The organism is Streptomyces sp. NPDC056224 (assembly GCF_042267665.1).
Taxonomy (GTDB): domain Bacteria; phylum Actinomycetota; class Actinomycetes; order Streptomycetales; family Streptomycetaceae; genus Streptomyces.
In genome coordinates, this window is the sequence record NZ_JBHJTK010000021.1 from 55,452 (window position 1) to 111,280 (window position 55,829).

General features: G+C 73.0%; 49 protein-coding genes (1 of these 49 only partly in view). 28 read left to right on the forward strand and 21 right to left on the reverse strand.

Annotated features, from left to right (window positions below; translation table 11 throughout):
• Nucleotides 1-69: 69 nt before the first annotated feature.
• The 7 genes from trpC (at nt 70) to ACFCZ1_RS23305 (ending at nt 7,037) form a co-directional block, all read left to right on the forward strand.
• Complete coding sequence (trpC, locus tag ACFCZ1_RS23275; RefSeq protein ID WP_214932893.1) at nt 70-879, forward strand: indole-3-glycerol phosphate synthase TrpC; 810 nt, start codon at nt 70-72, stop codon at nt 877-879.
• 8 nt (nt 880-887) lie between these two features.
• On the forward strand, nt 888-1,112 hold the full coding sequence (gene trpM, locus ACFCZ1_RS23280) for a tryptophan biosynthesis modulator TrpM (RefSeq protein WP_376680192.1): 225 nt from the start codon (nt 888-890) through the stop codon (nt 1,110-1,112).
• Nucleotides 1,113-1,319: 207 nt separating this feature from the next.
• Nucleotides 1,320-2,564, forward strand: a complete 1,245-nt coding sequence (gene trpB, locus ACFCZ1_RS23285) for a tryptophan synthase subunit beta (RefSeq protein ID WP_376680193.1) — start codon at nt 1,320-1,322, stop codon at nt 2,562-2,564.
• Nucleotides 2,561-3,388: a tryptophan synthase subunit alpha gene (gene trpA, locus ACFCZ1_RS23290; RefSeq protein ID WP_376680194.1), complete on the forward strand. Its 828-nt coding sequence runs from the start codon at nt 2,561-2,563 to the stop codon at nt 3,386-3,388. Before trpB ends, trpA begins: the two co-directional genes overlap by 4 nt.
• Before the next feature lie 120 nt (nt 3,389-3,508).
• On the forward strand, nt 3,509-4,420 hold the full coding sequence (locus ACFCZ1_RS23295) for a DsbA family protein (RefSeq protein ID WP_376680195.1): 912 nt from the start codon (nt 3,509-3,511) through the stop codon (nt 4,418-4,420).
• Between the two features lie 88 nt (nt 4,421-4,508).
• On the forward strand, nt 4,509-5,561 hold the full coding sequence (lgt, locus tag ACFCZ1_RS23300; protein ID WP_376680196.1) for a prolipoprotein diacylglyceryl transferase: 1,053 nt from the start codon (nt 4,509-4,511) through the stop codon (nt 5,559-5,561).
• Between the two features lie 111 nt (nt 5,562-5,672).
• Nucleotides 5,673-7,037 (forward strand): glycosyl hydrolase family 28-related protein, encoded by a 1,365-nt coding sequence (locus tag ACFCZ1_RS23305; protein ID WP_376680197.1) that lies wholly within the window; start codon nt 5,673-5,675, stop codon nt 7,035-7,037.
• Here the strand turns inward: ACFCZ1_RS23305 and ACFCZ1_RS23310 are convergent.
• The 7 genes from ACFCZ1_RS23310 to ACFCZ1_RS23340 all read right to left on the reverse strand — a co-directional run bounded on the left by ACFCZ1_RS23310 (nt 7,027) and on the right by ACFCZ1_RS23340 (nt 15,392).
• Nucleotides 7,027-7,842, reverse strand: coding sequence for an HpcH/HpaI aldolase/citrate lyase family protein (locus ACFCZ1_RS23310; RefSeq protein WP_376680198.1), 816 nt, complete (start codon nt 7,840-7,842; stop codon nt 7,027-7,029). The genes ACFCZ1_RS23305 and ACFCZ1_RS23310 overlap by 11 nt on opposite strands.
• A complete protein-coding gene (locus ACFCZ1_RS23315) occupies nt 7,839-9,032 on the reverse strand; it encodes a CaiB/BaiF CoA transferase family protein (RefSeq protein WP_376680199.1) in 1,194 nt (397 codons plus the stop codon). The genes ACFCZ1_RS23310 and ACFCZ1_RS23315 overlap by 4 nt, the downstream gene beginning before the upstream one ends.
• Entirely contained in the window at nt 9,029-9,988 is a 960-nt protein-coding gene (gene rbsK, locus ACFCZ1_RS23320) for a ribokinase (RefSeq protein WP_376680200.1), read from the reverse strand. Before rbsK ends, ACFCZ1_RS23315 begins: the two co-directional genes overlap by 4 nt.
• Nucleotides 9,985-11,526 carry an ADP-ribosylglycohydrolase family protein gene (locus tag ACFCZ1_RS23325; RefSeq protein WP_376680201.1) on the reverse strand — a complete coding sequence of 514 codons (1,542 nt, stop codon included), beginning with the start codon at nt 11,524-11,526 and terminating at the stop codon, nt 9,985-9,987. The genes rbsK and ACFCZ1_RS23325 overlap by 4 nt, the downstream gene beginning before the upstream one ends.
• Nucleotides 11,527-11,555: 29 nt before the next feature.
• A complete protein-coding gene (locus tag ACFCZ1_RS23330) occupies nt 11,556-12,701 on the reverse strand; it encodes an ADP-ribosylglycohydrolase family protein (RefSeq protein WP_376680202.1) in 1,146 nt (381 codons plus the stop codon).
• Nucleotides 12,702-12,708: 7 nt separating this feature from the next.
• Complete coding sequence (locus tag ACFCZ1_RS23335; RefSeq protein WP_376680203.1) at nt 12,709-14,127, reverse strand: ADP-ribosylglycohydrolase family protein; 1,419 nt, start codon at nt 14,125-14,127, stop codon at nt 12,709-12,711.
• 278 nt (nt 14,128-14,405) lie between these two features.
• Nucleotides 14,406-15,392 (reverse strand): ADP-ribosylglycohydrolase family protein, encoded by a 987-nt coding sequence (locus tag ACFCZ1_RS23340; RefSeq protein ID WP_376680204.1) that lies wholly within the window; start codon nt 15,390-15,392, stop codon nt 14,406-14,408.
• A 245-nt stretch (nt 15,393-15,637) separates the two neighbouring features.
• On the opposite strand from ACFCZ1_RS23340, the gene ACFCZ1_RS23345 reads away from it, so the two are divergent.
• From ACFCZ1_RS23345 to ACFCZ1_RS23360, 4 genes are all read left to right on the forward strand, one after another.
• Complete coding sequence (locus tag ACFCZ1_RS23345) at nt 15,638-16,369, forward strand: VIT1/CCC1 transporter family protein (RefSeq protein ID WP_376680205.1); 732 nt, start codon at nt 15,638-15,640, stop codon at nt 16,367-16,369.
• Nucleotides 16,370-16,743: 374 nt separating this feature from the next.
• On the forward strand, nt 16,744-21,285 hold the full coding sequence (gene gltB, locus ACFCZ1_RS23350; protein WP_376680253.1) for a glutamate synthase large subunit: 4,542 nt from the start codon (nt 16,744-16,746) through the stop codon (nt 21,283-21,285).
• Entirely contained in the window at nt 21,278-22,738 is a 1,461-nt protein-coding gene (locus ACFCZ1_RS23355; RefSeq protein WP_376680206.1) for a glutamate synthase subunit beta, read from the forward strand. Before gltB ends, ACFCZ1_RS23355 begins: the two co-directional genes overlap by 8 nt.
• Before the next feature lie 343 nt (nt 22,739-23,081).
• On the forward strand, nt 23,082-24,392 hold the full coding sequence (locus ACFCZ1_RS23360) for a DUF1906 domain-containing protein (protein ID WP_376680207.1): 1,311 nt from the start codon (nt 23,082-23,084) through the stop codon (nt 24,390-24,392).
• Here the strand turns inward: ACFCZ1_RS23360 and ACFCZ1_RS23365 are convergent.
• Both ACFCZ1_RS23365 and ACFCZ1_RS23370 read right to left on the reverse strand, forming a co-directional pair.
• On the reverse strand, nt 24,385-24,918 hold the full coding sequence (locus tag ACFCZ1_RS23365; protein ID WP_376680208.1) for a pyridoxamine 5'-phosphate oxidase family protein: 534 nt from the start codon (nt 24,916-24,918) through the stop codon (nt 24,385-24,387). The two genes, ACFCZ1_RS23360 and ACFCZ1_RS23365, sit on opposite strands and share 8 nt — an antisense overlap.
• A 36-nt stretch (nt 24,919-24,954) precedes the next feature.
• Nucleotides 24,955-25,683, reverse strand: coding sequence for a VWA domain-containing protein (locus tag ACFCZ1_RS23370; RefSeq protein ID WP_376680209.1), 729 nt, complete (start codon nt 25,681-25,683; stop codon nt 24,955-24,957).
• A 181-nt stretch (nt 25,684-25,864) separates the two neighbouring features.
• On the opposite strand from ACFCZ1_RS23370, the gene ACFCZ1_RS23375 reads away from it, so the two are divergent.
• The 3 genes from ACFCZ1_RS23375 to ACFCZ1_RS23385 all read left to right on the forward strand — a co-directional run bounded on the left by ACFCZ1_RS23375 (nt 25,865) and on the right by ACFCZ1_RS23385 (nt 27,629).
• Nucleotides 25,865-26,416, forward strand: a complete 552-nt coding sequence (locus ACFCZ1_RS23375) for a hypothetical protein (protein ID WP_376680210.1) — start codon at nt 25,865-25,867, stop codon at nt 26,414-26,416.
• Between the two features lie 43 nt (nt 26,417-26,459).
• Nucleotides 26,460-26,807, forward strand: a complete 348-nt coding sequence (locus tag ACFCZ1_RS23380) for a hypothetical protein (protein ID WP_376680211.1) — start codon at nt 26,460-26,462, stop codon at nt 26,805-26,807.
• 93 nt (nt 26,808-26,900) lie between these two features.
• On the forward strand, nt 26,901-27,629 hold the full coding sequence (locus tag ACFCZ1_RS23385; RefSeq protein ID WP_376680212.1) for a class I SAM-dependent methyltransferase: 729 nt from the start codon (nt 26,901-26,903) through the stop codon (nt 27,627-27,629).
• Nucleotides 27,630-27,650: 21 nt separating this feature from the next.
• On the opposite strand, the gene ACFCZ1_RS23390 is transcribed toward ACFCZ1_RS23385, so the two are convergent.
• Complete coding sequence (locus ACFCZ1_RS23390) at nt 27,651-28,646, reverse strand: acyl-CoA dehydrogenase family protein (protein WP_376680213.1); 996 nt, start codon at nt 28,644-28,646, stop codon at nt 27,651-27,653.
• The gene (locus ACFCZ1_RS23395; protein ID WP_376680214.1) at nt 28,646-29,791 is read right to left on the reverse strand and encodes an acyl-CoA dehydrogenase family protein; all 1,146 of its coding nucleotides are present in this window, start codon (nt 29,789-29,791) and stop codon (nt 28,646-28,648) included. Before ACFCZ1_RS23395 ends, ACFCZ1_RS23390 begins: the two co-directional genes overlap by 1 nt.
• 83 nt (nt 29,792-29,874) lie before the next feature.
• On the opposite strand from ACFCZ1_RS23395, the gene ACFCZ1_RS23400 reads away from it, so the two are divergent.
• Genes ACFCZ1_RS23400 through ACFCZ1_RS23410 form a run of 3 tightly spaced genes read left to right on the forward strand, consistent with a single transcriptional unit; the run spans nt 29,875 to nt 32,477 of the window.
• Entirely contained in the window at nt 29,875-30,657 is a 783-nt protein-coding gene (locus tag ACFCZ1_RS23400; RefSeq protein WP_376680215.1) for an SDR family oxidoreductase, read from the forward strand.
• Between the two features lie 15 nt (nt 30,658-30,672).
• Entirely contained in the window at nt 30,673-31,299 is a 627-nt protein-coding gene (locus tag ACFCZ1_RS23405; RefSeq protein ID WP_376680216.1) for a TetR/AcrR family transcriptional regulator, read from the forward strand.
• Nucleotides 31,300-31,319: 20 nt separating this feature from the next.
• The gene (locus ACFCZ1_RS23410; protein ID WP_376680217.1) at nt 31,320-32,477 is read left to right on the forward strand and encodes an acetyl-CoA C-acetyltransferase; all 1,158 of its coding nucleotides are present in this window, start codon (nt 31,320-31,322) and stop codon (nt 32,475-32,477) included.
• Nucleotides 32,478-32,608: 131 nt separating this feature from the next.
• On the opposite strand, the gene ACFCZ1_RS23415 is transcribed toward ACFCZ1_RS23410, so the two are convergent.
• Nucleotides 32,609-33,247 (reverse strand): SIMPL domain-containing protein, encoded by a 639-nt coding sequence (locus ACFCZ1_RS23415; protein WP_376680218.1) that lies wholly within the window; start codon nt 33,245-33,247, stop codon nt 32,609-32,611.
• 269 nt (nt 33,248-33,516) lie between these two features.
• Here ACFCZ1_RS23415 and ACFCZ1_RS23420 point away from each other — a divergent pair, with 269 nt between their 5' ends.
• Both ACFCZ1_RS23420 and ACFCZ1_RS23425 read left to right on the forward strand, forming a co-directional pair.
• Complete coding sequence (locus ACFCZ1_RS23420; RefSeq protein WP_030707191.1) at nt 33,517-33,723, forward strand: cold-shock protein; 207 nt, start codon at nt 33,517-33,519, stop codon at nt 33,721-33,723.
• A gap of 101 nt (nt 33,724-33,824) precedes the next feature.
• Nucleotides 33,825-35,498, forward strand: a complete 1,674-nt coding sequence (locus tag ACFCZ1_RS23425; RefSeq protein WP_376680219.1) for a DEAD/DEAH box helicase — start codon at nt 33,825-33,827, stop codon at nt 35,496-35,498.
• 121 nt (nt 35,499-35,619) lie between these two features.
• Here the strand turns inward: ACFCZ1_RS23425 and ACFCZ1_RS23430 are convergent, their stop codons facing one another.
• The 5 genes from ACFCZ1_RS23430 to ACFCZ1_RS23450 are packed head-to-tail and all read right to left on the reverse strand — an operon-like array spanning nt 35,620 to nt 40,037.
• The gene (locus ACFCZ1_RS23430; protein WP_376680220.1) at nt 35,620-36,549 is read right to left on the reverse strand and encodes a tyrosine-protein phosphatase; all 930 of its coding nucleotides are present in this window, start codon (nt 36,547-36,549) and stop codon (nt 35,620-35,622) included.
• Nucleotides 36,550-36,579: 30 nt separating this feature from the next.
• Nucleotides 36,580-37,653 carry an NAD(P)H-dependent flavin oxidoreductase gene (locus tag ACFCZ1_RS23435; RefSeq protein ID WP_376680221.1) on the reverse strand — a complete coding sequence of 358 codons (1,074 nt, stop codon included), beginning with the start codon at nt 37,651-37,653 and terminating at the stop codon, nt 36,580-36,582.
• 4 nt (nt 37,654-37,657) lie between these two features.
• Nucleotides 37,658-38,416 carry a CoA-transferase subunit beta gene (locus tag ACFCZ1_RS23440; RefSeq protein ID WP_376680222.1) on the reverse strand — a complete coding sequence of 253 codons (759 nt, stop codon included), beginning with the start codon at nt 38,414-38,416 and terminating at the stop codon, nt 37,658-37,660.
• Nucleotides 38,413-39,291: a CoA transferase subunit A gene (locus ACFCZ1_RS23445; protein ID WP_376680223.1), complete on the reverse strand. Its 879-nt coding sequence runs from the start codon at nt 39,289-39,291 to the stop codon at nt 38,413-38,415. The genes ACFCZ1_RS23440 and ACFCZ1_RS23445 overlap by 4 nt, the downstream gene beginning before the upstream one ends.
• Nucleotides 39,288-40,037, reverse strand: coding sequence for an enoyl-CoA hydratase family protein (locus ACFCZ1_RS23450; protein ID WP_376680224.1), 750 nt, complete (start codon nt 40,035-40,037; stop codon nt 39,288-39,290). Before ACFCZ1_RS23450 ends, ACFCZ1_RS23445 begins: the two co-directional genes overlap by 4 nt.
• A gap of 56 nt (nt 40,038-40,093) precedes the next feature.
• Between ACFCZ1_RS23450 and ACFCZ1_RS23455 the strand changes: the two genes are divergently transcribed.
• Nucleotides 40,094-40,876: an SDR family oxidoreductase gene (locus tag ACFCZ1_RS23455; RefSeq protein ID WP_376680225.1), complete on the forward strand. Its 783-nt coding sequence runs from the start codon at nt 40,094-40,096 to the stop codon at nt 40,874-40,876.
• Nucleotide 40,877: 1 nt separating this feature from the next.
• The gene (locus ACFCZ1_RS23460; RefSeq protein ID WP_376680226.1) at nt 40,878-41,789 is read left to right on the forward strand and encodes an SDR family oxidoreductase; all 912 of its coding nucleotides are present in this window, start codon (nt 40,878-40,880) and stop codon (nt 41,787-41,789) included.
• A 330-nt stretch (nt 41,790-42,119) separates the two neighbouring features.
• Here ACFCZ1_RS23460 and ACFCZ1_RS23465 read toward each other — a convergent pair whose 3' ends face one another.
• The 3 genes from ACFCZ1_RS23465 to ACFCZ1_RS23475 all read right to left on the reverse strand — a co-directional run bounded on the left by ACFCZ1_RS23465 (nt 42,120) and on the right by ACFCZ1_RS23475 (nt 45,076).
• Nucleotides 42,120-43,028 (reverse strand): aminoglycoside phosphotransferase family protein, encoded by a 909-nt coding sequence (locus ACFCZ1_RS23465; RefSeq protein WP_376680227.1) that lies wholly within the window; start codon nt 43,026-43,028, stop codon nt 42,120-42,122.
• Nucleotides 43,029-43,304: 276 nt separating this feature from the next.
• Nucleotides 43,305-43,991: an HAD family acid phosphatase gene (locus ACFCZ1_RS23470; RefSeq protein WP_376680228.1), complete on the reverse strand. Its 687-nt coding sequence runs from the start codon at nt 43,989-43,991 to the stop codon at nt 43,305-43,307.
• A 188-nt stretch (nt 43,992-44,179) separates the two neighbouring features.
• The gene (locus ACFCZ1_RS23475; RefSeq protein ID WP_376680229.1) at nt 44,180-45,076 is read right to left on the reverse strand and encodes a hypothetical protein; all 897 of its coding nucleotides are present in this window, start codon (nt 45,074-45,076) and stop codon (nt 44,180-44,182) included.
• 131 nt (nt 45,077-45,207) lie between these two features.
• Here ACFCZ1_RS23475 and ACFCZ1_RS23480 point away from each other — a divergent pair, with 131 nt between their 5' ends.
• From ACFCZ1_RS23480 to ACFCZ1_RS23505, 6 genes are all read left to right on the forward strand, one after another.
• Complete coding sequence (locus ACFCZ1_RS23480; protein ID WP_376680230.1) at nt 45,208-45,981, forward strand: trypsin-like serine protease; 774 nt, start codon at nt 45,208-45,210, stop codon at nt 45,979-45,981.
• Between the two features lie 722 nt (nt 45,982-46,703).
• Entirely contained in the window at nt 46,704-47,027 is a 324-nt protein-coding gene (locus ACFCZ1_RS23485; protein ID WP_376680231.1) for a chorismate mutase, read from the forward strand.
• 41 nt (nt 47,028-47,068) lie between these two features.
• The gene (gene pepN / locus ACFCZ1_RS23490) at nt 47,069-49,585 is read left to right on the forward strand and encodes an aminopeptidase N (protein WP_376680232.1); all 2,517 of its coding nucleotides are present in this window, start codon (nt 47,069-47,071) and stop codon (nt 49,583-49,585) included.
• A 285-nt stretch (nt 49,586-49,870) separates the two neighbouring features.
• Nucleotides 49,871-51,268, forward strand: coding sequence for a pyridoxal phosphate-dependent decarboxylase family protein (locus ACFCZ1_RS23495; RefSeq protein WP_376680233.1), 1,398 nt, complete (start codon nt 49,871-49,873; stop codon nt 51,266-51,268).
• On the forward strand, nt 51,265-52,674 hold the full coding sequence (locus ACFCZ1_RS23500; RefSeq protein ID WP_376680234.1) for a lysine N(6)-hydroxylase/L-ornithine N(5)-oxygenase family protein: 1,410 nt from the start codon (nt 51,265-51,267) through the stop codon (nt 52,672-52,674). Before ACFCZ1_RS23495 ends, ACFCZ1_RS23500 begins: the two co-directional genes overlap by 4 nt.
• Before the next feature lie 44 nt (nt 52,675-52,718).
• Nucleotides 52,719-53,306 (forward strand): DUF1963 domain-containing protein, encoded by a 588-nt coding sequence (locus ACFCZ1_RS23505; RefSeq protein WP_376680235.1) that lies wholly within the window; start codon nt 52,719-52,721, stop codon nt 53,304-53,306.
• 133 nt (nt 53,307-53,439) lie between these two features.
• On the opposite strand, the gene ACFCZ1_RS23510 is transcribed toward ACFCZ1_RS23505, so the two are convergent.
• On the reverse strand, nt 53,440-55,224 hold the full coding sequence (locus tag ACFCZ1_RS23510) for a bifunctional metallophosphatase/5'-nucleotidase (RefSeq protein WP_376680254.1): 1,785 nt from the start codon (nt 55,222-55,224) through the stop codon (nt 53,440-53,442).
• Nucleotides 55,225-55,352: 128 nt separating this feature from the next.
• On the opposite strand from ACFCZ1_RS23510, the gene ACFCZ1_RS23515 reads away from it, so the two are divergent.
• Nucleotides 55,353-55,829, forward strand: the 5' portion of a protein-coding gene (locus ACFCZ1_RS23515; RefSeq protein WP_376680236.1) for an SIMPL domain-containing protein. 225 nt of this gene lie beyond the right edge of the window; 477 of the gene's 702 nt are visible here — the first part of the coding sequence; the start codon lies at nt 55,353-55,355; the stop codon falls past the right edge of the window.

The following is a 55,829-nucleotide window of genomic DNA, read 5'->3' on the forward strand; positions in this document are numbered from 1 at the left end:
TGCTGACCTTGCAGTTGTACGTGTCTGCAAGGCGGCCGACCGTCATCGACCCGGAAGGGGGCCGCTCGCGTGAGTGTGCTCGACGAGATCATCGAAGGGGTCCGCGAAGACCTTGCCGAACGGCAGGCGCGCGTGAGCCTCGACGAGCTCAAGGAGCGTGCCGCCAAGGCGCCCCAGGCCAAGGACGGCGTCGCTGCCCTGCGCGGCGACAGCGTCAAGGTGATCTGCGAGGTCAAGCGTTCCAGCCCGTCCAAGGGCGCGCTGGCCGCGATCGCCGATCCGGCCGGGCTCGCCGCCGACTACGAAGCGGGTGGTGCGGCGGTCATCTCCGTCCTCACCGAACAGCGCCGCTTCGGTGGCTCGCTGGCCGACCTGGAGGCCGTCCGCGCCCGCGTGGACATCCCGATCCTGCGCAAGGACTTCATCGTCACCGCGTACCAGCTCTGGGAGGCCCGCGCCTACGGCGCCGACCTCGCGCTGCTGATCGTCGCGGCCCTGGAGCAGGAGGCCCTCGTCTCCCTCATCGAGCGGGCCGAGTCCATCGGTCTCACCCCGCTCGTCGAGGTCCACGACGAGGAAGAGGTCGAGCGTGCGGTTGCGGCCGGCGCCAAGATCATCGGCGTCAACGCCCGCAACCTGAAGGACCTCAAGGTCGACCGCTCCACCTTCGAGCGCGTCGTCGGCGAGATCCCGGCCCACATCGTCAAGGTCGCCGAATCCGGCATCCGCGGGCCGCACGACCTGATCGCCTACGCCAACGAGGGCGCCGACGCCGTCCTCGTCGGGGAGTCCCTGGTGACCGGCCGCGACCCGAAGGCGGCCGTGGCCGACCTCGTCGCCGCCGGCGCCCACCCCGCCCTGCGTCACGGGCGGAGCTGACCGATCCCATGACCCACGACCGCCCCTCCGTCAGCACGCAGCACGTGCCGCAGGCAGCCCGCCGCGGTCCGGTCGCCGTGCCGACGGCGCACGCGCCCCTGGCGCGCGGCTGCCGCCCCCGCGGCTGCCGCGCCCCGGCCCGGCGTGTGCACGGGCGGCGGGTCCGGTACGTGATCGGCTCCGAGCCCGGTCAGGTCAACGGCATGCGATGGCGTTCCGGAGGCGCGCTGTAACGAGGGCCACGGCCGACGGTACGAGACGTACCGTCCCGCCGGGTGTCCCCGTACGGTCCACCACCCGGGCCGACCGGCTCCGGGTGGGGGTCCTCCTTCCCGCAGGCAGCACCGGCCGCCCGTCGTGGGGTGGTGTGCGTGTCGCGGGCGGACGGCGCAATACGGTGAAAACCACTCGTCGCATTCCGTTCCCGTAGGAGCACTGGCATGTCCAGCCAATTCTTCGTCCCGGACCCGGAGGGTCACGTCCCCAACGCCGAGGGTTACTTCGGTGACTTCGGCGGCAAGTTCATCCCGGAGGCGCTCGTCGCCGCCGTGGACGAGGTTGCCGTCGAGTACGAGAAGGCCAAGGGCGACCCGGCCTTCGCGGCCGAGCTCAACGACCTGATGGTCAACTACACCGGCCGCCCGAGCGCCCTCACCGAGGTGCCCCGGTTCGCCGAGCACGCCGGCGGGGCGCGGATCTTCCTCAAGCGCGAGGACCTCAACCACACCGGCTCGCACAAGATCAACAACGTGCTGGGCCAGGCGCTGCTCACCAAGCGGATGGGCAAGACCCGGGTCATCGCCGAGACCGGCGCCGGCCAGCACGGCGTGGCCACCGCCACCGCCTGCGCGCTCTTCGGCCTCGACTGCACCATCTACATGGGCGAGATCGACACCCAGCGCCAGGCGCTGAACGTGGCCCGGATGCGCATGCTGGGCGCCGAGGTCATCGCGGTGACGTCCGGCTCCCGGACGCTGAAGGACGCCATCAACGAGGCGTTCCGCGACTGGGTCGCCAATGTGGACCGGACCCACTACCTCTTCGGTACGGTCGCCGGCCCCCACCCCTTCCCGGCCATGGTCCGCGACTTCCACCGCGTCATCGGCGTCGAGGCCCGCCGCCAGATCCTGGAGCGCACGGGCCGACTGCCCGACGCGGTCGCGGCCTGCGTCGGCGGCGGCTCCAACGCCATCGGCCTGTTCCACGCCTTCATCCCGGACGCCGGCGTCCGCCTGGTCGGCTTCGAGCCCGCCGGGCACGGCGTGGAGACCGGTGAGCACGCGGCCACGCTGACCGCGGGCGAGCCGGGGATCCTGCACGGCTCCCGCTCCTACGTCCTCCAGGACGAGGAGGGCCAGATCACCGAGCCGTACTCCATCTCGGCCGGTCTGGACTACCCGGGCATCGGCCCGGAGCACTCGTACCTGAAGGACACGGGCCGCGGCGAGTACCGCGCGGTCACCGACGACGCGGCGATGCAGGCCCTGCGCCTGCTCTCCCGCACGGAGGGGATCATTCCGGCGATCGAGTCGGCGCACGCCCTCGCGGGCGCGCTCGACCTGGGCAAGGAGCTGGGCAAGGACGGCCTGCTGGTCGTCAACCTGTCCGGCCGCGGTGACAAGGACATGGACACGGCCGCCCGCTACTTCGGGCTGTACGACGCCACCCAGGGGGAGTCGAAGTGAGCACGGGCAACATCCAGCTGCTGAGCGACACGCTCGCCAAGGCCAAGTCCGAGGACCGCGCGGCCCTCGTCGCCTACCTCCCGGCGGGCTTCCCGACCGTCGACGGCGCCATCGAGGCGGTCAAGGCCGTCATCGCGGGCGGCGCGGACGTGGTCGAGGTGGGCCTGCCGCACAGCGACCCGGTCCTGGACGGCGCGATCATCCAGACCGCCGACGACATCGCCCTGCGCGGCGGGGTCAAGATCGCCGACGTGATCCGCACCGTGCGCGAGGCGCACGAGGCGACCGGGGCCCCGATCCTGGTGATGACGTACTGGAACCCCATCGACCGCTACGGCGTCGAGCGCTTCACCGCCGAGCTCGCGGCGGCGGGCGGCGCCGGCTGCATCCTGCCCGACCTGCCGGTCCAGGAGTCCGCCCTGTGGCGTGAGCACGCGGAGAAGCACGGTCTGGCGACCGTCTTCGTCGTGGCACCCAGCAGCAAGGACGAGCGCCTGGCCACCATCACGGCGGCCGGCTCCGGCTTCGTCTACGCGGCCTCCCTCATGGGTGTCACCGGCACCCGCGAATCCGTCGGCAACGAGGCCCAGGCGCTGGTGCGGCGCACCCGCGCCACCGAGGGGGCCCGCCGTGGGCTCCCGGTCTGCGTCGGGCTCGGCGTCTCCAACCCGGCCCAGGCCAAGGAGGTCGCCTCCTTCGCCGACGGGGTGATCGTCGGCTCGGCCTTCGTCAAGCTGCTGCTGGACGCGCCGGACCTGGCGGCCGGGCTGGCCGCCGTGCGGTCGCTGGCGGGCGAGCTTGCGGAAGGCGTACGCAGGAGCTGACCTGAGGCGCATATCCGAGCGGTCCACCGGCTGACGCCGGGAGGCGCCCCCAGTAGCCCGATCGGGTGGAAGTGGGAGCGGGGAGGCACGCGAGTGCCTCCCCGCTTCGTTTGGCCGAACGTGAGCGAGAAGAACGACGGTGCGAACCGCGATGCGACGAAACGATCGGCCCGGGAGCGACTCCTCGTGGAGCGCGAGCGGCAGAAGACCCGGGACAAGCGCCGGCGGACCCTCATCGTGTCGGCGGCGGTGGTCGGCGTCCTCGGCCTGGCCGCCGTCGTCGGCCTGATCGCGGCCAACAGCGGCAAGGACGGCGGCGCCGGCAAGGCGGGGCCGGTGGTCGCCCCCTCCGGGGCCACCGGCAAGGACGCGCTGGCCATCCGCACGGGCAGGGACGGGGCCAAGTCCACCCTGACCGTGTGGGAGGACTTCCGCTGCCCCGCCTGCAAGTCCTTCGAGGACAACTACCGGGCCACGGTCCACGAGCTGGAAGCCGCGGGGCTCCTCAAGGTCGACTACCACCTGGTCACGCTCATCGACGGCAACATGGGCGGCAGCGGCTCGCTGAAGGCGGCGAACGCGGCGGCCTGCGCGCAGGACGCCGGCAAGTTCCCGGAGTACCACGACGTCCTCTTCCAGAACCAGCCGTCGGAGGTCGACGACGCCTACGGGAAGAACGCCAAGCTGCTGGAACTGGCCGGAAAGGTGGACGGGCTGGACACCCTCGCGTTCCGCAAGTGCGTCGTGGACGGCACGCACAACTCGTGGGTGGGCAAATCGCAGGAGGCCTTCGCCGCCGGGAAGTTCCGGGGCACCCCGAGCGTGCTGCTGGACGGCAAGGACATCTTCGCCGACCAGGCCAATCCGGTGACCCCGCAGAAGCTGAAGGAGCAGGTGGAGGCCAAGGCCAAGGGGGGCGCCTCGCCGTCCGCTTCCCCGGCCGGCGGTTCCGGCGCGGGGTCGAAGGCCTCGTCGAGGACGCCGTCGCGGACGCCGTCGAAGGGTGCCTCGTCAGGGCCCGGGGAGCGCTGAGCGACGCCCGGGACAGGTGTGGATTTGGTTTCGGCTTGCCGGGCGGGTTGCGGTGGTGCCCGCTCGGCAAGGTAGCGTCGGGTCTGCCATGGACATTGCTTACATCCCCAGTCCGTCGACCGGCGTGATCCATCTCGGACCGATCCCGCTCCGCGGCTACGCGTTCTGCATCATCATCGGCGTCTTCGTCGCTGTCTGGCTCGGCAACAAGCGGTGGATCGCGCGCGGCGGCAAGCCGGGCACGGTCGCGGACATCGCCGTGTGGGCGGTGCCGTTCGGCCTTGTCGGCGGTCGCCTCTACCACGTGATCACCGACTACCAGCTCTACTTCGGCGAGGGCCGCAACTGGGTCGACGCCTTCAAGATCTGGGAAGGCGGCCTCGGCATCTGGGGCGCGATCGCGCTGGGCGCGGTGGGCGCCTGGATCGGCTGCCGACTGCGCGGCATCCCGCTGCCGGCCTGGGCGGACGCCCTGGCCCCCGGTATCGCGCTGGCCCAGGCCTGCGGCCGCTGGGGCAACTGGTTCAACCAGGAGCTGTACGGCAGGGCCACCGACCTGCCGTGGGCGGTGGAGATCAGCGAGGGCCCGAACCGGGTCGCGGGCACCTACCACCCGACCTTCCTGTACGAGTCGCTGTGGTGCGTCGGCGTCGCCCTGCTGGTGATCTGGGCCGACCGCCGCTTCAGGCTCGGACACGGCCGGGCGTTCGCCCTGTACGTGGCCGCGTACTGCGTGGGCCGCGGCTGGATCGAGTACATGCGGGTCGACGAGGCGCACCACATCCTGGGCCTGCGGCTGAACGTCTGGACCTCGATCGTCGTCTTCGTCCTCGCCGTGGTCTACCTGGTGCTGTCGGCGAAGCTGCGGCCGGGCCGCGAGGAGGTCGTCGAGCCGGACACCGGCTCCGATGCCTCCGCCGCCGAGGGCAAGGGCACCGACGCCCCCGCCGCGGCGGAGCCGGAGGACTCCGTGACCGGCGAGGGCAAGGCCGCCGACGCGTCCGGCGCCGGGGACCCGGCGGAGCCGGAGGCCGCCGAGGCGAAGGCGACCGTCCTGACGAAGGACGCGCCGGCCGGGGCGGCGCCGCCGGCCGACGCCGAGCGCGCCGAGGGCGAGGCCCCCGGGGCCGGGAAGCGCTGACCCGAAGGGTCACTGGAGGGGGGTGCCGCGTACCGCGCGGCACCCCCCTCTCGTTGTCGGAGCCGCCTGGCATGATCAACCCCGATGTCCGTCGATCATGAGGGGGAGACCATGACCGAACACCCGAAGACCGCCCGCCGGGCACTGCTGACGGGGGCCGTGGCCGGGCTGGCCGGGGCCGCGGTGATGTCCGGCGGCGGGACGGCCGCCGCGGCGGCCACGGCTGCGGGAACGCCCGACTGGTTCGACGTGAAGGGCCACGGCGCGGTCGGCGACGGCTCCACCGACGACACCGCGGCCGTCCAGCGCGCCCTCGACGCGGCGGCCGCGGCCGGCGGCGGCACCGTGTACTTCCCCGTCGGGAAGTACCTGGTCAAGCCCGCGGCCGGGGCGCCGGCCCTGGCCGTCAAGGCGGACGGCATCCGCCTCGCGGGCGCCGGAGCCAAGGCCTCCACGCTGATCAAGGGCGGCGACGGCATCCTCCTGCGGATGTCCGGCACCGGAGCGGCCTACTCCACCGGCGCCACCCATCGCCGCTACTGCTCCGTCGAGAACCTCGGGTTCAACGGCAACCGCAAGACCGGCCTGCTGCTGGAGCTCTACTACAACAACAACTCCTACTTCCGCGACGTGTTCATGTCATCGAACAACGACATGTGCATCGACGCCGTGGAGTTCTGGGACTCCCGCTTCTACAACCTGGTCATCGAGGACTGCACCGGCACCACCGGCAGCACCACCCAGCCCAACGTCTGGCTGCGCAACGCCTCCTCCGCCACCGAGGGCGCCTGGGGCCACAGCAAGGACAACATCAACCAGATCCACTTCACCGGGTGCCGCCTGGAGGCCTTCGGCACCGGTGCCCTGTGGATCGGCCAGGGCGCGGTCACCACCAACAACCCCAACGGCGTCTACCTCACGGACTGCAAGTTCGAGACCTCCCGGATGCAGGGCGGTCCGCACCTGAAGACCGACGCGGGCTGCAAGCACGTCTACGCCACCAACATCTACTGCTACGCCGGCGACTTCGCGGCGGGCACCCCGGCCACCGCGCGCAACATCATCAGCTGGGCGGCGAGCTCCAGCGCGCTGGAGAACGTGGTCATCGCCAACCGGGACAAGGCCACCGTCAACGCGGGCGTGGCGCTCTACTCCGGTCCCGGTTCCACCGCCGTGCTGCGCAACGTCGTCGGGCTCTACGGCACCGCGCCCACCGGCACCCACATCTACTACGAGCAGTCGTCCACCGGCGACTTCCGCGTGGAGAACAGCTACGGCACCCTCGGCGCCCAGGCGACCGGCACGATCCCGGTCAAGAACGCGCCGAACCCGCCCCTGCGGCTGGTGCCCGGGCCGGTCACCGACGCCTCCTTCACCCGCCAGCCGCTGGACGGCACCATGGCGGTGGACTCCGTCAACAAGCGGCTCTACGTCCGGGTCGGCGGCCAGTGGCTCTGGTCGGCGCTCAGCGCGTAGCCATCCGACGCGACAGGGCCAGGGTGCGGTGGGCCGCCGCCACGACGGCCGGGTCCACGAACCGGCCGTCGGGCAGGGCCAGCGCCCCCGGGGTGGCCCGGGCGGCGCTCAGCACCTCCTGCGCGGCCGTGACCTCCTCGGGCCCGGGGAGATAGGCCCGTTCGATCACCGGCAGTTGCCGGGGGTGGATCGCCGCCCTGCCGAAGAAGCCGAGCGAGCGGCCGTGCGCGCAGGAGACGGCCAGCGCCTCCAGGTCCCGGATGTCGGGGAACACCGACTGGGCCGGGGGCGCGAGCCCGGCCGCGCGGGCCGCCACCACCACCCGGGAGCGGCACCAGTCCAGGCCCGTCTCCGCGCTGACGGCCAGGTCGGCCCGCAGGTCCGCCTCGCCGAGGGAGAGCCCGCGCAGGGCGGGGTGCGCGCGGGCGATCTCGTACGCGCGCTCCACGCCCACCGCCGATTCGAGCAGGGCGTGCAGGCTCACCCCGCCGGTGCGCACGGCGGTGGCGACGATCTGCTCCGGGGTGCTGATCTTGGGCAGCCGCAGTCCCGCCAGGCCGTGCAGTCCGGCGAGAGCGGAGAGGTCGGCGCCGCCCCAGGGGGAGTCGATCGCGTTGACGCGGACGTGGACGGGGACCGGGGGCCGCTCGGCGAGCAGCTCGGCGGTCGCCGCGCGGGCGTACTCCTTGCGGGAGGCCGGCACCGCGTCCTCCAGGTCCACGATGACGGCGTCCGCCCCGCCGCCGATGGCCTTGGCCACCACCTCGGGGCGGTCGCCCGGCGCGTACAGCCAGGTCAGGATCACAGGGCCCCCTCGGTGCGCAGAGCGGTGATCTCGGCCCGGGTCAGGCCGAGCTCGGTCAGGACCTCGTCGGTGTCCGCGCCGTGCGGGCGGCCGGCCCAGCGGATCCCGCCGGGAGTCTCGGAGAGCCGGAAGAGGATGTTCTGCATCCGGATCGGGCCGAGTTCGGGGTCCTCCACCTCCGTGACCGTGTCCAGGGCGGCGAACTGCGGATCCGCCATCACGTCCCGGACGTCGTAGACCAGGGCGACGGCCGCCTCGGCCTCCTCGAAGGCGGCGACGACCTCCTCCGCCTTGTGGCGGGAGATCCAGCCGCCGACCGCCTCGTCCAGGACGTGCGCGTGGGCCGCCCGCCCGGAGCCCGTCGCGAACCAGGGCTCGGCGATCAGCTCGTCCCGTCCGACCAGCCGCATCACGCGCTCCGCGATGGACTGGGCGGAGGCGGAGACCGCCAGCCAGCGGCCGTCCGCGCTGCGGTAGGTGTTGCGGGGGGCGTTGTTGGCGGACCGGTTGCCGGTGCGCGGCTGGACGTAGCCGAGCTGGTCGTACCAGAGCGGGTGCGGGCCCAGCACCGTGAGGATCGGCTCGATGATGGCCAGGTCGACGACCTGTCCGTGGCCGGTGCGGTCGCGGCCCGCGAGCGCGGTCATCACGGCGTACGCGGTGGTCAGCGCGGCGATCGAGTCCGCGAGCCCGAAGGGCGGCAGGGTCGGCGGCCCGTCCGGCTCCCCGGTGATCGCGGCGAAGCCGCTCATCGCCTCGGCGAGGGTGCCGAAGCCGGGCCGGTGGGCGTACGGGCCCTGCTGGCCGAAGGCCGTGACGCGGGCCAGGATCAGGCGGGGACTGGCCGCGGACAGCTCGGGCCAGCCCAGGCCCCACTTCTCCAGGGTGCCGGGGCGGAAGTTCTCGATGACGACGTCGGCGGTGGCGGCGAGGCGCAGCAGCGTGTCCCGGCCGCCGGGGGTGGACAGGTCGAGGGTCATCGTCCGCTTGTTCCGGCCGAGCAGCTTCCACCACAGGCCGACGCCGTCCTTGGCGGGGCCGTGGCCGCGGGAGGGGTCGGGGCGGCCGGGGTGCTCGACCTTGACGACCTCGGCGCCGAAGTCGCCGAGCAGGGTGGCGGCCAGCGGCCCGGCGAAGAGGGTGGCGAGGTCGAGGACGCGGAGCCCCTCCAGGGGCCCGGCGGTCGTCACGAGGCGGCTCCGGGCCGGGCTCCGGACCGCGGGCCGCCCTGTGGTCCGGGCCCGGCACCGGGCCGCGTTCCGGCGAAGGCGTCGGTTTCGGCGCGGGTCGGCATCGAGTCCTGGGCGCCCGGCCGCTGGACGGAGAGCGCGGCCGCCGTGCAGGCCCAGCGCAGCGCCTCGGGCATGGCCCGGCCCTCGCCGAGGGCCACGGCGAGGGCGCCGGCGAAGGTGTCCCCGGCGGCGGTGGTGTCCACGGCCCGGACCCGCGGCGCGGGCACGGTCAGCGGTTCCCGGCCGCGTGCGGCGTACAGGACCCCGGCCGCGCCGAGGGTGACCACCACCTCGGGTACGCCGTCCAGCAGCGCCGCGGCGGCCTGGCGGGGGTCGGTGAGGCCGGTGAGGGCGGCGGCCTCGTGCTCGTTGGGGACCAGGAGGTCGGTGGCGGCGAGGAGTCCGGCGGGCAGCGGCTGGGCCGGGGCCGGGGTCAGGACCGTACGGACGCCGTGCGCGCGGGCACAGAGGGCGCCGGCGAGCACGGCCGGCAGGGGGAGTTCGAGCTGGAGGAGGAGGGTGCCCGCGGCGGCGATCCGGGATGCGTCACCCGCCTCCAGGCCGGTGACGCGGGCGTTGGCGCCGGGGATGACGATGATGCTGTTGCCGCCCTCGTCGTCCACGGTGATGTGGGCGGTGCCGCTGGCGCCCTCGACGGTGCGCAGGGCCGCCGTGTCGATCCCGGCGGAGGTGAGCGCGGCGCGCAGCCGTACGCCGAACTCGTCGGCCCCGACCGCGCCGATCATCACCACCTCCCCGCCGCAGCGGGCGGCGGCGACGGCCTGGTTGGCGCCCTTGCCGCCGGGGACGGTGCGGAAGGCGCGGCCGGTGACCGTCTCCCCGAGACGGGGGGCCTTGGGGACGTAGGCGACGAGGTCCATGTTCGTACTGCCGAGCACGGCGATGGCCGTCATGAGCGTGTTGCCTCCTGTGTGGCGAGCTGGTGGGTGAGGTGGGCGAGGGTGTCGAAGCCGACGCCGTCGAAGCCGGGGACGGTGGTGGCGAGGCGGTTGCCCAGCGGGGCCGTCCAGCGGTCCGGGATCCTGTCGGGCGACCCGGCCAGGATCCCGGCGAGGGCGCCGGCGGTGGCGCCGTTGGAGTCGGTGTCCCAGCCGCCGGAGACGGCGCGGCACACGGAGCGGGTGAAGTCGCCGTCGGCGTGGGTGAGGGCCGCTGAGATCAGGGCGGTGTTGGGGACGGCGTGCACCCAGTGGTAGTGGCCGTAGCGGACGTGCAGGCGGTCGACGACCCGGTCGAAGTCGGGTTCGGCGGCGGCGGCGATCCCGAAGCGGACGGCCTCGGCGAGGCGCGAGCGCGGCGGTACGACGGCCAGCCCGGCCCGCAGCGCGCTGTGGACGTCGGCCCGTCCGGTGGCGGCCCGCGCGGTGGCGGCGGCGATGAAGAGGGCGGCGTAGACCCCGTTGCCGGTGTGGGTCAGGGCGGCGTCGCGGTAGGCCTGGGCCGCGGCGGCGGCCGGATCGCCCGGGTTGGTCCAGCCGTGGACGTCGGCGCGGATGAGGGCGCCGATCCACTCGCGGAAGGGGTTGTGGTGGGTGGCGGTGGCGGGCGGCTCCAGCCCGAGGAGGAGGTTGCGGTAGGCGACGCGCTCGGCGGTGAAGGTCCGCCCGGCGGGCAGTTCGTCGAGCCAGAGCCGGGCGACGTCGCCGGTCGTGAAGTCCTTGCCGTGGCGCCGGAGCAGGAGCAGGCCGAGGAGGGGGTAGTTCAGGTCGTCGTCCTCGGGCATGCCGTCGATGTTCTCGGCGAGGGAGGTGGGGGCGGAGCGGCGGTTCCACGGGTACGCGGCCAGCAGCCCGGGCGGGACGCCGCGTTCGCTGAACCAGTCGTTCAGCGGCCAGTTGCCCGCGGCCCGGGCCAGGGCCCGGATTCCGTGGAGGGGGAGCTTCTCGACGGGCTTGCCGAGCAGGCAGCCGACGGCCCGCCCCAGCCAGGCGGCCTCCAGCCGGGTCCGCAGGTGGGGGTCCCGCCCTGCCGGCACCGCTTCCGCGACCGGGGGCGGGCCCGCCGGCGCCGGGGCGGGGTGGTCCGGGGCGAGCCGGTCCGGGGCGGGGTGCTCTGTGGCGGGGTGCCGGACCCCCTGCGGGGTGCCGACCGACGCGGAGCCCGCCGCAGCGGTGGGCTCCCGGGCCGTGGAGCAGCCGCCGGGCGTTCCCCGCGGGTCCGCCGGCCAGGTGGCGCGGATGGCGCTCCAGGACTCCGGCTCGGCGGCGGCCGCCGGGGAGGGGAGGGCGGCGAGCTCGTCCATGAGGCGGGAGGCCAGGGCGCGGAGCTCCGGTGGTGCGGGGGCGCTGGAGGAGCCGGCCCGTTCGGGCGCGGGGTGGCCGCCCGCCTCCCGCCAGACCCGCAGCGCGGGCCCGGGGTCCCGGCCGTCCTCGGCCGCCTGGCGGAACTCGTGCCCGACGAGATCCTCCGGCTGCGCCCAGGTGAGCCGCACCGGTTCGGGCCGTGGCGGGCAGGGCGGGGTCATCGGGGGGCCGAGATCGCGGTGAAGGCCGACTCGTGGGCGCGGCGGCGGGAGCGGTCGCGCGCGAAGACCTCGCGGGCCACGGCGGCCAGGGACCTGGCCGGGGCGTGCAGGTCGAGGCGGCTGGCCTCGGCGACCTGCTTGGCCCAGACGGCGGGGACCGCGGCCCCGCCGCCCAGGGCCCCGGCGATCGCGCCCGCCATCGTGGCGATGGAGTCGCAGTCCCGGCCGTAGTTGACCGCTCCGAGCACGGAGGTCTCGTACCCCCCGTCCGCGATCAGCAGCATGCCGAGGGCGACCGGGAGTTCCTCGATGGAGTGGAGGCGGGACGGGCGGCGGGCGCCGAGCGAGGGGGCGCGGTAGTCCGGACCGACCGAGTCGTACGGGGCCACCGCCGTACGCAGCGGCGCCAGCGCCGACTCGAAGTCCCGGTGGCGGGAGGCCGCTTCGCACACCGCCGAGATGGCCTCGCGGGTGCCGTCCTTCGCGAGGGACAGCGCGGTGTCCACCACCGAGGCCGCCGTGGCCCCGGGGACGCACGCGGCCGCCACCGCCGCCGCGAACACCCCCGCCGCCTCCCGCCCGTACGACGACTGGTGCGCGCCGGCGACGTCCAGCGCCTCCGCGTACGCGCCCGCCGGGTTGCCCGCGTTGACGAGGCCCACCGGCGCCATGTACATCGCCGCACCGCAGTTGACGATGTTGCCGCTGCCGGCCTCGCGCGGGTCGGCGTGCGCGTAGTGCAGCCGGGTCACGATCCACTTCTCGGCGAGGAAGATCCGCTGGAGCGGGAGGGCTTCGGCCTCCAGCTCCGGGATCCACCGCGGGTTGGTCATCAGGTCCGGCACCAGGTGGTCCGCGACCGCGTAGGCGTCCAGGTGGTCCCGTACCGTCTCGTAGACCCGTACCAGGGCGTGCGTCATGAGGGTGTCGTCGGTGACGTGGCCATCTCCCTTGTGGTACGGGGCGATCGGGCGGGCCGTGCGCCAGTCCTCGTACCAGGGGCCCACGATGCCGTGCACCCGGCCGCCGTGCCGTTCCAGGATCTGGTCCGGGGCCCAGCCCTCCACCGGGCCGCCGAGCGCGTCGCCGACGGCGGCGCCGACGAGAGCGCCGCAGGCCCGGTCCTCCAACGTGAGCGTCATGTCCGAATCATCCCTTGGGTGAGGTGAGTTCCGTGCGAGCGAGGAGCGCGGCGAGTTCCACGAGATCGGTTCCGGCGAGTCGGGGGAGCGCGCAGCCGGACAGGGTGCGGCAGGCCTCCCGCCATGCGGTGGGGATCGAGTCGCCGCCGCCGAGCGCGCCGGTGAGCGCGCCGGCGAGGGCGGGGGCGGAATCCGCTACGCGGGACAGGCAGGCGGCGGCCGGGACGGCCTCGGCCGTCCTGCCCCGGGCGGCGGTCGCCAGGGCGAGCGCCACGGGGACGGTCTCGGCGGCGGCGATCCCGTAGCTGTAGACGTGGTCGACGATCTCGTGTTCGAGGGTGGGGACGATGGCGAAGGCGCCGCCGCCCTCCGTGTGGGTACGGGCGAGCTTGACGGCGTGCCGGGCGTTGCGGCCGATCTCGGTGGCCTCGGGGAGTTGCGCGAGGGCGGCGTCGACGGCGGCGTCGACGTCCGCGCCGGCCAGGGCGGTCGCGAGGGCGGCGGCCATGGCGCGGGCGCCGTGGACGCCGTCGCCGTCCTGGGTGTAGCGGGCGTCGAACTCGGCGAGGTCGGCCGCCGCGCGGGCGTCGCCGGGGTGGACGACGGCGAGGACGCAGGCGCGGACGCAGGCGGCGTCGTCGAAGTAGTGCGGGTTGTCGTGGCCGGTGGCGGGCGGGCGCAGGCCGGCGGCGAGGTTGCCGAGGCCGGCGCGGACGGAGATCCGGGCGCGCAGGGGGAGCACCGCGGACTCGACCTCGGGCGCGCGTTCCGCCGCGGCGGCGACTTCGGAGGCGAGGGCGTTCCAGGCGAGGTCGATGGCGGCGCGCATCCTCCTGGACCGGGAGAGGTCGCTGAGCAGGACGCCGGCGGCGGTGAGCACGGACTCGGCGACGAAGGCGGCCCACTCGGCGTCGTCGGAGGGGCCGAGGCGCAGGGGTTCGGGCGGCTGGTTGAGGGCGATGGGGACGGGGAGGGTGGTGGTGGCGTTCTGCTCGGCGAAGGTGTCGAGCTCTCGGGTGAGGCGGCGGGTCCATTCGGGCATCCGGCTGGCGCGGTGCCGGGCGGCGGGCCACCCGGCCGCGTCGCCCGCGGCGAGCCCGAGGAGCAGCCCCTCGATCCGGCGGGGGCCGGGCGTGTCCCCCGCAGGGGGCCCGGCGGTGTCGGTGCGGGCCTGCGGGCGGGGCCCGGGGGTGTCGGTGCGGGTCTGCGGAAGGGGCCCGGCGGTGTCGGTGAGGACCTGCGGGCGGGGCCCGGCGGTGTCGGTGAGGGTCTGCGGGCCGGATCCGGGGGTGTCCGTACGTGTCTGCGGGCGGGGCCCGGCCCCGGCGGTGAAGGCCCCGGCCCCGTGCTCGGTGATCCGGACCCAGGTCCGCGGCTCGGGCCCGGCGGTCCGGGTTGCCGCGGCCGGGGCGGAGACGTCCTGCACCCCGCCCCTTCCCGGATCCGGGGACACGCCCCCCGGCCCCCTGCCCGGCGGGCCGGCGGGCTCCGTCGCCGGGGCCGCCGGACGCGCCGGCCCGGCGGGGACCCCCGGGGCACCGGTACCCGGTGGCGCCTGCGCCGGGCCCGGCCGGGCGGACTCCCGGGCGGGCGGGGCCGGCGCACGGATGGGATCCGGGGCCGGCGGGGATGCCGCGGGGGGTGCGGATGCGCGGGGCGTGGGCGGGTCCGGTGGAGCCGTGTCCGGGCCGAACGGGGGCGGGGTCATCGGGGGCCCTCGTTTTCCGGGGTGAGGAGGTCCGCGATGTCCAGGACGTGGTAGCCCCGCATCGAGGGGAGGCAGCTGCCGCGCACCGGCCCGATGGCCGAGGCCCAGTCGGCGGGGATCGCCGGGGCGCCCGACATCGCCCCGGCCAGGGCGCCCGCCACCGCCGCGGTGGTGTCCGCGTCGCGGCCCATGTTGACCGCGGTCAGGACCGAGGAGGGGAAATCGCCCCCGCACGCGGCGAAGGCGCCGAAGGCCAGGCCCACGGCCTCGGGCGCCAGGTCCGTCCACGGGTAGCCGCCGATGACCACGGCCGAGCGCACGGCCCGTTCGCCGCGCGGGGCGGCGGTGACGGCCCGGCGCAGCGAGCGGGCCGTCCAGGAGTCGGAGGGGATGACGGACAGGGCGGCGGAGACGACCGACGCGGGGCTGCCGCCCGCCATGGCGGCGGCCACTCCCGCCGCCACCGCCTGGCCGCCGTAGATGCCCTCGCCGTCGTGGCTGACGCAGCCGTCGATGGCGACGAGCCGCGCGGCCTCCGCCGGGCGGCCGGCCGCGAAGACCCCGAAGGGGGCCGCACGCATCGCCAGGCCGTCGCTCCAGGCGTGCCGGTGCTGGGCCGAGATGGGGGCCGCCAGACCCCGGCGGAGGTTCTCCAGCGTGCCGCGCTCCGAGAAGCCCGCGCCGCGGAACGGGCCCTCGTCCAGGTCGGCGATCCAGTGGTGCCAGGCCCGCTCCACGTGGGAGACGGTCAGCGCCGAGCCGTGCCGGGCCAGCAGCAGCCCCGAGAAGATCGCGTACTCGGTGTCGTCCGTGCCCGCCGGGTCCTGCGACACGAATCCCTCGATGCGGCCCCACTTCGCCCGGATCTCCGACGGCTTCATGTTCTCCGCGGGGGCGCCGAGCGCGTCGCCCACCGCGAGGCCCAGAAGAGCGCCCCTGGCCCGTTCGAGGAGGACCTGCGGATTGCATGCAATCAGCTCCATGGCGCGCCTCTCCACTTGATGGACTCATATTGAGCCCTTGGGGGATTTGTGCCATGTCATGCGGTTTGTCGCTCGTCGCGAAACACCCCGCGAACACCCCCGTCACCCGGTCGCCGACCCCCAAAACCCCAGGTAAGTACGGCCTTCCTTGCTGGCGGGCGACAGAAATCGTGCGTAGTTTCGAGGCGTTCAGGGGGAGCGGGGTGTCTCGCGGCGCCCGTTCGCACAAATGGGGAGATATCCGTATGTCCATCATCGACATCGAAGCACCGCTGCACACCGCCCACCGTGACAACCACACCCACCGCGACGTCAACGGCGGATGGCTGCGCCCGGCGGTCTTCGGCGCCATGGACGGCCTGGTCTCCAACCTCGCGCTCATGACCGGTGTGGCCGGCGGCGCCGTCGCCCCGCACACCATCGTGATCACCGGCCTGGCGGGCCTGGCGGCCGGCGCCTTCTCCATGGCGGCCGGCGAGTACACCTCCGTCGCCTCGCAGCGCGAGCTGGTCATGGCCGAACTGGACGTGGAGCGGCAGCAGTTGCGCAAGCATCCGGTCGACGAGATGGAGGAGCTGGCCGAGCTCTACGTCTCCCGCGGCGTCGAGCCCGCGCTCGCCCGCGAGGTCGCCGTGCAGCTGTCGCGCGACCCCGAGCAGGCGCTGGAGATACACGCCCGCGAGGAGCTCGGGATCGACCCCGACGACCTGCCCTCGCCGCTCGTCGCCGCAGTCTCCTCCTTCGGCTCGTTCGCCCTGGGCGCGCTGCTCCCCGTACTGCCGTACCTCCTCGGTGCCGCGTCCCTGTGGCCGGCGGTGCTGCTCGCGCTGGCCGGGCTCTTCGCCTGCGGCGCGATCGTCTCGCGGGTCACGGCCCGGTCCTGGTGGTACAGCGGGCTGCGTCAGCTCGGCCTGGGTGGCGCGGCCGCCGGTGTGACGTACATCCTGGGAACCTGGATCGGTGGAGCCGTAGGCTGACCGTGCAGGGAGTGAGACACTATGCGGTACGCAACATAAGTAATCCATTACCCGGCGGTTTCGATCGCGTGTCCGCCGGGCATCACACCAGGGCGCCCGGGCAATGATGCCCGCCTCGCGCAGGGACCTTCGTCCCCGTGAAACCTTGAAACGTCCCCGAAGGTCCCCTCTTTTCTGCCTCGTGCAGTGTCCGCATGCTGGAACGGCATATCCACTTCTCGGGATAGTCGTCATCATGTAATCTGCACGAAATTTCGCAGAGGGCCAACGTCGTCCCTCGGCTATGCACATATGCCACGACGACGACGGGAGAGCCGATGCGTTCCGCATCCACGCACTCCGCGACCGGCTCCAGCACCACGGCCTGGTCGCCCATGGACGGTCGCCCCGCCCAGCAGGGCATGTACGACCCGCGCAACGAGAAGGACGCCTGCGGCGTCGGTTTCGTGGCGAACCTCACCGGCGAGGCGACCCACACCCTCGTTGAGCAGGCGCTGACCGTATTGCGGAACCTTGAGCACCGCGGCGCGACCGGCTCCGAGCCGGACTCGGGCGACGGCGCCGGAATCCTGTCCCAGGTGCCCGACGCGTTCCTGCGCGAGGTGGCCGGTTTCGACCTGCCCGAGGCCGGCGCGTACGCCGTCGGCATCGGGTTCCTCCCCGCCGACGCCGCCGCACGGGCCGTCGCCGTGGAGCAGGTCGAGGCCATCGCCGCCGAGGAGAACCTCACGGTCCTCGGCTGGCGCGAGGTCCCGGTCACCCCGGACCTGCTCGGCAACGGCGCCCGCGCCACCATGCCGGCCTTCTCCCAGCTGTTCGTCTCCAACGGAAGCACGGGCATCGAGCTGGACCGCAAGGCCTTCGTGCTGCGCAAGCGCGCCGAGCGCGAGGCCGGGGTCTACTTCCCGTCGCTCTCCGCCCGCACCATCGTCTACAAGGGCATGCTGACCACCGGCCAGCTGGAGCCCTTCTTCCCGGACCTCTCCGACCGCCGCTTCGCGTCGACGCTCGCCCTGGTCCACTCGCGGTTCTCGACGAACACCTTCCCGTCCTGGCCGCTCGCCCACCCGTACCGCTTCGTCGCGCACAACGGCGAGATCAACACGGTCAAGGGCAACCGCAACTGGATGAAGGCCCGCGAGTCCCAGCTGGCGTCGGACGTCTTCGGCGACGGCGTGCTGGACCGGATCTTCCCGATCTGCACCCCGGACGCCTCCGACTCGGCCTCCTTCGACGAGGTCCTGGAGCTGCTCCACCTCGGCGGCCGGTCGCTGCCGCACAGCGTGCTGATGATGATCCCGGAGGCGTGGGAGAACCACACCACCATGGACCCGGCCCGCCGCGCGTTCTACCAGTACCACTCCACGATGATGGAGCCCTGGGACGGCCCCGCCTGCGTCACCTTCACCGACGGCACCCAGGTCGGCGCGGTCCTCGACCGCAACGGTCTGCGCCCCGGCCGCTACTGGGTCACCGACGACGGCCTCGTCGTCCTCGGCTCCGAGGTCGGCGTGCTCGACATCGACCCGGCCAAGGTCGTCCGCAAGGGCCGCCTCCAGCCCGGCAGGATGTTCCTCGTCGACACCGCCCAGAAGCGGATCATCGAGGACGACGAGATCAAGGCCGAGCTGGCCGGCGCCGCTCCGTACGCCGAATGGCTGGAGACCGGCGAGATCGAGCTGACGGACCTGCCCGAGCGCGAGCACATCGTGCACACCCACGCCTCGGTCACCCGCCGCCAGCAGACCTTCGGCTACACCGAGGAAGAGCTGCGCGTCATCCTCGCGCCGATGGCCCGGACCGGCGGCGAGCCGCTCGGTTCCATGGGTACGGACTCCCCGATCGCGGCCCTGTCCGAGCGCCCCCGGCTGCTCTTCGACTACTTCACGCAGCTCTTCGCGCAGGTCACCAACCCGCCGCTGGACGCCATCCGCGAGGAGCTCGTCACCTCGCTGCTGTCCTCGATCGGCCCGGAGTCCAACCTGCTGGAGCCGACCGCCGCGTCCTGCCGCAGCGTCACGCTGCCCTTCCCGGTGATCGACAACGATGAGCTGGCCAAGCTCATCCACATCAACCACGACGGCGACATGCCGGGCATGAAGGCCGCCACCCTCTCGGGCCTCTACCGGGTCTCGGGCGGCGCCGAGGCGCTCGCCGCGCGGCTCGCGGAGATCCGTACCGAGGCCGACGCGGCCATCGCGGCCGGCGCCCGCCTGATCGTCCTCTCGGACCGTCACTCGGACGCCGAGCACGCGCCGATCCCGTCGCTGCTGCTCACCTCCTCCGTGCACCACCACCTCATCGCCACCAAGCAGCGCACCCAGGTGGGCCTGCTGGTCGAGGCCGGTGACGTCCGCGAGGTCCACCACGTCGCGCTGCTGATCGGCTACGGCGCCGCGGCCGTGAACCCGTACCTCGCCATGGAGTCCGTCGAGGACCTGCTGCGCGCCGGAACGTTCCTCTCCGGCCTGGAGCCGGAGCAGGCCATCAAGAACCTGATCTACGCGCTCGGCAAGGGCGTCCTGAAGGTCATGTCCAAGATGGGCATCTCCACCGTCGCCTCCTACCGCGGCGCCCAGGTCTTCGAGGCCGTCGGCCTGAACGAGGAGTTCGTGGGGGCGTACTTCCAGGGCACCGCCACCAAGATCGGCGGCGCCGGCCTGGACGTCATCGCCAAGGAGGTGGCCGCGCGCCACGCCAAGGCGTACCCGGCCTCCGGCATCGCGGCCACGCACCGCGCGCTGGACATCGGCGGCGAGTACCAGTGGCGGAGGGAGGGCGAGCCGCACCTGTTCGACCCGGAGACGGTTTTCCGCCTCCAGCACGCCACCCGCAACCGCCGGTACGACATCTTCAAGCAGTACACGGACCGGGTGAACGAGCAGTCCGAGCGCCTCATGACGCTCCGCGGCCTGTTCGGCTTCAAGAGCGAGCGCCCCTCCATCTCCGTGGACGAGGTCGAGTCGGTCGCCGACATCGTCAAGCGCTTCTCCACCGGCGCCATGTCGTACGGCTCCATCTCCAAGGAGGCGCACGAGACCCTCGCCATCGCCATGAACCAGCTGGGCGCCAAGTCCAACACCGGTGAGGGCGGCGAGGACCCGGACCGCCTGTACGACCCGGCGCGCCGCTCCTCCATCAAGCAGGTCGCCTCCGGCCGCTTCGGCGTGACGAGCGAGTACCTGGTCAACGCGGACGACATCCAGATCAAGATGGCGCAGGGCGCCAAGCCCGGCGAGGGCGGCCAGCTGCCCGGCCACAAGGTCTACCCGTGGGTCGCCAAGACCCGGCACTCCACCCCGGGCGTAGGCCTGATCTCCCCGCCGCCGCACCACGACATCTACTCCATCGAGGACCTGGCCCAGCTGATCCACGACCTCAAGAACGCCAACCCGGCCGCGCGCATCCACGTGAAGCTCGTGTCCGAGGTCGGCGTGGGTACGGTCGCCGCGGGTGTCTCCAAGGCGCACGCGGACGTCGTCCTCATCTCCGGCCACGACGGCGGTACGGGCGCCTCCCCGCTCACCTCGCTGAAGCACGCGGGCGGTCCCTGGGAGCTCGGCCTCGCCGAGACCCAGCAGACCCTGCTGCTCAACGGGCTGCGCGACCGCATCGTGGTCCAGACGGACGGCCAGCTCAAGACCGGCCGCGACGTGGTCATCGCCGCACTGCTCGGCGCCGAGGAGTTCGGTTTCGCGACCGCGCCGCTCGTCGTCTCCGGCTGCGTCATGATGCGCGTCTGCCACCTCGACACCTGCCCGGTCGGCATCGCCACGCAGAACCCGGTGCTGCGCGAGCGGTTCTCCGGCAAGCCCGAGTTCGTCGTCAACTTCTTCGAGTTCATCGCGGAGGAGGTGCGCGAACTCCTCGCCGAGCTGGGCTTCCGCTCCATCGAGGAGGCCGTCGGCCACGCCGAGCTGCTCGACACCAGCAAGGCCGTCACGCACTGGAAGGCGCAGGGCCTCGACCTGGAGCCGCTCTTCTACGTGCCCGAGCTGCCCGAGGGCGCGGTCCGCCACGCCCTGATCGAGCAGGACCACGGACTGGAGAAGGCCCTCGACAACGAGCTGATCGAGCTCGCGGCCGACGCGCTGAACGCCGACTCCGCCGAGAGCGCCCAGCCGGTCCGCGCCCAGATCGCGATCCGCAACATCAACCGGACCGTCGGCACCATGCTCGGCCACCAGGTCACCAAGAAGTTCGGTGGCGCGGGCCTGCCCGACAACACCATCGACCTGACCTTCACCGGCAGCGCCGGCCAGTCCTTCGGCGCCTTCGTGCCGAAGGGCATCACCCTCCGCCTGGAGGGCGACGCCAACGACTACGTCGGCAAGGGCTTGTCCGGTGGCCGGATCGTGGTCCGTCCGGACCGCGCCGCCGACCACCTGGCCGAGTACTCGACCATCGCCGGCAACACCATCGGCTACGGAGCCACCGGCGGCGAGATGTTCCTGCGCGGCCGCACCGGCGAGCGCTTCTGCGTCCGCAACTCCGGCGCCCTGGTCGTCTCGGAAGGCGTGGGCGACCACGGCTGCGAGTACATGACCGGCGGTCACGCGGTCGTCCTCGGCGAGACGGGCCGCAACTTCGCGGCCGGCATGTCGGGCGGCGTCGCGTACGTCATCGACCTCGACGTCGACAACGTCAACGCCGGCAACGCCGGCGCCGTCGAGACCGCCCTGTCCGACACGGACAAGCAGTGGCTGCACGATGTGGTGCGCCGCCACGAGGAGGAGACCGGCTCGACCGTGGCCGCCAAGCTCCTGGCTGACTGGTCCGTCGCGGCGGACCGCTTCAGCAAGATCATCCCGACCACGTACAAGGCAGTGCTCGCCGCCAAGGACGCCGCTGAGCTGGCCGGACTCTCGGAGTCCGAGACCACCGAGAAGATGATGGAGGCGGCGACCAATGGCTGACCCGAAGGGCTTCCTCACCACCCCGCGCGAGACCGCCTGCACCCGTCCCGTGGCCGACCGGCTGAAGGACTGGAACGAGGTCTACGTCCCGGGCTCGCTGCTCCCGATCATCAGCAAGCAGGCCGGCCGCTGCATGGACTGCGGCATCCCGTTCTGTCACAACGGGTGCCCGCTCGGGAACCTGATCCCGGAGTGGAACGACTACGCCTACCGCGAGGACTGGGGCGCCGCGTCCGAGCGTCTCCACGCCACGAACAACTTCCCGGAGTTCACCGGGCGGCTGTGCCCCGCGCCCTGCGAGTCCGCCTGCGTGCTCGGCATCAACCAGCCGGCCGTGACGATCAAGAACGTCGAAGTCTCGATCATCGACAAGGCGTGGGACAACGGCAACGTCACCCCGCAGCCGCCGGAGCGCCTCTCGGGCAAGACGGCCGCCGTGATCGGCTCCGGCCCGGCGGGTCTCGCCGCGGCCCAGCAGCTGACCCGGGCCGGGCACACCGTCGTGGTGTACGAGCGTGCCGACCGTGTCGGCGGCCTGCTGCGCTACGGCATCCCCGAGTTCAAGATGGAGAAGGTGCACATCAACCGCCGCATCGAGCAGATGCGCGCGGAGGGCACCAAGTTCCGCACCGGCGTCGAGGTCGGCCGCGACATCACGGCCACCGACCTGCGCAAGCGGTTCGACGCGGTCGTCGTCGCGGCCGGCGCCACGGTCTCCCGCGACCTGCCGGTCCCGGGGCGCGAGCTGAACGGCATCCACTTCGCGATGGAGTACCTGCCGCTCTCGAACAAGGTCCAGGAGGGCGACTTCATGGCGCCCCCCATCACGGCCGAGGGCAAGCACGTGGTCGTCATCGGCGGCGGCGACACCGGCGCGGACTGCGTCGGCACCGCCCACCGGCAGGGCGCGGCCTCGGTCACGCAGCTGGAGATCATGCCGAAGCCCGGCGAGGACCGTAACGCCAACCAGCCGTGGCCGACGTTCCCCATGCTGTACAAGGTCACCTCGGCGCACGAGGAGGGCGGCGAGCGGGTCTACTCCGTCTCCACCACCCACTTCGAGGGCGACGAGGACGGCAACGTCAAGGCGCTGCACCTCGTCGAGGTGGAGTTCGCCGACGGCAAGCTCGTCCAGAAGCCCGGCACCGAGCGCGTCCTCCCCGCGCAGCTGGTCACCCTGGCGATGGGCTTCACGGGCACGGACCAGGCCAACGGTCTGGTCCAGCAGTTCGGCCTCGCGCTGGACGCGCGCGGCAACATCGAGCGCGACGCCTCGTACGCGACCAACGTGGACGGCGTCTTCGTCGCCGGCGACGCGGGCCGCGGCCAGTCGCTCATCGTCTGGGCCATCGCGGAAGGCCGCTCGGCCGCCCGCGGCGTGGACCGCTTCCTGACGGGCGCGAGCGCCCTGCCGTACCCGGTCAAGCCGACGGACCGCTCGCTGACGGTGTAACCCCGTCGCCCCTCCCTCCGGGGAGACCCCTCATACGGTCCGTACAACGGTGTGCGGAACTCCCGGCACAGCGCCCGCCATGTCCCCGACCAGGGATGGCGGGCGCTGTGGCGTCATGCGGTCGTACCAACCGGCGCGACCGGCTTCGGCCGCCCCGCCGACTCCGCCGGCGTCGACCCCCGCGACGGTGCCGGGCCCGATTCGCTCGTGCGGGTGATGCGCGCCGCAGGGCGCCGTGTGAGCCCCGGCAGCCGCGCGTTCGCGGACCGCTTGGGCCGGACGGGCTATCCGCAGGGAAAGGGCGCCCAGTCGCGGCGGCCGCCGTCTGGTAACTATCCGGATCATGGCCCCCACCCGAACGCTGCTCAGCGGCCTCCTCGGCGCCGCCCTGCTGATCCCCGCCCTGCCGGCCGCCACCGCCGCGGCCGACGCACGGACCGTCGACTACCACGGGCTGCGCCTGGCCGTCCCCGCCGACTGGCGGGTCGTCGACCTCGACCGCGAGCCCGGCGCCTGCCTGCGCCTCGACCTGCCCACCCTGTACCTCGGCCACGCCGGCACCCAGGCCGAGTGCACCGGCCGGGCCGTCGTCAGCCGCGCCGACACCCTGCACCTCGAACCCCTCGACACGGCCCCGCCGCGCGCCGACATCCCCACCGTCGCCGTGGACTCCGCCGACGGCCTGCCCGAGTCCACGGCCCGCACCGACAGCAACGAACTGCGGTACGCCCTGCTCCGGCCCGGGGTGATGGCCACCGTCTCCTACGGGGAAGCGCCCGACGCCGTACGCAGGGTCCTGGCGCGTGCCCGCGCCCTGCCGGCCGGCGCGTCCGCCGCCCCCGCGCACCACGCCGCCCCCGCGCACCACGCCGTCCCCGCGGTGGCCACAGGCGGCGCGGCGACACGCAGCGCCCAGGAGCCCTTCACCGGCGAGGGCTTCGACGCCTGCACCGCCCCGGCCCAGAGGACCATGGACGCCTGGCGGGCCGGTTCCCCCTTCGGCGCGGTCGGCATCTACATCGGCGGCCGCGCCCGCGCCTGCGCCCAGCCGCAGCTCACGGCCGACTGGGTGCGCCGACAGGCGGAGGCGGGCTGGCACCTCATGCCGATCTGGGTGGGCCGCCAGCCCTGGAACAGTTCCAGCACCGGCCTGTCCACCGATCCCTCCGAGGCCGACGAGCAGGGCCGGACCGCCGCCGAAGGGGCCGCGGCCGCGGCCGGAGCGCTGGGCCTGGCAGCGGGCACGGTGCTCTACAACGACCTGGAGAACTACACCGACCGCGACACCTGGGACGCCCCCGTCGTCGCCTACCTGACCGCCTGGACGGTCCGGCTGCACGAGCTCGGCTACCGCTCGGCCGCCTACGTATCGGCGAGCTCCGGCGCCCAGGCGCTGAGCGCCCACCACGACCAGGCCCCCGAGGCCATGCCGGACGTACTGTGGGTCGCCCGATGGAACGGCGCGGCCTCCGTCACCGACGCCGACATGGGCCTGCCCAAGGGCACCGCCCAGTGGTACGGCCCGCGCCGCGCCCACCAGTTCCGTGGCGACCACGACGCGACCTACGGCGGCGTCACCGTCAACATCGACCGCAACTGGGTGGACGTCGACCCCTCCGCCATCGGGACCGGCTCCCTCTTCCCGCTCAGCTAGGCCCCTCCGGAACGGCGCCCGGCGCCGGGTCCTCGCGCGCCGGTTCGTCGTCGTTGCCCCGGCGGAGTGTGCGCAGGCCGCGCGCCGGGGTCCACGACCGCACCACCAGGTCATCGCCCTCCACGCCGATGCGGACCACCTCCGTCAGGTCGGCGTGGAAGAGGTGGAAGGGGTGCGGGGTCTCGGTCTCCTCCGCGTACCGGTGCAGCTCGGGCGGATCCACCAGCTCCACCGCGCGCCCGGAGATCCGTACGTCCCCGTCCGGCATCTCCTCGCCCGCGCCCGGGTTGGTGTGCAGGGAGAAACGCGGGTCGCGCTGGAGGTCCCGGGCCTTCATCGACCCCGCCATCATGCCCAGCCACAGCTCCCCGCCGCGGATGTCGACATTCAGGCCGGCCAGCCGCGGGGAGCCGTCCTTGCGGAGCGTGCCCAGGACGTGGTGCGGCTGCTGCGCGAAGCGGGCCTGGACGGCCGCCGCGAACTCCGGTTCCGCCTTCTCGAACGCTGCCCAGTTGTTCGTCGTCATGCGTCCATCAAAGCGCGTGCGTCCGACGGCCGCCGCTCAGGCGCGCACGATGCCCGCTCCGCGCGCCGCCGCCAGCCACGCCGGGAAATCGCCGACCAGGCGGTCGTACAGCTCCGGGTCGGGGACCGTGCGCGGATCCTGCCCCGCGTGGAAGTAGCCCGCGTTGTCCACCACGCGCCGGGACGGGACGGGCAGCGCGTCCAGGCGGCGCAGGAAGTCGAACTGCGTGCTGCGGGTGTTGCCGAAGCCGACGAACTGCCAGAAGAGCGGCAGACGGGCCGCCTTGCACAGGTACTTCTCCGCGGCGAGCTTGTTGATCGGCCCGCCGTCGGTCTGGAAGACCACCAGGGCCGGCTTGTCGGAGCCCGAGTCCAGGTAGTGGTCGATCACCGCGTCCATCGCCGCGTGGTAGGCCGTCTTGCCCATGTGGCCGAGGCGGGAGGCGATTTCGGTGACCCGCCCCGCGTGCCCGGCGAGGGTGATCTCCTCCACCGCGTCGACCTCGGTGGAGAAGAAGACCACCGGCACCCGGCCGTCGTCGTCCAGGTGCGCGGACAGGCCCAGCACCCGGTCCGCGAGGGCCTGCACGCTGCCGTCCTCGTAGTACGGGCGCATCGAGCCGGAGTAGTCCAGCACCAAGTAGACGGCGGCGCGCCCGCCCTCCAGGCCGTACTTGCGCAAGGAGACCCCGGCGCTCCGGTAGAGGCTCACGAGCGCCGGAGCCGCTTCCTCGACCTTGCGGAGGTTGATCGCACTGCCCGTCATGGGGCCGAGACTACGGGAGGCCCCGCGGCGTGCCCAAGGGCGCTTGCCGACCTCCTCGATGCCGTCGAGCCCGCGGACGGCCCGCCCCGCGTACCGCCGGGGCGGACGGCCGGCCGCAGGACGCCGGGAGGTGGTCCCCTTCCCCCGCTGATCCCGTCCGGACCCCAGGCATGATGTGTCCATGACTGAACTGACGCGGAGGCTGACGGGGGCGTTGCTCCGCAACTGCCTTCTCCTGGCGGTGGAGTTCGGAGCCGTCTGGCTGCTCCGGGGCCCCGAGGGTCCCTGGATCCCGGTCCTGCTGGCCGTCTTCGTCGCCGGCGCCGCCGTACCGCACGGCACGGACGCGGAGTTCGTGGCCCGCACCGCCGTCGCGCTCGTCGCGGTCGGGGTCGCGGTGCTCGGCGGGATCGCCTGGGACCGGCACACCCTCCACGACCGAGGCCGGGAGGAGGCGGCGGTGGTCACCTCGCGCACCATGGTGGAGGACGGCCAGGGCCGCTCCCCGTCCCTGCGCCTGCGCACGGCGGCGGGCCGCGACCTGCCCGGCCCGGTGTCCCTGGACCTCGCGGTCGGCGCCCGCCTGACGGTGACGGCGGACCCCGACGGCCCGGCCTGGGCCGTGGGTACCCGCCCGGCCCCGCCGGTCTGGCACGCGGTCGGCACGGGGGCTCTGCTCCTGCTCCAGACGGCCGCCCTCGGCCGGCTCTCGCTGCGCCGCTCCCCGACCTGAAAACCGCTGGTCAACGCCTTGCTCATGGCTCTAGGGTCACCGCATGTCCACGACCGCCCTCTGGCGGCCCACCGGCCCCGTCGAGCTCGACCTGGTGCGCGCCCTCGACTGGCGGGCCTGGCCGCCGCGCCTGCCCGAGCAGCCCATCTTCTACCCGGTCCTCAACGAGGACTACGCGATCCGCATCGCCCGCGACTGGAACGTCAAGCACGACGGGGCCGGCTTCGTGACCCGCTTCGAGGTCGACTCGGCCTTCCTGGCCCGCTACCCCGTCCAGCAGGCCGGCGGCGAGACCATCCTGGAGCTGTGGGTCCCGGCGGAGGAACTCGACGAGTTCAACGCGCACATCGTCGGCCGCATCGAAGTGGTGCGGGAGTTCCGCCCCACGTGATGGACGACGCTGCGCACGGCGTCATCCCGGTCATCTTCTCCCCTGCAGGTATTCACCTTGGTGCCGGAGGGCGTGATCGAAAACAATGACGGCATGACGAATCGCGCCCGGTCCTTCGACGCCGCCGCCGAGCTCTACCAGGCCTACCGCCCCGGCTACCCGCCCGCGCTCTTCGACGCCGTCGAGGAACTCGCCGGGCGGCCGCTCGCCGGGGCGAGGGTGGCCGACGTAGGGGCGGGGACCGGGATCGCCACCGCCCTGCTGCACGCCCGCGGGGCCGAGGTCGTCGCCGTGGAGCCCGGGGACGGGATGGCCGCCGAGTTCCGGCGGGCGAACCCCGGGATCCCGGTCGTGCGCGGGGACGGCGACCGACTGCCGCTGGCCGACGGGGCGTTCGACCTGATCACCTACGCCCAGGCCTGGCACTGGACCGACCCCGAACGCTCCGTCCCCGAAGCCCGCCGCGTCCTGCGCCCCGGCGGCGCGCTCGCGCTCTGGTGGAACGACCCGGACATGTCGGTCCCCTGGATCGCCGAGCAGGACGAGCGGCTCCGTGCCTTCTTCGGGGTGAGCGGGCAGAGCGGACTCCCCTCGCGGGAGGCGCCGGGGCTGGACGTCACCACCCGCGAGGTCCGGTGGTCCCGGCGGGTCCCGCTGGCGGCGCACCTCGCCAACCTCGCCAGCCACTCCGCGTTCCTGCTGCTCGGCGAGGAGGGCACCCGCGCGTTCGTCGACGCCGAGCGCGCACGGCTGGCGCCCCTCTTCGCGGACGGCGTCGTCGAGGAGTCCTACGTCGTCACGCTCCGGGTCGCCGTCTTCTGAGACGGCCCCCGGGAGCGGACGTCACCGCACCGGGGACCGGAGCACCTGCGCCCGGCACTGCGCGGGAGTGCCCCACGCGTCGCGCAGCGGGCGGGCCTTGCGCAGCCACAGGGACAGGTCCAGCTCCTCCGTGTAGCCGACCGCGCCGTGCAGCTGCAGGGCCGTCCGCGCCGCGGCGTACGAGGCCTCGCCCGCGGCGAGCTTCGCCGCCGCCACGTCGCCCGGCGCCAGGGTCAGCGCCGCCGCCCACAGCAGGGGCCGGGCGAACTCCAGACCCAGCAGGGTGTCCGCCAGGCGGTGTTTGACGGCCTGGAAGGACCCGATCGGCGCCCCGAACTGCGTGCGCTGCTTCGCGTACTCCACCGTCCGCTCCAGCAGGGCCTCGCCGACGCCCAGGCACTGGGCAGCCGTCAGCAGCCGGGCCCAGCGCCCCGCCGCCTCCGCCGCCGCCGCGACGGCCGGGCCCGCCGCGAGCACCTCCCCGCCCCCCGACGGGACCGACAGCCTGCGGGCAGGGTCCAGGGAGGCCAGCGGTGGGCCCGGAGCCGCGTCCGCCAGGCGCAGTTCGCCCGAGGCCGAGACGGTGAAGCAGTACGTGGCCGCGTCCGCGTCCAGGGCGTACGGACCGCCGCCCGGCAGCGTCAGCGTGGCCGAGGCCTCGCCCGTGACCAGCCCCGCGAGGAAGCGTTTCGCCGGCCCCTCGTCACCCAGTTCGGACAGGAGCACCGACACGGCCGCCGTCTCCACCGCCGGCCCCGGCACCCCGGCCCGGCCCAGCTCCACGAATCCGAGGGCCAGCTCCAGCGGAAGCGGCCCCAGGCCTCCGGCGTCGCCGCACGACTCCGGCACGGCCAGCGCGAACAGGCCCGTGGCGGCGAGCCGCGCCCACAGCGCCCGCCCCGGCCCGTGCCCGCCGCCCGCCCAGGCCCGTACCGCCGCCGGGACGTCCGCCGAGCCCAGCAGGGAGCGCAGCGTACGGGCGAAGTCCGACTGCTCGTCGGTCGGCAGGAAGCGCATCAGCGGCGGCCCTTCGGAAGGCCGAGCAGCCGCTCGGCGATGATGTCGCGCTGGATCTCGTTGGTCCCCGCGTAGATGGGCCCCGCGAGCGAGAAGACCCAGGGCTCGGCCCACTCGCCCCCGGCGAGCTCCGCGTCCGGACCCAGCAGGTCCAGGGCCGTCTCGTGCAGGGCGATGTCGTACTCGGACCAGAACACCTTGTTCAGGCTGGACTCGGCGCCGACGCTCCCGCCCGCCGCGAAGCGGGAGGCGCCCGCCCAGGTGAACAGCTCGTAGGCGCGCGCCCCGACCACCGCGTCCGCCACCCGGTCCCGCAGCGCGGTGTCGGCCGGATCGCCCTGCGCCCGCCACAGGGCGACGAGCCGGTCCGCGGCGGCCAGGAACCGTCCGGGGGAGCGCAGCGTCAGCCCCCGCTCGCTGCCGGTGGTGGACATCGCGATCCGCCAGCCCTGCCCGGGCTCCCCGATCACGTCCTCGTCCGGTACGAAGACCCGGTCCAGGAAGAGTTCCGCGAAGGCCGGCTTGCCGTCCAGGCGGCCGATGGGGCGCACCGTCACCCCCCGCGCGCGCAGGTCGAACATCAGGTACGTGAGCCCCTGGTGCGGTTTCGGCGCGTCCGGGTCCGTCCGGAAGATGCCGAAGGCGCGGTCCGCGAACGCGGCGCGCGAGGACCAGGTCTTCTGCCCGGACAGCAGCCAGCCGCCCTCGGTGCGCACCGCCCGTGACGTCAGCGAGGCCAGGTCGGAACCCGATTCCGGCTCCGACCAGGCCTGGGCCCAGATCACCTCGCCGCTCGCCATGGAGGGCAGCACCCGCGCCCGCTGCCCGGGCGTCCCGTGGTCGAAGAGGGTGGGGGCGAGGAGGCTGATGCCGTTCTGCGAGACCCGGCCGGGCGCGCCCGCCGCCCAGTACTCCTCCTCGAACACCAGCCACTTCACGATGTCCACGCCCCGGCCCCCGTACTCCTTCGGCCAGGACACCACCGACCAGCGGTCCGCGTGCAGGAGCGCCTCCCACTCCCGGTGGGCGGCGAAGCCCTCCCCGGTCTCCAGGGAGGGCAGGGGGCCGGCGGGCACGTGGGCGGCCAGCCAGGCCCGGGCCTCGGCCCGGAAGGCCTCCACCTCCGCCGTCTGGGTCAGGTCCATCAGGTGCTCGCCCCCTCCGCGACATTCCCTAACAAGTGTTTGGTAGGTTAACGTACGGCCATGAGCAGCGTCGAGGAGTTCGCATGAACGAGCCCCGGTACACCGCCGGTCACCACCTGCTGGAGGACCGCACCGCCGTCATCACCGCCGCCGCCGGCGCCGGGATCGGCGGCGCCACCGCCCGCCGCTTCCTGGAGGAGGGCGCCCGCATCGTCATCGGCGACGCCCACGCCCGCCGCCTGGAGGAGACCGAGAAGGCGCTCGCCGCCGAGTTCGGGGCCGGCCGCGTCGCCTCGCTGCCCTGCGACGTCACCGACGAGGACCAGGTACGGGCCCTCTTCGCGCTCGCCGAGCAGACCCACGGCGGCCTCGACATCGTCGTCAACAACGCCGGCCTCGGCGGCACCCGCGACCTCGTCGACATGACCGACGAACAGTGGTCCCGCGTCCTCGACGTCACCCTGAACGGCACCTTCCGCTGCACCCGTGCCGCCCTGCGCTCACTCAAGGCGTCCGGCACCGGCGGAGTCGTCGTCAACAACGCCTCCGTCGTCGGCTGGCGCGCGCAGACCGGCCAGGCCCACTACGCCGCCGCCAAGGCCGGGGTGATGGCGCTGACCCGCTGCGCGGCGCTGGAGGCCGCCGGGTTCGGCGTACGGGTCAACGCGGTCGCGCCGAGCCTGGCCATGCACCCGCACCTGGTGAAGGTCACGAGCGAGGCCCTGCTCACCGAGCTCACCGCCCGCGAGGCCTTCGGCCGGTACGCCGAGCCCTGGGAGGTCGCCAACGTCATCGTCTTCCTGGCCAGCGGCTACTCGTCGTACATGACCGGCGAGACGGTGTCGGTCAGCAGCCAGCACCCGTAGGCCCAGAATGGACGCGTGCCAGCCAACAAGCCGACAGCCAAGAAGAAGCCGCAGGTGACGGCCTCGCCCGAGCGGCGTCGAGAACTCCTCGACACCGCCGCCGAGGTCTTCGCCGCGCAGGGCTACAACGCCACGACCGTCCGCAAGATCGCCGACGCCGCCGGAATGCTCGCCGGCAGCCTCTACTACCACTTCGATTCCAAGGAATCGATGCTCGACGAGATCCTCTCCGCCTTCCTCACCGAACTGTGGGAGGGCTACGACACCGTCCTCGCCGCCGGTCTCGGCCCCAGGGAGACCATCGAGGCCCTCGTCACCGAATCGTTCCGGGAGATCGACCGGCACCGCGCCGCCGTCGCGATCTACCAGAAGGAATCCCGCACCCTCTCCGCGCAGCCCCGCTTCCACTACCTCTCCGACTCGCAGGTGAAGTTCGAGAAGGCCTGGCTCGGGACGCTGGAGCGGGGGGTCGCCGCCCGGGTCTTCCGCGCCGACCTCGACGTCCGCCTCACCTACCGCTTCGTGCGCGACACGGTGTGGGTGGCGGCGTCCTGGTACCGGCCGGGCGGCCAGCACAGCCCCGAGGAGATCGCCCGCCAGTACCTGTCGATGGTGCTGGACGGGATCGCCGTACGCACCTGACCCCGACCCGAGGAGTTCCGATGCCCGAGGCATACATAGTCGAAGCGGTCCGCACGCCCGTCGGGCGGCGCAAGGGAGGGCTGGCCGAGGTCCACCCGGCGGACCTCGGCGCGCACGTCCTGGCGGCGCTCGTGGAGCGCTCCGGGGTGGACCCGGCCGCCGTGGAGGACGTGGTGTTCGGCTGCCTCGACACGGTGGGGCCGCAGGCGGGGGACATCGCGCGGACGGCGTGGCTCGCGGCCGGCCTGCCCGAGGAGGTGCCCGGGGTCACCGTCGACCGCCAGTGCGGGTCCTCGCAGCAGGCGGTGCACTTCGCGGCGCAGGGAGTCCTCTCCGGCACCCAGGACCTGGTGGTCGCCGGCGGCACCCAGAACATGTCGATGATCCCGATCGCCTTCGCCTCACGGCAGGCGGCGGAGCCGCTCGGCCTCACCGAGGGCCCGTACGCGGGGAGCGCCGGCTGGCGGGCCCGGTACGGCGACGCGCCCGTGAACCAGTTCCACGGCGCGCAGCTGATCGCCGAGAAGTGGGGCATCTCGCGCCGGGACATGGAGGAGTTCGCGCTCCGGTCCCATCAGCGGGCGCTGCGCGCGATCGACGAGGGACGCTTCGCGCGGGAGACGGTGGCGTACGGGGACGTGACGGTGGACGAGGGCCCCCGCAGGGACACGTCGCTGGAGAAGATGGCCGGCCTGAAGCCGGTCGTGGAGGGCGGCACCATCACGGCGGCGGTCTCCTCCCAGGTCTCGGACGGCGCCGCGGCGATGCTGATCGCCTCCGGGCGGGCGGTACGCGAACACGGCCTGCGGCCCCGCGCCCGCATCCACCACCTGTCGGTCCGGGGCGAGGACCCGATCCGCATGCTGTCGGCGCCGATCCCGGCCACGGCGTACGCGCTGAAGAAGGCGGGCATGACACTGGCCGACATCGACCTGGTGGAGATCAACGAGGCGTTCGCCCCGGTGGTGCTGGCCTGGCTGAAGGAGACGGGAGCGGACCCCGAGCGGGTCAACGTCAACGGCGGCGCGATCGCGCTCGGCCACCCGCTGGGCGCGACCGGCGTGAAGCTGATGACGACGCTGCTGCACGAACTGGAGCGCACGGGCGGCCGCTTCGGCCTCCAGACGATGTGCGAGGGCGGCGGCCAGGCCAATGTGGCGATCATCGAGCGGCTGTGACCGGTGGTGCGGCCCCCGGTCGGCCGGCCCGGGGCAGAGCGGTGCGCGAGGCAGGCGGCCGGGCCCGGGCGACGGCCGGCGCCGCTGCGCGCCTCCAGGCCGTTTCCGGTCCGGCCGCCGCGCCGCCGCGGTCAGGGGAGCAGCGAGAAGCCGAGGAGGACGGCGGCGTCGACGCGGACCGAGCCGGGGGAGAGGGCGCCGTCGAGGTCGCGGTCCCCGCCCGCGCCGCGGCTGTGGCCGTGGCCGACGCGCGACTCCGGGTCCACGTCCTGGATGTGGATCACCGGTCCCAGCCGCACCCCGCACGCCTCGGCGTAGACCTCGGCCTTGCGCCGGGCCGCCGCCACCGCCCGGCGCCGCGCCTCGTCACGCATCGCGGGCTTGTCCTCGACCTCGAACCGCACGGCGTCGACGCGGTTCGCACCCGCCGTGACCGCGTCGTCGATCAGCAGCTCCAGCCGGTCGAGCGCGGCCGTCCGCACCGTGTACGTGGCCACGCAGCCGTAGCCGAGGAAGGTCCGCTCCGCGCCGTAGCCCGTGTGCTGCGACGTCAGCTGGAGCCGGGAGCCGGACACGTCGGAGTCCGGTACGCCGTGCTCCCGCAGGACGTCCCGCAGCCGGGCCACCGCCGCGCCCGCCCCGGCGAAGGCCTCCTTCGGGGTCGGGGCGAGGAGATCGACCGCCAGGTCCACGTGGGCGAGCCGGGGTTCGGCGGACACGCTGCCCGCGCCGAGCACACTGAGCCCCCAGGGCTCTCTGATCGCTGCCATCCGAAGATCAAATCAGGCAGGGGCCGCAACCGCCAGGGGGTGCGCCCGCCGTTTCCGGCGGTCGGCGCAGCGCGCGCCGGTACCGCGAAGGACGCAGGTCACACCCTCGTGGCGCCACCCACCGGGAGAGGTGTGCTAGCTTAGAGCTCGTTGCAGTTGTGGTACCCATGAACTTTATGTGCGCCTGACGGGAATGTTCCTCAGGCGCTTTTATTGTTTTGCCGGAATCTCCGGATGGGGCCCTTTGCCGCCTATTCAGGAGATTCAAAATGGCACTTGGCACCGTGAAGTGGTTCAACTCGGAAAAGGGCTTCGGCTTCATCGAGCAGGACGGTGGCGGCCCGGACGTCTTCGCCCACTACTCGAACATCGCCACCCAGGGCTTCCGTGAGCTCCAGGAGGGCCAGCGCGTGTCCTTCGACGTCACCCAGGGCCAGAAGGGCCCCCAGGCGGAGAACATCCTCCCCGCCAACTAAGTATTTCAGCTTGCCGGGGTCCGCGCCGTGAGGTGCGGGCCCCGGCTTGTCTGCTGTTTCGACCTTTGTTTTACCTGCCGGTTTCAGGAGGGCTTTCTCGCATGACCAGCTCCAGCTCCGCACGACCCAGCCGCCGCCCCACCCGGGGTCGAGGTGCGGCTCAGGGACGTCCGAAGGCTGGCGCGGGACGGCAGAAGTCCGCGCCCGTTGCCAGGCCCCAAGAATTCACCATGCCCGAGCCGATCGCCCCGGCGCTGCCGCCGGTCGCCGCGTTCGAGGACATGGACATGCCCGAGGCGCTGCTGAAGACCCTCGCCGCCCAGGGCGTGACCGAGCCGTTCCCGATCCAGGCCGCGACGCTGCCGAACTCCCTCGCCGGCCGTGACCTGCTCGGCCGCGGCCGCACCGGCTCCGGCAAGACGCTGGCCTTCGGCCTCGCGCTGCTGTCCCGCACCGCCGGCCGCCGCGCGCAGCCGAAGCAGCCGCTCGCGATGGTCCTCGTACCGACCCGCGAGCTCGCGCAGCAGGTGACCGACGCCCTGGCCCCGTACGCCACGGCCGTCAACCTGCGCATCACCACCGTCGTCGGCGGCATGTCGATCAACCGGCAGTCCGGCGCCCTGCGCCGCGGCGCCGAGATCCTCGTCGCCACCCCCGGCCGCCTGAAGGACCTCATCGACCGCGGTGACGCCGACCTCTCGCAGGTCGCGATCACCGTCCTCGACGAAGCCGACCAGATGACCGACATGGGCTTCATGCCGCAGGTCACCGCCCTGCTCAAGCAGGTCGCGGCCGACGGCCAGACCATGCTCTTCTCGGCGACGCTGGACAAGAACATCGACAAGCTCGTCAAGATGTTCCTGAGCGACCCCGTCGGCCACTCCGTCGACCCGTCGGCCGGCGCCGTCACGACGATGGAGCACCACGTCCTGTACGTCATGGACGAGACCGACAAGAAGGCCGTGGCGACGCGCATAGCCGCTCGCGACGGCCGGGTGATCATGTTCGTGGACACCAAGCGTGCCGTGGACCGCATGGTCAAGAAGCTCCTGGCGGACGGCGTCCGCGCCTCCGGCCTGCACGGCGGCCGCTCGCAGCCGCAGCGCAACCGGACCCTCGACTGGTTCAAGACGGGCGAGGTCACCGCGCTGGTCGCGACGAACGTCGCGGCGCGCGGCATCCACATCGACGACCTCGACCTCGTCGTCAACGTGGACCCGCCCACCGACCACAAGGACTACCTGCACCGCGGCGGCCGTACCGCCCGCGCCGGCGAGTCCGGCAGCGTGGTCACCCTGGTGCTGCCCGACCAGAAGCGCGACATGACCCGCCTGATGTCGGACGCCGGGATCTCCCCGCGCACCGCGCAGATCAAGTCCTCCGACGAGGAGCTGGCCCGGCTGACCGGCGCCAAGGAGCCCTCGGGCATCCCCGTGGTCCTCGACGTGCCGCAGCCGACCGCGCCGAAGCCGCGCTCCGGTTCCGGTTCCGGCTCCGGTGCGCGCCGCCGGTCCGGTGGCCCCCGTACCGGCTCCGCCACGGGCGGCGCTCCGGCAGCCGGCGGCCGTGGCCGCCGCTCCGGTGGCGGCGCGTCCGGGCAGGCCCCCGCGGCCTCCGGGTCGGGCCAGTCCCGTCGCGGCCAGGGCGGCGGCGCCGGCGGCGCTTCGGCCGGCCAGGGCCGGCGTACCGGGGGCGGCGCCTCCGGTGGTGCGGCCGCGGCTTCCGCGCGCAGCCGGGTCGGCTCCGGTGGCCAGGGCCGCCGCCGGGCGGTCTGACCCCCGCACGGACGGATACGGACGTACGACGACGCCGGGCGGTGCCTTCTGGGCGCCGCCCGGTGTCGTGCTGTCCGCCGACGGACCAACAGCGGACCATCAGCGGACCACTAGCGGACCATCAGCGGACCATCTTGTTCTGGAGCTTCGCCAGCGTCCGCAGGTCCAGGCCGAGGCCGTCCGTCAGATAGCCGTAGAAGCTTCCGTAGTCGGCCTCCAGCTGCGCCGTCGCGGAGTCCAGGTAGTCCTGTCGGACCTCTTGGAGCGGGATCAGCAGGTCGGGGTTCTGCATCCGCCCGGACTGCTTCAGGCCGGCCCGCACCTGGGCGTCGTAGGCGGCGCGGAACGTGTTCGACGCCAGGTAGTCGCGTCCGGCGGCGTCCTCGGGGACGGCCAGCGCCCGCAGCAGTACGTAGCTCATCCAGCCGGTGCGGTCCTTGCCGGACGTGCAGTGGTACAGCAGCGGGCCCTGCCCGCCGTCCGCGATCTCCCGTACGGTCGCCGCGAACTGCGCCCGGTTCTCGGGGCTGGTCACGAACGTGCGGTAGATGTCGCGCATGTAGGCCTCGGCGCGGCCGCCGCCGAGCATCGGCTCCTGCCGGACGGGGTCACCGCTGGCGATCGCGCCGACGAGGGTCCCGAACAGGCCGAGGTCGCTGACCGGGCGGGAGGTGGCGGCGAGCCCCACGGGCAGCCTGTCGGCGCCGTCGTACCGGAGCTCCATCGGGATGCGGAAATCGACGACCTTCGTGAGGCCGAGACCGGAGACGGTGGTGACGTCGGCGTCGGTCAGCTTGCTCAGTGCGTCGGAGCGGTAGACCAGCCCCTGGCGGACCTGGCCGCCCGTGTACGTGCGGTAGCCGCCGAGGTCGCGGACGTTGACGGCGCCCTTGAGGGGGATCTGACGGATCGTTTCCGCCTGGAGGTGGTGGCGGCGGGCACCGACCCCGGCGCCGGGCGCCGCATCCGCGTACGCGGATGCGGGCAAGGTCCCGACGGCGAGGGCGGAGGCGAGGACCGCGGTCGCCAGGCGGGCTCGGGCACGGCTCATGGCTGCGACTCCCGTGACGGAGAAGGGGGATCACCCTGGTGGTGGCAGGGTGCGGAGCGAGTGCAGTGACGCGAGTACCTGCTGTGCTTCGGCCATGACGCGCGAGACGAGCTCCGCACAGGACGGGAGATCGTCGATCACCCCCGCGACCTGGCCGGATGCCATGACACCGAGGTCCGTGCGGCCCTCGACCATGGACGCCTTGAGGAGCATCGGAGTGTTCGCGGCGAGCAGCACCTGGCTCCAGGACAGGTCCTTGCCGTGTTTCATCGCGAGGCCGTCGCGCACCATCTGCGGCCAGCTCAGACCAGAGATCCTGCGGAAGCCCGCCGCGTGCCGCACCGCCCTGACCAGCGCCCGGGCGCGGCCGGCCCGCTCCAGGGAATCGACCAGCCCGGTGCGCAGCATCCGGTGCGGCAGACCGTCGACGGCCGTGGTCACGGTGACGTCCTTGACGGTGGCCCTCAGGTACTCGGCCTTCACGGCGTCCGGGACGGTGGAGTCCGAGGTCAGCAGGAAGCGGGTGCCCATGGCGATGCCCGCGGCCCCGTAGGACAGCGCCGCGACCAGCCCGCGGCCGTCGCTGAAACCGCCCGCCGCGATCACCGGGATGTCCACGGCGTCGACGATCTGGGGCAACAGCACCGTCGTCGCCACGTCCCCGGTGTGCCCGCCGCCCTCACCGCCCTGCACGATCACCGCGTCCGCGCCCCACGCGGCCACCTTCTCGGCGTGCCGGCGGGCGCCGACGCTCGGAACGACGACCACGCCCGCGTCCTTGAGCCGCGCGATCAGCTCCCGGGAGGGCGCGAGCGCGAAGGAGGCGACCCTGACCCCCTCGTCGATGATCAGCTGGGCGCGTTCGGCCGCGTCGCCGGCGTCCGCGCGCAGGTTGACCCCGAAGGGGGTCCCGTCCGGGATGCGGGACCTGACCTCGCGGACCGCCGACCGCAGCTCGTCCAGGGTCATCGTCGCCGAGGCCAGGATGCCGAGGGCCCCGGCGGCCGCCGCGCCCGACACCAGGCGCGGTCCCGCGACCCAGCCCATGCCCGTCTGCACGATCGGGTGCTCGACCCCGACCAGCTCGGTGAATGCCGTCCGCACCGGATCAGCCCCGCACTTCGCGGTCGCGCAGGCCCTGGGGATCGATGACCTGGCGGATCAGCCGCAGCTCCCCGGCGGTCGGCTCCCGCGTGTACGGGACCTCGTCCGCGATCGCGAGCTCGAAGCCCGTGGCCGCCCGGACCTGCCCGGCGTCGACCCCCGGGTGGAGGGAGGCCAGGCGCATCGAGCGGCCGGGGCCGGTGAAGTCGAAGACGCCGAGATCGCTGACCACCCGGGGGAGGCGGTGGTAGCGGGTCACCCCGGCCGCCTCCGCGCGGTCGTACCCGACACCGCTGACCATGTCGACGCGCTCCACGAACACCCGGGCGGAGTGCTTGGGGATCCAGTAACTCACCGGATTGTTCAGGGTGTTGACGGGAGCCCCGCGCACGCCCAGGAGCTGGCGGGCCGGCCGCGCCCAGTCGCCGATGCAGGAGATGTTCTGGTTGCCGAACCGGTCGATCTGGCTGGCGCCCATCATCACGTGCCGCCTGCCCCCGGTGACCATGGTCAGGTGGCGCCGGTACGGGAGCCAGCCCTCGACCGTGCCGTCGAGGCCGACGAGCATCGCTTCGCCGTCGGTCAGGAGCAGGTCGGGGGCGAAGGTCCGCTTCGCGAGCCTGGCCCCGAAGGAGGGGATCAGGCCCATCGGGCTGGCGAGCACCTCGCCGTTGTCGCGCCAGGCCTCGGCGCAGGCGATCACGCAGTACTCGGCACGGGTGGGCGGGAGAAGGGGGGCGCGGGTGACGTCTGCGGTGGTCACTGCTGCTCCTCGTGCCAGGTCCGGACGGCGGACTGGTAGTCGTGCTCGCTCGAGCCGGAGAGGAACCGGGCGGCGAACTCGGGCCAGGGGGTGGCCGCGTAGAGCTTCTGGAAGGCCTCGTCGCGCTCGTAGTCCGGAACGCAGGAGGTGAAGTGCGCGCCGTTCGGGGTCTCGGCCACCCCGGTGACGCAGTGGCGGCTGACGAGCAGGGACTGCGGGGGACCGGCCTTGGCGAGCTCGGCGGTTTCCACGAGCTGCTCGCAGGAGACGTACGCGGCGTCGGCGGCCTCGCAGAACAGGTCGTCGAAGTACGGGTCCGGGCCCAGGTACTGGGCGTTGCCGAGGCGGTCGGCGCGGTTCATGTGGACCAGCGCGGCGTCCATGCGCAGGGCGGGGACGGCGACGAGCTCCTCGCCGTCGGCGTAGGGGGAGGTGACGGTCCGCAGCTCCGGGTTGACCCGCATCACGTCGGAGCCCAGACCCGCCCGGACGGGGAGGAAGGGGAGCCGGTTGGCGGCGGCGTGCAGGCCCCACATGAACATGGCCTCGTCGAGCTCGGTGAGGGTGAAGGCGGCGCGCTCGCGGGCGGCCCGGAAGTGGGGCTCCAGCGGGATCGAGTCGAGGGTGGCGAAGGGGGCGACCAGCCTGCTGATGCGGCCCGCGGCGGCCAGCAGGCCCACGTCGGGGCCCCCGTAGGAGATCACGGTGAGATCGGTGATCTCGGAACGGAGCAGCGCTCGCACCAGTGCCATGGGCTTGCGCCGGGATCCCCAGCCGCCGATGCCGAGGGTCATTCCGCTGCGCAGCCGCCCGACGACCTCTTCCGGGGTCAGCGTCTTGTCGGTCCTGTCCGTCCTGTCCGTCCTGTCGCTCATGGGCGCTGTTCCTTCCCGAAGGTGTCGCGGACGCGGTCGGCGACACCGCTGAGGTTGGCCTCGAAGGTGAAGCCCTGCTCGAAGCGGTAGCTGCGGCGTACGTCGACGGGGTCGATGCCGTTGATGGCGGCCTTGGCCAGCCGCAGCAGGTAGCCGTCCTTCTTGGCGATCTCGGCGGCCAGCTCCAGGGCGGCGGTACGCAGTTCCCCGCGTGGGACGACCCGCCAGACCGAGCCGTGCGCGTGCAGTTCGGCGGCGGTCGCGGTGCGCGAGGTGTAGTAGAGGGTGCGCATCAGGTGCTGGGGGACCAGGCGGGCCAGGTGGGTGGCGGCGCCGAGGGCACCCCGGTCCAGCTCCGGCAGGCCGAAGGTCGCGTCGTCGCAGGCCACGATCGCATCGGAGTTGGCGACGAGACCGATGCCGCCGCCCAGGCAGTGGCCGTGCACGGCAGCGACGACCGGCACCTCGCATTCGTACACGGCGGCGAAGGCCTCGTAGCAGCCCCGGTTGGCGCCGATGAGGGAGGCGTGGCCGGTGTCGCGCTGCATCTCCTTGATGTCGACGCCGGCGTTGAAGCCCCGGCCCTCGGCGGCGAGGACGACGCACCGGACCTCGGGATCGCGGCCCGCGGCCCGGAGCGCGTCGGCGAGGTCGTACCACCCCCGCACGGGGAGCGCGTTGACGGGTGGGAAGTCGACCGTGACAAGTGCGATGCCCTTGCCGGGGCTTGAGGTGGAGACACCCATGACAGGATCAGCTACCTTTCCACCAAACATTTGTTAGGTGAGGAAGGTAGCAGCCCATGGAGCTGGACGGGAGGGTCGTCGTCGTCACGGGCGGAACCCGGGGCGTCGGCGCCGGGATCGCCCGGTCGTTCCTCGCGGCCGGCGCGCAGGTCGTCGTCTGCGCGCGGCGCCCGCCCGGGGAGCCGGTGTCGGCGGACGGCCGCGAGGCGTCGTTCGCCGCGCTGGACCTGCGCGATCCGGCGGCCGTGCACGACTTCTTCGGCGCGGTCGCCGACCGCTACGGGCGGCTCGACTGCCTGGTCAACAACGCCGGCGGGACCCCGTACCGGCTGCTGGGGGAGGCGGAGGGCGGGGCGGCGGGCGGGGCGGAGCGGCACGCGCGGGTCGTCGAGCTGAACCTGGTGGCACCGATGACGGCCTCGCTCGCAGCCCACCCGTGGCTGCGCCGGGCGCGGGGCTCGGTGGTGATGATCGGCAGCGTCAGCGGGACCCGGCCCTCGCCGGGGACGGCCGCGTACGGGGCGGCGAAGGCGGGGCTGGAGAACCTCGCCCGCTCCATGGCCGTGGAATGGGCCCCCGAGGTACGGGTGAACACGCTGGTCCTGGGCATGGTGCGGACCGAACTGTCGCACCTGCACTACGGGGACGAGGCCGGGATCGCGGCGGTGGGCGCGACCGTACCGCTGGGACGGCTGGCGGAACCCTCGGACGTCGGGGCGGCGGCGGTGTTCCTGGCCTCCGGCCGGGCGGGGTACGTGAGCGGGGCGAGCCTGCTCGTGCACGGGGGCGGGGAGCGCCCGGCCTTCCTGGATGCGGCAACTGTCAACAAGGAGAGCTGAGATGGCCGGTATTGCCGAAGGTCGGGTCGTGATCGTGACGGGCGCGGGACGGGGGCTGGGGCGGGCCCACGCGCTGGCCTTCGCGGCGGAGGGAGCGAAGGTCGTCGTCAACGACCTGGGGGTGGGGCTGGACGGCGTACCGGGGTCGCGGTCCCCGGCGGCGCAGGTGGTCCGGGAGATCGAGGCGCTCGGCGGGGAGGCGGTGGCGCACGGCGGGGACGTCGCGACGCCGGAGGGCGCGGCCTCGCTGGTGGAGACGGCGCTGTCCTCGTTCGGCCGCCTCGACACACTGGTCAACAATGCCGGGTTCCTGCGGGACCGGATGCTGGTGAACCTGGACGAGGACGACTGGGACGCGGTCGTGCGGGTGCACCTGAAGGGGCACTTCCTGCCGCTGCGGTCGGCCGCGGCGTGGTGGCGGGCGGAGGCGAAGGCCGGCCGGCCGGTGGCCGCCCGGGTGGTCAACACCTCTTCGGGGGCGGGGCTGCTGGGCTCGGTCGGCCAGGGCAACTACAGCGCGGCCAAGGCGGGGATCCTGGGTCTCACCCTGGTCGCGGCCTCGGAGATGGGGCGCTACGGGGTCCAGGTCAACGCGATCGCCCCGGCGGCGCGGACCCGGATGACGGAACGGGCCTTCGCCGGGACCATGGCGGCGCCGGCGGCCGGGACGTTCGACGCGATGGCGCCGGAGAACGTGTCGCCGCTGGTGGTGTGGCTCGGTGCGGACGGCTCCGCCGGGGTCACGGGTCGGGTGTTCGAGGCGGAGGGCGGCCGGATCACCGTGATGGAGGGCTGGCGGCCGGGTCCCACGGCGGACCGCGGCGCGCGGTGGACTCCCGCGGAGGCGGGGGAGGCGGCGGCGAAACTCCTCGCCGCGGCGGAGGCTCCGCACCCGGTGTACGGCTCCCGCTGACGAGCCGCCCGGCTCCGGCCGCCGTCGCCGCCGGGCGCGCGGGTGCGCGGGTGCGTGCGTGCGCCGGGCCCGGCGAGCCCGCCGCTGCCGGGGGCGCTGCCCCGGGGCCCCCGGGGCCCCCTGGCCCCCGGGGCCCCGGAGCCAAGGGGCGTTGAGCCGGGCCCCGCGACCGGGGCGCCGGTCCGGGGGAGCCCAGGTACCGGCCTCGGCATCCTCGGAGCCCGGCGGCAGCGGTGCGACCGTACCGCTGCCGCCCGCCCGGGCGTTCCGGCTTCCCGTGTCGGTGGGTTCGGGACCAGGGCTCGTGCCGAGGCCGCGTTCGGCGCCGGTTCACTGTTCGTCGGCAGCCTCCAGGATCGCGCGCAGACGCGACAGACACTCGCTGACGAAGCGGGGGTAGGTGTCCCAGTAGTACGACACTCCACTGACTCCGACGGCGATGGCCCACGCCCGGGCACGCAGCCACGTCACGTCGTCCAGGCTCATGGCGTCCCAGTACGACTGTCGGGCCGCGGGTGGAAGATCCCACAGGGGCGCGTGCTCGGCGTCGGGAAAGCCGACCGAGAGGGATCCGAAGTCGATGACCGCGTGCAGCCTTCCCCGCTGGACCAGGAGGTTGGTGGGTTTGAGGTCGCCGTGGAGCCACACGTGGCGGCCGGACGGTTCGGGCAGGGCGAGCGCACTCTGCCACAGGTGCCGTAGCCGCGCGATGTCGAGGTCGAGGCCCTGAATCGTTCGGCAGACGTCAAAGTACTTGCTGATCCACCGGTCACAAGCGTGCAGGCCGCCCCCGCGGTACCAGCTGAGATCGCCCTGTCGAGTGGCTCCCATCAAAGGGATGGAATGCAGGCCCTGCACGATCGTCGCCAGATCGGCCCCGAAGGCGCGCCAATCGGTGACCGATTCCGGGCCGGCCTCATCGCCGTCGATCCAGCGGTACACCGACCAGGCGAGCGGGAACGCGGAACCCGGAGTGCCACCGTGCACCGGCTCCGGGATGCGGAAGGGAAGGTGCGGCGCCAGCCGCGGCAGCCACGTCTGCTCCTTGCGTACGGCCTGCGCGTTGTCCGCAGTGCGCGGCAGCCGTATGAGCAGGTGGTCGCCGAGCCGGTACATCGTGTTGTCCGTGCCCGCACCGGCCGGCGAGATGGGGAGGGCGGACCATTCCGGTCGCTGCTCCCGCAGTAGCGACCGGGCAACCGCCTCGTCCACACGGATCTCGTTCTCGTGAAGTGTCACGCTGAGAGCCTTCTGCCCCGGCTTCGCCGCCGCCAGTGATTTTTCCGAGGCGGCCGCCGTACGGAAGACGATCCGCCGAGAATCTGACAGGTCGGGTGAGCCCGGGTGAAAACGAAGCGGGAACGCAGCGGGGAAACGAAGCGGGCCCGGCCCCCTGGCGAGGGGTCGGGTCCGGCTCCGTCACTCGTGCGATGGGGTATGACTACCCGCTACAGCCACTCGCTGAACCGCGTCCCGCCCACATGTTGCGCCGGGCGCGGCCGGCATGAGGGAGGGTCAGGACAGCTTGCCGTCGTAGTCCGGCAGCTTGACGGTGAGCTCCGCGTGCCCGCCGACCAGGTCGCTCTGGTTGTTGCCGATGTTGGCGATGATCGTGTAGCCGCGGGCCTCGATCTCGGCGCGCTTGCCCGTCTTGTACGCGCTCACCTCGTCGAACAGGTCGGGCAGGTCGCGGACGTAGAGGCCCGAGACCGGGTAGCCGACGGCCTTGAGGTTGTGCTCGGTCAGGGAGTACACGATTCCGGGGCGGGCCGTGACGAAGAAGATCGCCACCCCGCGGTCGTTCGCGTACCGGGTCAGCTCGCGGACCTTGGCGATCGCGGGGGTCGGGAACGTCCAGAACCAGTGGAAGTCCGTCTCCAGCGAGCTGTTGTCGATGTCGAGCACGATCGCGGGCTTCTCACCGGCGGGCGCGGCGGCGATGCGCCGCTCGATGGCGGGGCGGGCCGCGTCGACCACGGCGGCGACGTCCCGCTGCCAGGTGGCGTAGTCGATGCCCAGGATCGCCGCGTTCCCGCCGGGCGCGGACGTGGACGCGGATGCGGACGCGGTGACGGTCCGGGTGACGGGGGCGGCCTCGGCCGCGGTGGCGGGCAGCAGGGTCAAGGCGGCGGCCGCGACGGCCAGACCGGCGGCGGTGGCACGGGTCGTGCGGGTCGTGCGGGTGCGGCGGGTGCTGCGCATGGGGGACGCTCCTCGGTCACGCATTGGCATGTACGCGACCAGGGTTGGCCAGATTCGACGCCATGTCTACTGGCTGGTAGGAAACTCTTCGTGGCCGGGGGGTAAATGTCCGTGGATCTTGGTGGATCGCAGCGGAATGTGGTGGATCGCGGCGGGCGGCGGGCGGTGGACCGCGGCCGTGGGCGCACCTACGTGTCGCACTCCAGCACCGTGCGGCACAGCCCGCACCGCGCCCGGAGCGGCCCGCGCACCAGGACCCGCAGCCGCTGACCGCACACCGGGCAGGGAAAGCTCACCCGCAGCCCCGGACCGGCGCCGTCCGGCTCGAAGCGGTACGCAGACCCGTCCGCCGCGGGCGCCCCGGTGCGCCGCGCCCTCGCGTACCGGCGCCGTGCCCGAGATCCGGCGGCCGAGAGCGGGGCCCGGCGCCGCTCCCGCTCGGCCAGGGCGCGGCCGCGCACGTACGCCTCGTACGCCTGCGGGCTGGTGAACCAGGTGGAGGGATCCTCGCCGAACAGGTCGGCGCGCCGCGCCAGGACGTAGCCGAACTCCTCCGGGGTGAGGTAGCCGAGCTTCTGGTGGGTGAGCGCGTCCTCGCGGTAGGCGTCGAGCAGCAGCCAGCCGACGCCGAGATAGGCGGCGGCGGTGTCGGTGAGGATCTCGTTCTCCGCGGTGGTGGGGAAGCCCAGCTCCAGGCGGTGCAGCAGGACATGGGTGACCTCGTGGGCCAGGGCTGCGGCCAGGTCGCGCCGGTGCGTGCGGAAGCGGTCGCTGACCTCGACGAAGTACTCGGGGCCCGCGGCCAGTTCCACCGAGGCCGCGTCCCGCATCGGCCGGAAGGCCACCACCATGCGCGCGTCGGGCAGCCGCAGCGCGCGCACCATCGCCGAGGCCACCCGGTGGGACCCCAGGTGCAGGTCCTCGTCGGAGCCGAAGGCCGCGTCGGCGGGGGCGAAGCTCGTGTCGTAGGCCCGGATCCCGTCGGGGGACAGCCGGCGGAACAGGGCCGTGATCGCCGCGCGGACCGTCTCCAGATGCGGAAATCCGTGCTCGACCGGGCTGCTGTGCCTGCTGTTCTGCGTCATGCCGCCCCCAGGGCCGGAAGGTGTCCGAAAACGCGTTCTTGATGCCCGCCATACGTTCGATGTGTCATGGACTCGTCATTCACCCGATGACGCGCACGGCCCAACCCCCCACGAAAGGCAGTGTGTTGACTATGAGCACCCTCGTGCGGTTCGTGAAACGAACCCTCGCGATCGGCGCGGTCGCCCTCGCCGCCGTCAGCCTCCAGCCCACCAGTGCCGGAGCCTCCACCGCGCCCGTCGTCGGCGGCACCCGCGCCGCCCAGGGCGAGTTCCCCTTCATGGTCCGCCTCTCCATGGGCTGCGGCGGCGCCCTCTACACCCAGCAGATCGTCCTCACCGCCGCCCACTGCGTGAACGGCTCCGGCAACAACACATCCATCACCGCCACCGCCGGAGTCGTCGACCTCAACAGCTCCAGCGCCATCAAGGTCAAGTCCACCAAGGTCCTCCAGGCCCCCGGCTACAACGGCACCGGCAAGGACTGGGCCCTGATCAAGCTCGCCCAGCCCGTCAACCTGCCCACCCTCAAGATCGCCGAGACCAAGCAGTACGACAACGGCACCTTCACCGTCGCCGGCTGGGGTGCCACCCGCGAAGGCGGCGGCCAGCAGCGCTACCTGCGCAAGGCCACCGTCCCCTTCGTCTCCGACGCCAGCTGCCAGGCCTCCTATGGCAGCTCCCTCGTCCCGGCCGAGGAGATCTGCGCCGGCTTCGACGACGGCGGCGTCGACACCTGCCAGGGCGACTCCGGCGGCCCGATGTTCCGCCGCGACAGCGCGAACGCCTGGATCCAGGTCGGCATAGTCAGCTGGGGCGAAGGCTGCGCCCGTGCCGGCTACCCCGGCGTGTACACCGAGGTCTCCACCTTCGCCGCCGCGATCAAGAGCGCCGCGGCAACCCTGTAGCAGCGGCAGCGGCAGCGGCAGTCGAAGCCGAAGCCGAAGCCGCAGCCGCGGCAGCATCGGCGCGCGCACCTCGTCCTTCCGGCCGGGCCCGAACCGGCCGGAAGGACGAGGCTCCGCGCTTCCCGCGCTCCCCGCGCTCCGTACCCACGCACCGTCGGCCGGAGCACCGCCCGATGGTCCCGTGTCGTGCGCTTGCGGGCCGACGTCCGCACCGGTCCCCCGGGAACGAAGCGCTGCCCGCCCCGCTGTCGCCGCCGTGGTCACCGCGGACGACCGGGACACGGCCGGGGCCGCACTCCGGATGATCCTCGAAAGCCGGCCGGACATCGACGTCCCCGACGCCGACGCCGACGCAGAGACCGCCCTCACCGCCATCGCCGAGCACCAGCCGGACGTCCTGCTCCCCGGCATCCGCAAGCCGAAGCCCGGCGGCCTCGAAGTCACCCGGCGCCCCTCCGGCCAGGACACACCGCGCATCGTCATCGTCACCACCCTCGGCCTCGACGAACGCGTCCACGCGGCGCTCCGCGGCGGAGCATCCGGCTCCCCCTGGAAGACGCCGGCCCGGCCACACTGGTTGAAGCGGTACGGGCCCCGGCCGCCGGCCCCACCCCCCGGAAGCGGCCGGCTCCTCACCGCGACCCCGCCCCTGAGACCAGCACCCGTCTCACAGGACGACTACTCGGGGAACCACCCGCGCCCGCCACGTATTCTCGGGAACCATGAACAACAGCGACATCGACAACGGGACCGACGGGAACGTCGCCGCCGAACTCGCCCGCCTGCGGGACAGCATCGACAACATCGACGCGGCCGTCGTCCACATGCTCGCCGAGCGCTTCAAGTGCACCCAGCAGGTCGGCCACCTCAAGGCCCGGCACCAGCTGCCCCCGGCCGACCCCGCCCGCGAGGCCAGCCAGATCGCCCGGCTCCGCCAGCTCGCCGAGAACGCCAAGCTCGACCCGGCCTTCGCCGAAAAGCTCCTCAACTTCATCATCGCCGAGGTCATCCGCCACCACGAGACGATCGCTGCGGGCGAAGAGTAGGACCCTGGGGCCCGGCGCCGACGTCAGGCAGCATGGGCCCCATGTCCGCACTGACGCGCAACGAAGCGCAGCTCCGAGCCCAGCTCCTCGACGTCCACCACTACGCCGTCACCCTCGACCTCACCCGCGGCGACGACACCTTCGACTCCACCACCGTCATCCGGTTCAGCGCCCGCACCGCCGGAGACACCTTCCTGGAGCTGAAACCGGACGAACTGCGCTCCGCGGCCCTCGACGGCCACCCCCTCGACCCGGCCACCCTCGACGCCAACCGCCTCCCCCTCACCGGCCTCACCGAGGGCCCCCACGAACTGCGCCTCGACACCCGCATGCGCTACTCCCGCACCGGCGAGGGCCTGCACCGCTTCACCGACCCCGCGGACGGCGAGACGTACGTCTACAGCCAGATGTTCATGGACGACGTCCAACGGGTCTTCCCGGCCTTCGACCAGCCCGACCTCAAGGCCGTCTTCGAATTCACCGTCACCGCCCCCGCGCACTGGACCGTCCTCGCCAACGGCGTCACCACCCGCACCGGGAACCGCGACGGCGACGACGCCGGCATCTGGCGCTCCGCCCCGACCCCCGTCATCTCCACCTACCTCGCCGCCGTCGCCGCAGGCCCCTGGCACAGCGTGACCACCGAACACGCCGGACTGCCCTTCGGCATCCACTGCCGCCAGTCCCTCGCCCCCCACATGGACGCCGACGCCGACGAAATCCTGTCCATCACCAAGGACTGCTTCGACCGCTACGCGCAGAAGTTCACCGAGCCCTACCCCTTCGACTCCTACGACCAGGCCTTCGTACCCGAGTTCAACGCCGGCGCCATGGAAAACCCCGGCCTCGTCACCTTCCGCGACGAGTTCATCTACCGCTCCGCCGTCACCGACACCGAACGCCAGACCCGCGCCATGGTCATCGCCCACGAGATGGCCCACATGTGGTTCGGCGACCTCGTCACCCTCGCCTGGTTCGACGACATCTGGCTCAACGAGTCCTTCGCCGAATACATGGGCTACCAGACCCTCACCGAAGCCACCCGCTTCACCGACACCTGGACCGAGTTCGGCGTCACCCGCAAATCCTGGGGCTACGACGCCGACCAGCGCCCCTCCACCCACCCCGTCGCCCCCGACCCCGACGACGTCCCCGACACCGCCTCCGCCCTCCTCAACTTCGACGGCATCTCCTACGCCAAGGGCGCCTCGGCCCTGCGCCAGCTCGTCGCCTGGCTCGGCGAGAAGGACTTCCTCGCCGGCATCAACACCCACTTCGCCCGCCACAGGTTCGCCAACGCCTCCCTGGCCGACTTCGTCGACTCCCTCGCCGCCCACACCGACCGCGACGTCCACGCCTGGGCCGAGATCTGGCTGCGCACCACCGGCATCGACACCCTCACCCCGCGCGTCGAGGAGAGCACCGACGGCACTCCCGGCTGGACCCTCACCGTCGACCGCCACGGCAGCCGCCCCCACCACATCGCCGTCGGCGTCTACGACCACGACCCCGCCGACGCCGACCGCCTCCGGCTGCGCGAACTCCTCGACCTCGACGTCCCCTCCGGCGAAGTGGTGTCCGAGAACGGCCCCCGCCCCGCACTCCTCGTCCTCAACGACGGCGACCTCACCTACGCCAAGGTCCGCCTCGACGAAACCTCCGTCGAAACCGCCCTGCGCGGGCTCTCCCGCATCCCCGAACCGCTCACCCGCACCGTCGTCTGGAACTCCCTGCGCGACATGGTCCGCGACGGCGAACTCGACCCACACGACTACCTGACGACCGCCGAGGCGCACCTGCCCGAGGAACACGACCTGGCCATCGTCGAGGGCGTCCTCACCTTCGCCCGCGCCCAGATCGCCACGCGCTACCTCGCCCCCGCCGACCGGACCGCGGCACTGGCCACCATCAACTCCATCGGCCGCCAGCTGCTCCGGCGCACCGAGGACGGCTCGGACCCCGGGCTGCGGCTGATCGCCGTACGGACCCTCATCGACAGCGCCACCCAGCCCGACACCGTCGCCGGCTGGCTCGCCGACGACTCCGTACCCGGCGGCCCCGAGCTCGACCCCGAGCTGCGCTGGCGCATCCTCGCCCGGCTGGCCGTCCTCGGCGCCGTCGGGGAGGCCGAGATCGACGCCGCGCTCGCCGCCGACCCCAGTGCCACCGGCGAGGAAGGCGCGTCCCGCTGCCGCGCCGCGCTCCCCACGGCGCAGGCCAAGGCCGCGGCCTGGGACCGCCTCTTCCACGACGACAGCCTGTCCAACTACCTCTTCAGCGCCACCGCCCAGGGATTCTGGCAGCCCGAACAGGCCGACCTCGTAAAGGAATACGTGGAGCGGTTCTACCCGGAGGCCGTCGCCCTCGCCGCCCGCCGCGGGCCCGCCATCGGCGAGGCGATCGGACGCTGGGCCTTCCCCGCGTACGCCGTGGACGAGACCAACCTCCAGGCCGGCCACGCCTGCCTCGCAGGCCCGGACATCCTCCCGCTCCTGCGCCGCAAGCTGGTCGACCAACTCGACGACCTGGCACGGGCCCTGCGGGTCCGCACGGCGTAACGGCCGCCGGCCGGGCCTCGGCCGGGCCTCGGCGGGGGCTCGGCGGGGGCTCGGCCGGGGCTCGGCGGGGGCTCGGCCGGGGCGGGTTCGGCTGCGCGCGGGCCGGTGCCGGGTCCGGGGCGGGGCGGGGCGGTCCGGGGCGGGGGAGGCTCCGCGCAGTGACAACCCGGCCGCGGCCGGAAAACAGCCCCGGACAAACCCCGACGGTTACCCCATTCGGGTCGGATCGTTGTACTGGCAGGGTGCCCACCACCCTGCCAAGGACCAACGCCCCGGAGGACCCGGATGACCGCGCCGCCCGGTACGCCGACCCCGCCGCCACCCCTCGCAGGCGGCACCGGCGGCCCCGAAGCCATGCGGCCCCTCCTCGACACGGTCCTCGACGCACTGCACAGCGGCGCCCGCGAGCGCGGCGGGCCGCTTCCGGCCGGCGGGCCCGACGCAGTCGCGGCCCGTGTCCAGGCCGCCCTCGGCGCCGTACTCCCCGAACACGGCACCGGCGACCACGAGGCGCTCCGGACCCTCGTGCACACCCTCGCGGCCGGCGCCGCCGACCCCGCCGACCCCCTCTGCGCAGCCCACCTGCACTGTCCGCCCCTCGCCGTCGCGGCCGCCGCCGACCTCGCCGCCAGCGCCCTCAACCCCTCCCTCGACTCCTGGGACCAGGCCCCCGCCGCTTCCGCGATCGAAGCCCTCCTCACCCGCGCCCTCGCCGCCGAGTTCTACGACACCCCCCACGCCGACGCCCTCGTCACCACCGGCGGCACCGAAGCCAACCAACTGGCGCTCCTCCTCGCCCGCGAACGCCACGGACCCGGGCTCACCGTCCTGCACGGCGCCAACGCCCACCACTCCGTCCCCCGCGCCGCCTGGCTCCTCGGCCTGCCCCCCGCCGTCGCCGTCCCCACCCCCACCGGCATCCTCGACCCCGCCCGCCTCGCCGAAACCCTCGCCGCCACCCCCGGCCCCGCCCTCGTCACCGCCACCGCCGGCACCACCGACGCCGGACTCATCGACCCCCTCCACCGCATCGCCGACCTCTGCGACCACTACGGCGCCGACCTCCACATCGACGCCGCCTACGGGGGACCACTCGCACTCAGCCCCCGCCACCGCCACAAACTCGCCGGACTCCGCCGCGCCCACTCGATCACCGTCGACCTGCACAAACTCGGCTGGCAGCCCGTCGCCGCCGGACTCCTCGCCGTCCCCGACACCACCCTGCTCGCCCCCCTCGCCCACCAGGCCGACTACCTCAACGCCCCCGACGACACCGAAGCCGGCCTGCCCGACCTCCTCGGCCGGTCCCTGCGCACCACCCGCCGCCCCGACGCCCTCAAGATCGCCACCACCCTGCGCTCACTTGGCCGCGACGGCCTCACCCGCCTCATCGACCACACCTGCGAACTCGCACACCACCTCGCCGCACTCCTCGACGCCCACCCCGGCTTCGAACTGCATGCAGCCCCCACCATCACCACCGTGCTCTTCCGGCCCACCCACGCCGATGACACCCAGGTCGCCACCCTGCGCCGCACCCTCCTGCACCAAGGCCGCGCCGTCCTCGGCCGCACCCACGCCGACGGCCGCCTGTGGCTCAAAGCCACCCTGCTCAACCCCCACACCACGGCGGGGGACCTGGACACCCTCATCGCCCTCCTGGAAGGCAGCACCCACCGATGACCGCCCAGCTCGATGCACCCCACGACCTCGTCGGAATCGGCATCGGACCCTTCAACCTGTCCCTCGCCGCCCTCGCCCACGGCCTGCCGCACCAAGGAGCGGGCGAACTCGCCACCGCCTTCTACGACCAGCGCCGCGACTTCCGCTGGCACCCCGGACTCCTCATCGACGGAGCCACCCTCCAAGTCCCCTTCCTCGCCGACCTGGTCACCCTCGCCGACCCCGCCAGCCCCTGGAGCTTCCTCAACTACCTCAAACACAAGGAACGGCTCTTCCCCTTCTACTTCGCCGAGCAGTTCCACATCCACCGCGCCGAATACGACGCCTACTGCCGCTGGGTCGCCGGCCGCATCCCCGGACTCCACTTCGGCCACCAGGTCGACGCCGTCCGCTGGAACTCCGAACGCGACCTCTTCGAAGTCGACTTCACCCAGCTCGACACCGACGGCGAAGCCGAAGCCCTCGGCCGCACCTACACCCGCAACCTCGCCCTCGGCATCGGCACCGCCCCCTACGTCCCCGACGCCCTGCGCACCCTCGCCGAAGCCCCCACCGTCCCCGTCATCCACTCCGCCGACTACCTCGACAACCGCCAGCGCATCCTCGGCGCCGAACACGTCACCGTCATCGGATCCGGCCAGTCCGGCGCCGAAGTCTTCCTCGACCTCCTGCGCGCCCGCCCCGCCGGCCGCGAACGCCTCACCTGGCTCGCCCGCACCGCCTCCTTCGCCCCCATGGAGTACTCCAAACTCGGCCTCGAACACTTCACCCCCGACTACACCCGCTACTTCCACGCCCTCCCCGAACCCGTCCGCGACAAGCTCGTCGCCGCCCAATGGCAACTCCACAAAGGCATCGACGCCGACACCATCGCCGCCATCCACGAAGAGCTCTACCGCCGCACCCTCCACGGCGGCTGGCCCGACGCCGTCCTCACCCCCGGAGTCAGCGTCCGCACCGCCGGCCGCGTCGCCACCGCCAAAGTCGAACTCCACATCGAACACATCGAACAAGGCACCCGCTCCCGCCTCACCACCGACGCCGTCGTCCTCGCCACCGGCTACCGCGAACGCCCCCTCGGCCGCCTCCTCGCAGGGCTCGACCCCCACCTGCGCATGGACTCGTCCGGCCGCCCCCGCATCGACGACCGCTACCGGATGATCACCGACCCCGCCGTCACCGGCAGCATCTTCGTCCAGAACGCCGAACGCCACAGCCACGGCGTCGGAGCCCCCGACCTCGGCCTCGCCGCCTGGCGCAGCGCCGCCATCCTCAACACCCTCACCGGCAAGAACCCCTACCCCCAGCCCGAACGCACCGCCTTCACCACCTTCGGCCTCGAACAGCGGGAGCACACCCGCCCCCAGCCGGCGGGCGAACTCCGCCCCCTCGTCGACCACCCCTAGAGGGCGACTCCGCCACCACCACACCCGCCCCGTACATTCCCGGCATGACGATGCTCCTCCTCGACGGCGGGCCGGTCGCCCCCGACGCCCCGGTCACCCGCACCGGCGGCGTACCCCTGGCCCCCGCCGGGACCGCATGGCCGGCCTGCGCGGCGTGCGCCGGCCCCCTGCAGTTCCTCGCCCAGATCCTCCTCGGCGACCTCCCCGGCACCACCGCGCCCTCCCCGGGCGTACTGGCCCTGTTCATGTGCGCGAACCGGCCCGGACAGTGCGCACAGTGGAGCCCGACCGCAGGCGGCAACCTCGCCCTCCTGCTGCCGGCCGGCGACCTGGAACCCGTACCGGCCCCCGACGCGGACCAGGACCTGCTCGGACTCGGAGCCGTCCGCGCCGCCCTGCCCGCCACCACGGCACCAGCCACCGGCACCGTCCTGGGCCGGCTCGGCGGCACGCCCCGATGGCTCCAGTACGACGAGACACCCCACTGCCCCACCTGCGCACGGCCCATGGACTTCACCGCCGAGCTGACGGAAGGCCCCGACCCCGTCACCGCCATGAACTTCGGCTCCGGCCGCGCCTACGCGCACACCTGCACCCCCTGCGGCCGCGCGGCACTCCTCTGGCAGTGCTGACCGCCCGACCGGCAGCGCAACCACCCCCGCCACCCCCGGCACCGCCGCCACCCCGCCAGGGCCCGCCCCGCCCCTCACGCAAGCGGCCGGGACCCGCCACAGCAGGCCCCGGCCGCACACCACCGCGAACCGACTAGAACACCGGCACCCCGGCCCGCGTCAGACGCCAGTCCACCGAAGCGAACTGCGCCGGATCGACCGTCCCCTTCGCCTTCACCCACTGGATGATCGTGTTACGGATCTCGTCCGAATTCGCCCACACCTGCCGGGCCTGCGGAACGTGCGGGAAGTTCCCGCCACCCGACGCCCGGTAGTTGTTCACCGCCAGCACGAACTGCCCCGCCGGATCCACCGGCTTCCCCTGGAACGACAGCCCCGTGATCCGCGAACCCACCGGCTGCGCGATGTCGATGTCGTACACCAGCCCGTACACCGAGTCGTAGTTGTAGTCCGGCGTGCCCTCGGAGTTCGTCAGCTTCGCCGGATCCACCACGTCACCGGGCGCCGTCCGCACGTAGTACCTCGCCGAATACTCCAGATAATCCTTCAGCTGCGCGCCGGTCAGCAGCCGCGCCTCCATGGTGTTCTCGAACGGATACAGGCCGGCCGCGTCCTTGATCGTCACCTGCCCGGCCGGAATCGACGCCGTCCGCGAGAAACACGACGCCTGCGACAGCACCGGCAGCGCCGCCCACTCCGTACCGGACAGCGCCGCCTTCACCGTCTCCGCCTGGACGTGGTTGATCAGGTCGATGATCGCCACGTCCTTGACCGGACCCTCCGCCGACGACATCGCCTGCGTCGAGGTGCCGATCACCTGGTTCACGTACGCCACGACCTTGCGGTGCTCGTCCGACAGCAGCCCGGTGATCTCCGGATCCTCCGCGACCGTGTTCGAGTTCAGCACCCGCGCCGCGACCTTCGCCACCGACCAGCGGCCCTTCTCCCACGTCAGCTCGAAGTCGAACAGCGTCAGGCGCTGCCCCCACTTCAGCGGCTCCGACAGCACCACGTCCTTGCCGGTCGCCTTGTTCTTCACCCGGTACTCGGGAATCTCCGTGTGCGCGTGCCCCACCAGGATCGCGTCGATCCCCGGCACCTGCTCCGCCACCAGAGCCGCCGCGTTCTCCACGTACGGCAACTGGTCCCCGTACGAAGACGTCCCGCTCGACCCCGAATGAGCCGACACGATCACCACGTCCGCACCCAGCGAACGCAGCCGCGGCACGTACTTCGCCGCCTGCTCCTCCAGCCCCGGGAACGTCATCCTGCCCTGCACGTTGGCCTTGTCCCAGAGCGCGATCCCCGGATTCGTCAGCCCCAGCACCGCCACCTTCACGTCCCGCCCGTGCGGGGTCCGCAGCCGGTGCATGCTGTACGGCGGGAACGCCGGCCGCAGCGTCTTCGCGTCCAGCGCGTTCGCACCCAGCAGCGGGAAATCACACTGCTCCTCGAACTTGCGCAGCACCGGAATGCCGTAGTTGAACTCGTGGTTCCCGAGCGCCGCCGCGTCATAGCCGATCGCGTTCATCGCCTGCGCCATCGGGTGCACCGGACCCCGCCGCGCCGTGATCGGATCCACCTTCGCGTAGTAATACGAAAGCTGCGTGCCCTGGATCGTGTCACCCGCGTCGATCAGCAGCGTGTTGCACCGCCCCTTCTCCGCACGCACCTGGTTCACCAGCGTCGAGATCTTCGCCAGACCGACGTCGTTGTGCGCCTTGTCGTCGAACTCCTTGTCCGTGAAATAGTCCCAGTTGAAGACATTCCCGTGCAGATCGGTCGTGCCCATCACCGTGAATGCATACGTACGCGGACCCGCCTGTGCGGCCGCCGGGGTGCTCGTGGCCCCCGCCAACGCCACGGCCGCACCTGTCGCGGCCGTGGTCCCCAGAAAAGTCCTGCGGTCGAACGCCATGCCATCTCCCCTTTTGAGGCGTGAACAACGCGCGTAGATTCTGACCCACGGGTAACAAGCAGCAACACCCCCACCAGGTTTCGATCCGATGACCACACCCGCCCGAGCCGCAGTGCGACAGTGAAACCATGACCCAGGACGCATCGCACCAGCCCTACGGCACCCCCGAAGTACCCCGCGTCGCCGTCCGCGGCGAAGCCCGCATCGAAGTCGACCCCGAGATCGCCCGCATCGGCATCACCGTCAGCGCCCGGGGCACCGACCGGCGCACCGCACTCGAAGACCTCACCCGCCGCAACAACGCCGTCCTCGACCTCATCAAGAGCTACGGCGACCCCGTCGAGAAACTCGAAACCGGCGCCTTCTCCATCAGCCCCGAACTCACCCGCCACGGCCGCGGCGAACGCATCCGCGCCTACCACGGACGCGTCCACCTCACCGCCGAACTCAACGACTTCACCGCCCTCGGCGAACTCACCACCCGCCTCGCCGACCTCGAACTCACCCAGATCGACGGCCCCTGGTGGGCCCTGCGCCCCACCTCACCCGCCCACGGCCAGGCCCGCCGCCAAGCCGTACTCGAAGCCGTCCAACGCGCCCGCGAA

What these genes read in the sequence shown, in the direction of transcription:
- trpM (WP_376680192.1), top strand. Translation starts at nt 888, where the DNA reads ATGACCCACGACCGCCCCTCCGTCAGCACGCAGCACGTGCCGCAGGCA.
- trpB (WP_376680193.1), top strand. Translation starts at nt 1,320, where the DNA reads ATGTCCAGCCAATTCTTCGTCCCGGACCCGGAGGGTCACGTCCCCAAC.
- lgt (WP_376680196.1), top strand. Translation starts at nt 4,509, where the DNA reads ATGGACATTGCTTACATCCCCAGTCCGTCGACCGGCGTGATCCATCTC.
- ACFCZ1_RS23305 (WP_376680197.1), top strand. Translation starts at nt 5,673, where the DNA reads ATGACCGAACACCCGAAGACCGCCCGCCGGGCACTGCTGACGGGGGCC.
- rbsK (WP_376680200.1), bottom strand. Translation starts at nt 9,988, where the DNA reads ATGACGGCCATCGCCGTGCTCGGCAGTACGAACATGGACCTCGTCGCC.
- ACFCZ1_RS23330 (WP_376680202.1), bottom strand. Translation starts at nt 12,701, where the DNA reads ATGACGCTCACGTTGGAGGACCGGGCCTGCGGCGCTCTCGTCGGCGCC.
- ACFCZ1_RS23340 (WP_376680204.1), bottom strand. Translation starts at nt 15,392, where the DNA reads ATGGAGCTGATTGCATGCAATCCGCAGGTCCTCCTCGAACGGGCCAGG.
- ACFCZ1_RS23345 (WP_376680205.1), top strand. Translation starts at nt 15,638, where the DNA reads ATGTCCATCATCGACATCGAAGCACCGCTGCACACCGCCCACCGTGAC.
- gltB (WP_376680253.1), top strand. Translation starts at nt 16,744, where the DNA reads ATGGACGGTCGCCCCGCCCAGCAGGGCATGTACGACCCGCGCAACGAG.
- ACFCZ1_RS23355 (WP_376680206.1), top strand. Translation starts at nt 21,278, where the DNA reads ATGGCTGACCCGAAGGGCTTCCTCACCACCCCGCGCGAGACCGCCTGC.
- ACFCZ1_RS23360 (WP_376680207.1), top strand. Translation starts at nt 23,082, where the DNA reads ATGGCCCCCACCCGAACGCTGCTCAGCGGCCTCCTCGGCGCCGCCCTG.
- ACFCZ1_RS23365 (WP_376680208.1), bottom strand. Translation starts at nt 24,918, where the DNA reads ATGACGACGAACAACTGGGCAGCGTTCGAGAAGGCGGAACCGGAGTTC.
- ACFCZ1_RS23370 (WP_376680209.1), bottom strand. Translation starts at nt 25,683, where the DNA reads ATGACGGGCAGTGCGATCAACCTCCGCAAGGTCGAGGAAGCGGCTCCG.
- ACFCZ1_RS23375 (WP_376680210.1), top strand. Translation starts at nt 25,865, where the DNA reads ATGACTGAACTGACGCGGAGGCTGACGGGGGCGTTGCTCCGCAACTGC.
- ACFCZ1_RS23380 (WP_376680211.1), top strand. Translation starts at nt 26,460, where the DNA reads ATGTCCACGACCGCCCTCTGGCGGCCCACCGGCCCCGTCGAGCTCGAC.
- ACFCZ1_RS23385 (WP_376680212.1), top strand. Translation starts at nt 26,901, where the DNA reads ATGACGAATCGCGCCCGGTCCTTCGACGCCGCCGCCGAGCTCTACCAG.
- ACFCZ1_RS23390 (WP_376680213.1), bottom strand. Translation starts at nt 28,646, where the DNA reads ATGCGCTTCCTGCCGACCGACGAGCAGTCGGACTTCGCCCGTACGCTG.
- ACFCZ1_RS23395 (WP_376680214.1), bottom strand. Translation starts at nt 29,791, where the DNA reads ATGGACCTGACCCAGACGGCGGAGGTGGAGGCCTTCCGGGCCGAGGCC.
- ACFCZ1_RS23400 (WP_376680215.1), top strand. Translation starts at nt 29,875, where the DNA reads ATGAACGAGCCCCGGTACACCGCCGGTCACCACCTGCTGGAGGACCGC.
- ACFCZ1_RS23410 (WP_376680217.1), top strand. Translation starts at nt 31,320, where the DNA reads ATGCCCGAGGCATACATAGTCGAAGCGGTCCGCACGCCCGTCGGGCGG.
- ACFCZ1_RS23415 (WP_376680218.1), bottom strand. Translation starts at nt 33,247, where the DNA reads ATGGCAGCGATCAGAGAGCCCTGGGGGCTCAGTGTGCTCGGCGCGGGC.
- ACFCZ1_RS23420 (WP_030707191.1), top strand. Translation starts at nt 33,517, where the DNA reads ATGGCACTTGGCACCGTGAAGTGGTTCAACTCGGAAAAGGGCTTCGGC.
- ACFCZ1_RS23425 (WP_376680219.1), top strand. Translation starts at nt 33,825, where the DNA reads ATGACCAGCTCCAGCTCCGCACGACCCAGCCGCCGCCCCACCCGGGGT.
- ACFCZ1_RS23430 (WP_376680220.1), bottom strand. Translation starts at nt 36,549, where the DNA reads ATGAGCCGTGCCCGAGCCCGCCTGGCGACCGCGGTCCTCGCCTCCGCC.
- ACFCZ1_RS23445 (WP_376680223.1), bottom strand. Translation starts at nt 39,291, where the DNA reads ATGAGCGACAGGACGGACAGGACGGACAGGACCGACAAGACGCTGACC.
- ACFCZ1_RS23450 (WP_376680224.1), bottom strand. Translation starts at nt 40,037, where the DNA reads ATGGGTGTCTCCACCTCAAGCCCCGGCAAGGGCATCGCACTTGTCACG.
- ACFCZ1_RS23455 (WP_376680225.1), top strand. Translation starts at nt 40,094, where the DNA reads ATGGAGCTGGACGGGAGGGTCGTCGTCGTCACGGGCGGAACCCGGGGC.
- ACFCZ1_RS23460 (WP_376680226.1), top strand. Translation starts at nt 40,878, where the DNA reads ATGGCCGGTATTGCCGAAGGTCGGGTCGTGATCGTGACGGGCGCGGGA.
- ACFCZ1_RS23470 (WP_376680228.1), bottom strand. Translation starts at nt 43,991, where the DNA reads ATGCGCAGCACCCGCCGCACCCGCACGACCCGCACGACCCGTGCCACC.
- ACFCZ1_RS23475 (WP_376680229.1), bottom strand. Translation starts at nt 45,076, where the DNA reads ATGACGCAGAACAGCAGGCACAGCAGCCCGGTCGAGCACGGATTTCCG.
- ACFCZ1_RS23480 (WP_376680230.1), top strand. Translation starts at nt 45,208, where the DNA reads ATGAGCACCCTCGTGCGGTTCGTGAAACGAACCCTCGCGATCGGCGCG.
- ACFCZ1_RS23485 (WP_376680231.1), top strand. Translation starts at nt 46,704, where the DNA reads ATGAACAACAGCGACATCGACAACGGGACCGACGGGAACGTCGCCGCC.
- pepN (WP_376680232.1), top strand. Translation starts at nt 47,069, where the DNA reads ATGTCCGCACTGACGCGCAACGAAGCGCAGCTCCGAGCCCAGCTCCTC.
- ACFCZ1_RS23495 (WP_376680233.1), top strand. Translation starts at nt 49,871, where the DNA reads ATGACCGCGCCGCCCGGTACGCCGACCCCGCCGCCACCCCTCGCAGGC.
- ACFCZ1_RS23500 (WP_376680234.1), top strand. Translation starts at nt 51,265, where the DNA reads ATGACCGCCCAGCTCGATGCACCCCACGACCTCGTCGGAATCGGCATC.
- ACFCZ1_RS23505 (WP_376680235.1), top strand. Translation starts at nt 52,719, where the DNA reads ATGACGATGCTCCTCCTCGACGGCGGGCCGGTCGCCCCCGACGCCCCG.
- ACFCZ1_RS23510 (WP_376680254.1), bottom strand. Translation starts at nt 55,224, where the DNA reads ATGGCGTTCGACCGCAGGACTTTTCTGGGGACCACGGCCGCGACAGGT.